Below are 42,969 nucleotides of genomic sequence, written 5' to 3'. Positions count from 1 at the left end.
AAATATTCTCTTCAAATTCCTGCTTGAGTTCTTTTATTTGGTTGGAAAAATAGTTTCTGTATATTTTCCCGCTACCAAGAGGGCAGGCACATTCAATACGATAAACCTTGTTATAATAAATCAGTTTACCGAGAACACCAGGTTTGACGTTCCTGAAAAAATTGATTTCTTCCCATTCACTATCAAAACCTTCTTTGACGACAGATGCTTTTAATGCGATAAGGACTTCTTGCAAATAGCTAATCATTTTGAGTGCCTCGTCCAAAGATCCAGATGCCTCATTCACAATTTTGCTTTCATATTGACTTACATCGTCTATGATTTTATGTAAAGAGTATTTCATGGCAATATAGTTTTTGTTAGAATACTAATTGCAATTGAAGAATTGCTCTATACAAAGATTGGGATTATCAATCGCTCTTTTTCCCAAGTTACACCCAAGTTGGGTAAGATTTTTTTTCTTATACGGGTTTACTTTTCTCTATATAATACTGAATGTTATTTGTTTTATATCAAATTTAAAAAGCAAAAAATCTGCTTAGCACAAAAGATGTTATTCATATTTTGTAAATTTGCGTTGAGTTACAAGGAGAAAACCACTGAAAGTGAGTGCAATGAGCACCATTACTAAATCGTTACCTATAACAAACCTCCTTAAAGTAATCTACTCTGTATTAACTCGCTTAGAGTTTTCTAATGTTTTTTAAGAAAAATAAGGAGGTAAAGGAAAAGAATAAGATATAAGAACGCAAAGAAAGCAGAGATGCTAGTGTATACAATCTTCGCTCTTTTTTATGTCTTATCAAACTCCTCATTCTTAATAACTCTTATGTCTCTTAAAAAAAATCTTATGCCTCTTTGCCCCTTTTGCGTCTCTGCGTGAAACATTCGCGTGAAATCAGAAACCGGTACGGACGTACGTTTCCACGATTTCGTGGTTCACGCCCAGGCTTTCGATTTTTTCGATTCCTTTCTGGATAAGTGTATCCCCTTTGATAGTGAGTGTGAAAGAGAAATCCTGGTTTTCCCATTCCCTGGCACTGCAATACGCCAGGTGTTCTTTATATACATTTCCGTTCAGCGTATAAGTGCCGCTGCCGGCATCAAAGACGCTGTTTTCTCCTTTCCCTTTGCTGAGATCATGTTTGAAGAAAGAGAACTGGGTATTGGTAAATACTTTGATCATTTCCTGGTTAGCAACAGGAAAAGTGTATTTGGTTGTTCCTTTGCTGATCGTTTTACTGGAAACAAGTTTCCAGGTACCGGCAAGGGGAGACGATTTTGGGGGTTTAGGCACGGCAGCCAGTATGGCAGTAGTTAATGCCAGGGCGCCAATAGCAAATGGAATGAGTGTTTTTTTCATGAGGGCATAGTTGTTTACAGTAAGTTATCAAATTTCTGGTATTTACTTATTATATTCACTATTATCTCGAACTCTTGTTCCATGCTACGAAAAATTCCACAGCTCTGCATCCTGCTACTTAATTGTATTTTATTTTCCTGTCGGCCTTCCGGTAATACGGATGTTGACTGGGCCGTTTATGGCGGCAATAAAGCCGGTACCCGTTACTCTCCTTTGAAGGAGATAGATACCAGCAATGTTGCCGGTTTAACGGTGGCCTGGGCTTATCATACCAATGATGCCGATACTGTTGGTAAATCGCAGATCCAGTGCAACCCGCTGGTCATAAACGGGGTGTTGTATGGTATCTCTCCGCGGCAGAAGGTGTTTGCGCTGAATGCCGCAACCGGAGAGTTGCTATGGTCGTTCGATCCTTTGCATCAAACAGGCATGGACGCAGGAATGATGGGGATGAACAATATGAGGGGACTGGCATATTGGACAGATAACAAAAGCGCCAGGCTGTTGTTTACTTCAGGTTCCTACCTGCATTGCCTGGATGCCTCAACAGGCAAGATCATCCCATCGTTTGGCGACCAGGGAAAAGTAGACCTGCATAACGGCTTTGCCAGGGAGGTAAGCGACCTGTATATCACAAGCACTTCGCCGGGCGTGGTGTTCAAAGACCTGCTGATCCTCGGCAGCAGGGTAGATGAAGGGCCTAACGCGGCGCCGGGCGATATCCGTGCATTCAACATACTGACAGGCAAATTGCAATGGAGTTTCCATACCATTCCACATCCCGGCGAGCCAGGTTATGAAACCTGGGCCGATCCCGAAGCCTATAAACATATCGGCGGCGCCAACTGCTGGAGCGGTTTTACGTTGGACGAAGAAAGGGAGACCGTATTTGCTGCAACCGGCTCCGCATCCTACGACTTTTACGGCGGGATGAGAAAAGGAGCAAACCTGTTTGCTGATTGCATACTGGCACTGGATGCAAATACAGGCAAACGTAAATGGCATTTTCAGCAGATCCATCATGATATCTGGGATAAAGATCTGCCCAGCCCTCCGGCGTTAATAACGGTGACGCATAATGGAAAAAAGATCCCTGCCGTAGCCCAGGCTACAAAAACCGGTTATGTATATGTGCTGAACAGGGAAACCGGAGAGCCATTGTTTGAAGTAAAGGAAGATACTGTTCCGCATATCAGCACCCTGGCGGGCGAGCAGGTATCGCCCACGCAGCCCCGCCCCGTATTGCCCAAACCATTTGTACGGCAGGTGTTCAACGATTCGGATATCAACCGCTTCCTTCCGCAGCGGGAGCAGGATTCTATCAGGCAGGTATTGCAGGAGGTAGGCCACGGCCATATGTTCCTTCCGCCGAGTGAACGGGGCACGATTATCATGCCCGGCTTCGACGGAGGCGCGGAGTGGGGCGGACAGGCATTCGATGAAGCTACGGGCTTGTTTTATGTAAATGCCAACGAACTTCCCTGGATACTTAAAATGCTGCCGGCAAAACCGGCGGAAACCAGGAGTGAAACCAACCTGCAGGCAGGCAAAAGATTGTATGCAACGCATTGCATGGTTTGCCATGGCAGCGATTTAAAAGGCGGCGGCAATTACCCGTCGTTAACCGACGTGGCTTCCAGGTATTCTGTAAAAGCGTTCAATGAACTGTTGCTGGGAGGAAGAAGAATGATGCCTGCGTTTACCCTGTTAAAACAGGAAGAAAGAGATGCGCTGGCATCTTTCATTTTAAAACAGGAACAGCAGCAGAAAATGCAATATAAGGGGCCGCGGCCTGCGCCAAATCCTTATCTCCAAATGCCATATATGGGAAATGGTTATATCAAATTCCTGTCGCCAGGCGGCGCGCCGGCTATTAACCCGCCCTGGGGTACTTTGAGCGCTATTAATCTCAACACCGGGCAAACTGCCTGGCAGATCCCATTGGGAGAAGACAGTACGCTTAAAAAGGCAGGCATCATCAGCGGAACCGAGAATTACGGGGGGCCGGTAGTAACGGCAGGCGGCCTGCTGTTTATCGCCGCAACAGCCGACAGTAAATTCAGGGCATTTAATAAGCTTACAGGAAAGCTGCTATGGGAAACAGACCTGCCGGCCTGTGGCTTCGCTACCCCGGCCATTTACCGTGTCAGGAACCGGCAATACATCGTGATCGCCTGCGGCGGCGGTAAACTGGGTAAGAAGAGCGGTGATACTTACCTTGCTTTTGCCTTGCCGTAAATGTTCGTTTTTGAACAGCAGACCGTCCGCTTGGGAACGGCTGATAACTGTTGTTTTTTCTTAATCCCTTGCCCCTGGGGCATCCCGGCATTTGGCATATAGCTTGGAACTCTCCTGCAGCTATTCTAAATTGCCATTATGATTAAGAACTACCTGTTAATAGCTTTCCGTTCGTTAAGAAAGAACCGCTTTTTTACCCTGGTGAATGTATTGGGACTTGCATTCGGGTTAACTGTCTGCATGCTGATCGTTTGCTGGGTAATGGATGAATATAGTGTAGACAAGTTCAATAAAAACGGTCATAAACTTTACCGGTTACATGCCAATGAGCACTGGGGAGGTATGCAAACCCTGGCTACTACGCCCATTGCCATGGCAGATCGTTTATATCCTAAGTACCCGGAGATCGAAACAGTAGTACGGGTGATGGACGGAGGAAGCCTGGCTTTGTTTAAGACCCCTGCCTATACGGAGAAAACTGCTTCCTATGCTTATGCATCGCCTAATTTCCTGGAATATTTTGATTATCCCTTGTTGTATGGCGACAGGCAAACAGCCCTGAAAAACCCGGAAGCTGTGCTGATTTCCAAAGAAATGGCAATCAAGTTTTATGGAAAGGTCAATGCAGTAGGTGAAGCTTTACAGTTGGAAGATGGCGCCTCTTTGCTGGTAACAGGGATACTGGACGATATGCCTAATGCCAGCCGGAAATTTGACGTGTTGCAAACCCTTGCTTTTAATGTCAAACAAAACCCCTGGTTGATGCGGCCGGGAAGTTTCAGCGTTAGCCAATACCTGGTATTACGGGAAGGTACAGACCTTAAAGCCTTTACAGCTAAGATCCAGCAGGAAGCTGTGGTGTCGGGAGGGCAGAAAGAAGAACTCTGGTTGCAACCATTCGAAGATATTTACCTGCATGGCAGGTATGATAATGGGAAAGTGGTTGGCGGAAGAATTGAATATGTCCGCCTGTTCCTCATAACCGCGTTGATTGTGCTGGTAATTGCCTGCATCAACTTTATGAACCTCTCTACTGCCCAGGCGTCCAAAAGAGGTAAAGAAGTGGGAGTACGCAAATCATTAGGTGCTCCCAGAACTTCCCTGGTATTACAGTTTGCCGGTGAAGCGATGATCATGACGCTTATCGCCGCCCTGTTAGCCTGTGCTGCCATTGCATGCCTCATACCGTTTTTCAGTGATCTTACCGGAAAATCGCTTTCTTTCTCCGGAACTAATATCAGCAAATACCTGTTAGTGCTTTTACTGGTTACAATAGTAACGGGCTTGATTGCCGGAAGTTACCCTGCCTTCGCTCTTTCCCGTTTTGCGCCGGTACGCGTGCTGAAAGGAGATACCAAGGCAACGGGCGGTAATTTGTTCCGTAAAAACCTGGTTGTATTGCAGTTTGTCCTGTCTTTTGGTTTCATTGTAGGAAGTATCGGAGTCTACTGCCAAACGCAGTATATCTATAGCCGTAACCTCGGTATGGACAGGGAAAATATAGTGTATATTCAGCAGGATAAGGGAAGCCGTGAAAACATGGATGCAATTGACCAGGCGCTCAGGCAACTTCCGCAGGTCAAGTCGTTGACTTATAGTTCCTGGCTGCCAATTGCACTTGAATCCACCAGCGCCGACCTGGATTGGGAAGGCAGGCCCGATAAACTGGTGTTATCTACTTCGCCATTGCGGGTTTCTTACGATTTCTTGTCGACCATGGGAATAGAATTAGCCCAGGGACGTGATTTTTCAAGGAAATTCAGTTCAGATAGCGCCGCATACATCATTAACGAATCTGCAGCCCGGATGATGAATATGAAAGACCCCTTGGGCAAGTATATATCCTTCTGGCAGGGCAAAGGAGAGATTATAGGCGTGGTGAAAGATTTCCATTTTAATTCCATGCACAAAGAGATAGGCCCTATGGTAATGATGTTGTCGCCTTTCGCCAGCGACTATATCATGATAAAACTTCATAAAGGCGCTACCGCAGCAGGAGTCGCAGGTATACAAAATGTTTTTAAAACCCTGAATCCAGGCTACCCTATGAATTATCATTTCCTGGATGAAGAATTTGACAGGTTGTATAGTTCAGAAACAATGCTGAAACGCCTGGCTGCTGTCTTTGCTGCCATAGCAATTTTTATTTCCTGCCTTGGCTTGCTGGGTCTTTCTGTTTATACTGCCGAACAGCGGAAGAAAGAGATATGTATCCGTAAGGTGCTTGGCGCTTCCGTTACAGAGGTGACCACTACTTTATCCAAAGAATACCTGAAACCTGTATTGATTGCTATTGTGATCGCTACGCCTATCAGCTGGTATGTCCTGCATTCCTGGTTAAACAGTTATGCCTATCATATCAGTTTAACTGCCTGGATGTTTATAGGCGCAGCTGTTATAGCTATTGTAATTGCTGTTGCAACGGTAAGCGTGCAATCCATCAGGGCGGCAAGAACCAACCCTGTTAAGTATTTGAAATCAGAGTAGCAGGCTAGTTCTTCTTGCGTTTATCTCTCAGGATTGAGAAAGGCAGGTTGATATCCAGTTTCGGAACAGCGATCCGTTGTGCGCCGTAAATGCCTGAATGCCCGCTGAAATAATAGGCCGTAAAACAAGCTACTGCATAATACAACAGGTTGTCGGCGCCAAAAAGCTCAACCCCCATGATGGTACAGGCAATGGGCGTATTGGTGGCCCCGGCAAATACGGCTATAAAGCCAAGGCCGGCCAGCAGGTCAACCGGTGCTCCTGTAAGCGTAGCCACAGTATTGCCTAACGCGGCGCCCATGAAAAAGAGTGGAGTTACTTCACCGCCCTTAAACCCTGTTCCCAGGGTGATAGCGGTGAATAACAGCTTCCAGAACCAGCTGAAATATGCTGCGCCTCCGGGGCGGAAACAAGACACGATGGTTACGGCGCTGGCATCCGGGTTGGAGACGCCTAAGCCCAGGTAGTCGCTGGTTTGCAACACGAAGGTGAGCAGGATGACAGTCAGGGCGCCCGCTACAGGGATCAGCCACCTGGCGCTGATAAAGCGGTTGCTGAAATGCTGAATGCTGTGAGTAGTGGTGGCAAAGAGGAAGCTGGTAAGCCCGAACGCCACGCCTGCAACGATCACTTTTACCAGCAGCCATCCATCCTGCAGGTGTGAGATGCTGGCAAAACTGATATGGTATTTGGTATGGTGAATGCCCCAGGCAGTACAAACAAAATCGGCCAGCACTGCAGCCATCAGGCAGGGGAGTAATCCTTTGTGCCGGATACTTCCCAACGCCAGTACTTCCAGCGCGAAAACAGCGCCGGTTACCGGCGTACCGAAAACGGCCCCGAAACCCGCGGCAATTCCCGTTGTCAGCAAAATACGTACGTCTTCCTTATCCAATTTCAACAGCCTGGCGAAATATTGCGCTACGCTGCCGCCTATTTGTACCGCGGTCCCTTCCCGGCCTGCCGAACCGCCAAAAAGATGGGTTATTACTGTAGTGACCAGGATCAACGGTGTCATTTTTGCCGGCACTCCGCCTCCCGGCTGATGTATCTCGTCTATGACCAGGTTATTTCCTCCCGCCGCCTCTTTTCCCCATTTATTATACAGCCAGTAAATGAAAACGCCTGCAAGCGGCAGCAGGTATAAGAGCCAGGTATGAGCATACCGGTAGTTGGTGGCTTCTTCCAGCAGCCATAAGAAGAGGGCTACAACGGAGCCGGCGACCAGTGACACAGGCAGCACCAACAGGGTCCATTTCAGTAAATAAGTGGTTATTGCGAATTGTTCCAGGGAAGTTTTAAGCTGTTTCATGCACTACAAATTAATAATGTATTGCTCTTTAAAGCAATAGTGATCAGATAATTTGTAGGCGCCATCAGCTCTATAAGGAGCGGTTAAGTAGGAAGACACCATTTCCTTCGGGCACAAAGATATACAAATTTAACATAGCTGCAACCCCATGACCACTGATCCGCCCTAATTTCGGGTATGCAGCAAAGAATTAACAGGAGGGCTGACGCCGGAGGGGCTTAACGGGAAATATGGATGCAAATCTGTTTTGCAGTTCCTCCTGTTCTTTAAAACTTATCAGCCAGCGAGCCGCGGATCACCGCGGTGAGTTCTGCCATGATCGCTTGTCCCTGGTCTTTGTTATACCATTTCTGTAAAGCGGTTTTCAGCGTTTCAAAATCTGCCTTTTCCGCAGTTAATGAGTTATATAACGCCTGGCATTCCGCAGGTCTTGGTCCCCAGGTTCCCAGGTCTTTTCCTTCGCTGTTCCGGATGATCAGTTTGGGGATAGACTTTCCGCCATTGGTCAGGTAATTGTCGATAAGGAAAGGAGGGCTGTCCCGTAACTGGTAATCGACGCTGATCAAAGGATTCATTGCGGCTATCAGTTCCATCAGCGGTACCGAATGTGCCGCATCTCCGCACCAGGGTTCTGTAATAATGATCCATTGCTGCGGAGCCTTTACCTGCATTACCGCTTCTTGCGCTTCAGGCGCCAGTTTGGCTTGTTTCAGCCATCGGTGCATCCTCGACCAGTTTAATTTGGCGTAATTAAAGTAATCGGGATTATCGTATGGTTTTTTAGGTGCAGGATCATGTAATATCTTCTCAAAAACATCCAGGTAAGCTCCAAAATCCATTCACGAAGTTTTAATAGTCAATGATTCAGTTAACTGGTCGATAGTCTGTTTAAGCGCCTGCGCCGCCAGGTGAACAGATACGGACCATTCTTCCGCCGCCTGGCCATCGGCGCCATCAGATATGTATTTCAGGCAAAGAAAAGGGATGTTTTCTTCCTTTGCGATCCAGGCCAGTGGATACGCTTCCATGTCTATCACGTTGTAATCATCTGTTTTGTGTTCGGTCTCAAAACTATCGCCTGTCCCACAAATGCCGTGCTGCAAGCCATTTACCGGTAATCCATATTCCAGCACGGGGGCCTGGCCTGAAAGCGGCGTTTCATATTTCGCAAATCCCAACGCTCTCACGTCCATATCCCGCTGTATGAACTTAGTACAGCAAACCACTGCGCCTCTGTCAAAACTGTTGCTGCCGGCGGAACCCAGGTTGATGATAATTCCTGGTCTCTGTTCTGCGATCCGTTTAGTTAGTTTATAGGCCGCATTTACTTTTCCTATCCCTACAAATAACGGATCAACATGGGCAAATGCTTCCGTGGCTTCATACTCCAGCGCAAAAACAAACAAAGGGTTCTGCTTCAGCAGCGCCGGTATGCTTGAAGTATCGGATAATGCCTGTATAGGTGCCATACTCATATAAACAGTTATATAAATTGAAGCTGCAAAGGTATTCATTGCTGCTTTAATAACCATGGGGGTGTTTTTGTCTGTTCCCCCGGGCGGAGGTATGGTAATTTTCCCAAATTCATAAATCAATTTCCCATTTGCGTAACCTGTGGTTGGTAACTGCCGCTACTTTTGTGGTCAAAAAAATAAATGAACCAGAACTACGGGAGATTCCTACTAATCCCAGTACTTTTCTTCGCTATCCTATCCGGCGCCCGGGCTGCCGATATCTTATCCGCTATCCGGGGTAAGGTGGTCACCGCCGACGGATTGCCAGCCGCCTATGTCACTGTTCGGATTCAAAACACCAATCACGGCGCCCTCAGCGATGCAAATGGCGATTTCGTGATCAAGAAGATAAAACCAGGCAGGTATATCCTCGAAGCCTCTTACCTGGGCTATAGAACCGCGCGCCAGGAAGTGGTTGTAGAGGCGGATAAAATTACGCATGTCAGGATACCCCTGACGGCTACCGGCCAGGAGATGAAAGAATTTATCGTGATCGGCGAAAGCAAACGGTATAATGTAAGCACTGTTTCTTCTTCTCTTCGTTTATCCTCCCCGTTAGTGGAGATACCTCAGAATATCCAGGAAGTGACAAAAGATGTATTGGCAGACCAGCAGGTATTGGATATGCAGGAGGGAGTTACCCGTAACGTAAGCGGCGCCCAAAGAATAGGCCACTGGGACATGTACTCCCGCATTAATGTTCGCGGCTCCCAGATCACCGCCTTCAGGAACGGTATGAACGTGGTAAGCAGTCCATGGAGCCCGTTGGCTGAAGATATGAGCATGGTAGAGCGCATCGAGTTCGTAAAAGGGCCCGCAGGCTTTATGTTGTCGAACGGCGAACCCGGCGGACTTTACAACGTGGTCACCAAAAAGCCGACAGGGGTAAAACAGGGAGAAGTGAACCTGACCCTGGGCAGTTTCGAAACCTACAGGGCGGCTGTGGACCTGGATGGCAAACTGTCGAAAGACGGCAAACTCCTGTACCGCCTGAACATCATGGGCCAGTTAAAAAACGGGTACAGGGATTTCGACTATACGAACCGTTATTCCATCGCCCCGGTTATCAAGTACCTGGTAGATGATAAAAGCTCCTTAACTGTAGAATACGACCTCCAATATATGCAGTTGCCCGTGATCGGCGGCAACTACGGCTTCTCTAAAAAGGGATATGCAGATCTGCCGATCAACTTTACCACCATTGAGCCAAACATGGACCCTACCAATATTTATGATCATAGCTTAATGGTGAATTTTGACCACCAGTTCAATGTCGACTGGAAACTGACAGCACAGGCAGGATATTTCCGTTATAACCAGGTAGGACAGAGCATGTGGCCTACCGGGTTCACGACTCCCGGCAACGATAGCCTGATCCAGCGGAGTATCAATAACTGGGACGCTTTAGGTTTAAACAGGAGCGGGCAGGTGTTTGTGACAGGGAAGTTCAATACCGGTTCCCTTTCACACAAGATACTCGGCGGCGTAGACCTGAAATACAGCGACTACTTTGCCGACTGGTCGCAGGCTGCCAAATTCGGCGATTCTACTTTCAATATCTATAATCCAAAACACGGAGGAGTGGTGCAACCGAAATGGGACCGCTCTGTAAACATCCGCCAACGCGGCGTACAGTATACTTTAGGCTACAACGCCTTGTACCTGCAGGATGAAATCGGCCTGTTGAATGATAAACTTCGTGTAACCCTGGCCGGTAGATATACTACCAACAAATACGTTAACCCTTATGAAGGTTCGTATACCGACAGCAAATTCACTCCCCGCTTTGGCGTAAGCTATTCGCTCGACAAACACACTGCGGCTTACTTCGTATATGATGTTTACTTCATGGCGAACCCCGGGTTGGATTGGCAGAAAAAGAACTTTAAACCGCTCACCGGCGACAATATTGAAGTGGGAGTGAAGCGCGACTGGTTCAGCGGCCGCCTGACATCGACAGTATCTCTTTACCAGATGACAAAAAACAATGTACTGACACAAGACCTGGATCATCCTGACCCGGTGACCAACAGGCCTATCTATAGCCGTACCAATGGCCAGCAGAAGATCAAAGGCCTGGAAGTAGATGTGCAGGGCCAGGTAGTGAAGAACCTGAATGTAGTGGTGAACTACGCGTATACCGACGCGGTGATTTCTAAAGATGATGTAAAATCCTTTGAAGGAAACGCTGTTTCCGGTACCGCCAAACATATTCAAAATACCTGGCTGACCTATACGCTGGATGCCACAGCGCTGAAAGGCCTTCGTGCTTCCTTAGGTTACCAGTACCAGGTAGGCAGGGTAGCAGGAATGGTATATGATAAGTCGGAGAATTTCCTGCCCGATTATTTCCGGCTGGATGCCGGGTTGGGATACCAGTTCAATAAGATCAACATCAACCTGCTTGTAAACAACCTGCTGGATAAATATCTATATACGGGCGCTCCAACCAGCGGTCTTTACTGCTGGCAGGTAGAGCCGGGCCGTAACTTAAGACTCAATGTCGGATATCGTTTTTAAAAAATAAAATTATGCGCAAATTACTATTTACCGCTGTATTCTGTTTCTGTATGCAAACCCTGTTCGCCCACGCTCTTTGGATTGAAACCGTTACCTCAGGGAAGGTCGGTCAGGCGCAGGAAGTAAAAGTTTTCCTTGGCGAGTATGCTGATGGAGAAAGAGATTCTACTCAAAACTGGTTCAGCAACATGAGGGATTTTACACTATATGTGATCGCTCCTGATGGCAAAAAAGAAGCCTTGCAATGTACGCCGAACGGCAACCACTTTAAAGCGACTTTTACTCCTAAAACGGCAGGCACTTATGTTTTATCTGTAGATCATACCGTGCAGGAAGTTTATAGCGGCAGCAAGATCCGCTACTACGCACTTGGTCTCGTGAAAGTAAATGGTTCTGCTGCCGGTGCCGGAGAACTGGCACAGAAGGCTGATTACGCTTTGGTGACCAAAGGCGACAGGAAGCCTAAAGTGAACCAGGTAGAGAGTGTGCAGCTGTTCTATAAACAAAACAGATCTTCGGTGTCGGAACTGACGGTGCAATCGCCCGTTGGCTGGACAAAAAAGTTCAAAGCTGATGAAAACGGGGCTGTAACATTCCAGCCTTATTGGGCAGGCAAATACATGCTGGAAGGTACTTTTACGGAAAATGCTTCCGGAACCCACGAAGGCAAACCGTTTGAAAGGATCTGGCATTGCGTTACCTACTGCCTGGATGTAGATAAATAAGGATAGTTGCAGTCGTTTTTCTAAAGATCATATATGCATGCCCGTGCCAGCGCAACGATGGCGAACAAAAAAAGGTTGACTGTTGAGGTCAACCTTTTTTGTTATAATACTAATTCAATTTAAGGCCGGAACTCAATCCAGTCCAATGTAAACAGGTGCTGGTTAGGTTGTTGTTCTTTCTTAAACACGAAATATAGGTCATTCACTCCTCCCGGATCCGTGATTGGCGCGCTGACTTCAGCGAACTTATTCCACGCGCCTGTAGCGGTGTATTTCAGGGTGCTGATCACCGGGCCGTCAGGGCTCTTCACATGCACTTCTATGGTAGCATCCCTGTTCAGCGAAGAGTAACGGTAGGTCAGTTGTTTGATCCCTTTCAGATCTATTTGTCTGAACAGGAACCAGGACTGATGGTGAATAGCGCCAAGAGAACTGGATTGGCGGTCGATGTTGTGCAGGTCGTCTGCCTCTTCTGCCTGCAGGCGTAAAGGACGAAGGAGCAGCAAGCCGCTTCCGCTGAGTGGTGCAGCTTTTCCTCCTCCATCTGTATAGGAGGCGGAAAGAATATAGTTGCCGAATTTTTCTTTCGTGAGATGATCTTTCAGTGCAACAGTGCCTTGGGCAGGCAGGCTGCCAGGCGCTTTCGGATCGGCTAAGGAAAGAATGTATTTCACGATCTGTCCTGCATCCTCGGTTGACAGTTGCGGGTGAGCAGCCATAGAATGCTCGCCCCATACGCCGCCTCCGCCTTTAATGATCTTATTGACCAGGTAAGCAGGCGCTTTTTTATCTGTACGGTAACGTTGCGCAACTTTTATAAAGGCAGGTCCAACAGATGCTTTATCGATTTGGTGACAGGCCTTGCAATCGCTGCTTTCCATGAGCACTTTGCCCGGGTGTACAGGCATGGTAGTTGGCGCCTGGTGCCCGATAGTTGCCTGGCTTTTACCTTTTGGCAGGTAGTGCAGGCTAACCTTTAACCTCGCAGGATTGATAGCCGGATCTTCTTTATCCGTAACCGTTACTTTATAGTGTAAAGGAGTTTTGTCGAAGTAGAAGGTGTTGTTGCCGGTGGTTGCCACTTTCACTACCGGAGGCGTATTGCCTACATAGATCTTCACGGTATCCCTACCAACTGCGCCGGATGGATCTGTGATCTTAAGGATCGCTTTATGCACGCCTGTTTTCGTATATGTATGGGTAGGATTAGCAGTATTGTCTTTTGTGCCGTCTCCGAATGTCCATTCATAGGTCAATGCATCGTTGTCGTAATCGTAGCTTTTGTCGCTGTTGAATGATACGTTGTAAGGCGCTTTGCCGGCAGTATCAACCGTCTGGACGTTGGCTACGGGTGCACGGTTACCGCTGTTGAATGTTACCTTCACGAGGCGGGCGTCATCATTATCGATACCATATACAGAACCATATTCGAGTACATATAATACGCCGTCTTTGCCGAAGGCCATATCTACCGGCCGCCTGAAGTCCCCGTTGCTGGCCATGAACGGCTCCATCGACTGGTAATTCTGTTGTTCGTCGAGTCGCACTGCAAATACCCAGTTCCTCATCCAGTCGTAGATAAACAATGCTTTATCATAGTAAGCAGGAAATCCTTTCTTGCCAGTCGAGGCGGCATCATAGTGGAATACTGGTCCTGCCATGGCGCAACGGCCGCCGCTTCCAAGTTCAGGAAATTCAGCAGACGCGCTGTACGGATACCAGATCATTGCTTTCTGCGCTGGCGGCAGGGTTTTAAGACCTGTATTATGCGGAGAAGCGTTCACAGGTGCTTCAGGGTTATAGAAAGGCCCTATTTTCTTAGTGGCGAAATCATATTCCGGGTATGCTTTGTTATCGCCAACCATATAAGGCCAGCCGTAGTTGCCGGCTTTTTTTGCCTGGTTGATCTCATCGTACCCCCTCGGTCCCTGGTTGCTGTCGTTGCCGGCATCGGGCCCCACTTCTCCCCAGTACAAAATTCCTGTAGCCTGGTCAACAGAGATGCGGTAAGGATTCCGGCAACCCATAGTATAAATTTCGGGGCGGGTGTTAGGAGTGCCTTTAGGGAACAGGTTTCCTTCCGGTATTGTATAAGTTCCATTCGGTTCGGGGTGGATGCGGAGCACCTTTCCCCGCAGATCGTTGGTATTGCCTGCCGATCTTTCAGCGTCGAAGGTGATGCGGCCCGGGGTTCTGTCGAGCGGCGCATAACCATTAGAGGCGAAAGGAACAGTGTTATCGCCGGTCGAAATAAAAAGATTGCCTTCTTTATCCCAATCCAGCGATCCGCCGGTATGCGCGCTTACTTCCAGTTCCAGCGGAATAGTGAGCAAAACCTTTTCGCTGGCAGGGTCCAGCGCATCATTACCTTTTATGGTAAAGCGGGAAACCCGCTGTGCGGCTGGCAACTTATTCGGTGTATAATAGCAGTATATATAATGGTTCTTATCGAAATTCGGATCGAGGGTCAACCCCAGCAAACCATTCCCGAATCCTTCCTTGGTATCCGGCAGCACAGGAAAAGTATAAACTACCTTGCTGCGGTTGGTGAGGGGATTATAATAATACAGCTTGCCGCTGCGCTCAATGAAATAAACACCGCCGCCGTTGGTGACTGCCAGCTCCATTGGTTCGTTCAGGTCGTTCACCAATATGGTTTTTGTAAACCGGTTGTCTTCCGGTTTATTGAGAGTGTCGGCGCCTGTACGCCGGTTGCCGGCAACAGTTTTTTCAACTCGTTTTTCGGTGGCGGAACGGAATCCGCTGTTGGATTCGATGTGTGACGGGGCTCCCTGGGTGCGTAAATTAAAGAGTGTCAAACTGACAATAAAACAGGTTGAATAAACATGTTTTACCCTTGTTAGTTGTTCAAGCATGAAATGTAGTAGATTTTGATTTGGCGCGGCTAAAATAATAGAATTAAGTTTACCTGCTAAGAAAAATGGATGAAAGGAGACATTAACAAAGGATTAATTAGGAGAATAAGGCACTAATTTTTGGCTAATTATGTATCAGTAAGGAGGTTAAAGTTGTCATTTTGACTGATGCTTCCGTATATTTGAGGTCACGTTATTATGACTGGTAAACTTTTGAAATGAATTTAGTTGAATTTAAGCAGTCTTTACAGGAGGCATTCCCACCCGAAAATCTGAATGTTTACTTAAAGGCGTTATGGCATGATGGAAAAGGTAATTGGAAAAAGGCGCACGACCTGGTAGATGGATTGCCGGGAACGGATGCGGCGCGTGTCCATGCTTACTTGCACAGGGTAGAAGGCGACGAATGGAACGCCAACTACTGGTATCGTCGTGCAGGGGAAGAAATGCCAGCTTATTCCCAGGAGCAGGAATGGGAAGTATTGGTAGATCGGTTTCTTTAAAACGTATATTTCGTTAACAACCTACAGGAGTGATCAAGAGCCAACATTACGGGTGAATTTTACGTTTGTCATTGATCCTGAATACGTAAAAAGCGCTTTTTTGTTTATTATTTGTATATTCCACGTAAGGTTAAACCGATTGATTCTTAATAGTTACTTAGTTTTTTAGCGGAGTATGCGGAAATTTATCCTTTTACTAATTATACATGCTTTTCTGGTTACCACGACTGGCCTCGCGCAAACATACGGTTTACGCTTTTCCAGTCATGAGGTCGTGCAGGAAAAAAGAACTACGCTTAATCTCACTTCATCCGGTCCGCTTTGTTTCAAGAAAAATACTGAAATCTCTTTCGATCTTAACTTCATTCCATATAAAGAAACTTATTTCGGCTACATCCTCAGGGTCATTGATGCCAATAACCAGAATATAGATGTAGTATACAACCAACGGGAAAGGAACTTCAATTTCGTAATGGGCGAAAGTTTCTCAAAAGTATTCCTGGTAGATTCGGTTGCATTGCATACCAAGTATGTACACTTTTCCATACAATTCGATATTGAAAAGCAGACAGCCGCCATCTTTGTAGACAATAAACTTATCACCCAGGGGCCGGCCAAACTGGGCAACCCCTTTTGCGCCCGCTATTTTTTCGGTACCAATAGCTTCGAAGGATTCCAGACAGTGGACATCCCGCCTATGAATATCCGCAACATCGAGATCAGGGAAGGAGAGAAGCTCCGGTACAATTGGCCGCTTTCTGAAAATTCGGGAAACACGGCTACAGACCTGGTAGAGGGAAAGGTGGCAACTGTGAAGAATGCTAACTGGGTAGGCCCCAGGCACCAGAACTGGAAACTGGTTCAGACCTGGGAAATACCGGGTAACCCCAGCGTGGCTTTCGATAAAAATAATGAGGTGCTCTATATCGTGTCTGCCGACACCTTATATAATATATCATTCAAAACAGAACAACAGAAAGCCATCAGGCTGGCTCAGCGGCTCGACAGCCTCATGCCGGGAAGCCAGTCGGTCTTCAACCCGTTCAACGATCGCCTGTATAATTTTTATATAGACCAGCGAAAGATCGGAAGCTACGATACCGCTACAAGACGTTGGGACGTAAGCTACCCGCAGGATCTGCTCACAGTTTACTGGCAGGCAAATAAGTTTGTATCAAAAGCTGATTCCTCTTTATATATATTATGCGGCTATGGGCAGATGCAGTACAAGAATACTGTGCAGCGCTACAGCTTTGCCACCAGGCAATGGGATTCGGTGCCTGCCGCGGGCGAACGGCTCACGCCCCGTTATATGGCGGCAGTCGGGTCTGATGAAAATGGCGATACAGCGTATATACTGGGAGGATATGGTTCCAACAGCGGCAACCAGGTGGTGAATCCCCGGCATTACTACGACCTGGTAGCATTTTCCGTGAAAGACCATTCTTTCAGCAGGATATACCAGTTCCCCGAACCGCAGGAACAATTCTGCTTTGCCAACAGCATGGTCATCGACCCTGCAACCCGGCATTATTATGCGCTGATCTTCCCGAACGATAAATTCAATACTACCTTACAACTTATCGAAGGCGATTTCAGGGAACCTAAATACCGTTTGCTGGCTAACAGTATTCCTTATTCCTTCCATGATATCAAGTCGTTCGCTGATCTTTATTATTGTAAAGAAAGCGGTAAACTGGTGGCCGTAACGCTCTATACCTCTAAAGACAATATCACCCAGGTAAAGGCATACAGCCTGGAATTCCCACCCAATGCCATTAACCAGGAAAAGGCCGTAAAGAGCAAAAGCTTCTTCTCCTGGGTGAACGGGTTGCTGATACTATTAGCTGTTGCAATAGTGTTATTCCTCCTCCGCAAACGTTTTTCCGGGAACAGGAAAAAACAGGCAGCGGCAACCGCTGTTGCACCGGCAGTTATTGCACCTATAGCAACAGCGCCCCAACCGGAACAAGTGGTAACAAAACCTCCCGTGGCGCCCGAACCGGTGTCGCCTACGCCTCCGCAGGAAGCGGAAGAGGAGAAACGGGGACAGATCTTCTTCTTCGGTCCTTTCGAAGTGGTAGATAAAGAAGGACAGGACATCACCAGGTTCTTTACTCCGTTGCTGAAAGAATTATTTCTCCTGATCTCTATTCATACTATCAGGTCAGGAAAAGGGATCTCCTCCGACCGGCTGTACTCTACCCTGTGGCGTGACAAGTCGAACAAGGAGGCGCAGAATAACAGGTCCGTGAATATGGTTAAACTAAAAGCCATACTGGATAAACTGGGCGTCTGCGCATTCGTGAAGGAGGCCGACAGGTGGAGTTTACAATATGATCCGGCTGAGATCAGGATGGATTTGGCAGAATTCCAGCAGATCAGCCAGGGGCCAAGGCCCCTGACCCAGCAGGGGATCAGGCAGTTACTAAAGATCCTGCACCGGGGCTCATTCCTGCCAGACGCAAATTATACCTGGCTGGAAGACATCCAATCGGAGATCTCCAACAACGCGCTCGACATCCTGACCGCAGCGGCAGCACAATTCAAAGCCGATCCCGAATTGCTGATCGAGATCGCCGACAGTATATTCCTCTTTGATCCTGTTAACGAAGAAGCCCTGCGTATGAAATGCAGCAGTTTAGTAGCCCTTGGCAGGCATTCGCTGGCCAAAGCTGCCTTCAATAAATTTGCAAAAGAATACCAGCATATGTATGGAGAAGACTTCCCCCATACCTTTAATGAGTATTCTATGGAATAATTTTTAGAAAATAATCAAAAAACAAAGCCTGGTTAGTGTATAATTAGTGCCATTATTAAGGTGGCGGGTCTAAATTGCATTGAAATGAATAAGACTCGATTCCACGACTATGGCACTCAGGCCGTTTTATTACGAAAAAAAAGAATACTGGTGATCAAGATCATCAGTATTCTTTTTCCTTTTTTAATTCTTGGCGCTGCAGAAGGTTTGTTGAGGGTCTTTCATTATGGTCATAACCTTAGTTTGTTTATTCCCGCCCCGGGGAAAGAAGACACTTACTACGTGCTGAATCCTTCCGCCTCCCTGAAATATTTCTCCAACGAACAAATTGCAACAACCGGTAACAGGGAACTTTTCAAGAAAGTAAAAGATTCCGGCGCCATCCGGATCTTTGTATTGGGAGAATCGACCACGATCGGTTACCCATATTTTCATAACGGATCATTTCACCGCTGGTTGCAGTACCGGTTATGGCATAATTATCCCAACAGGCGATTTGAGATCATTAATATTTCATTAACGGGCGTTAATTCCTATACCATAGCGGGTTTCGCTAAAGATATTTTACCCTATCAGCCAGATGCGGTGCTGATCTATACAGGTCATAATGAATATTATGGCTGCCTGGGCGCCGGGAGTACCGACAAGATCGCCGGCAGCCCATGGGTAATAGACCTGGTCCTGAAATTAAGAGAACTGAGATTAACCCAACTAATGGGCAACCTTATCCGGAAAATCGGCGTACCGGGTACGCCTGCCGCCGGCGATGGTAAAACCAGGATGGAGCTGATGGTGGCCAACCAGCAGATCCCCATCAACTCAGAAATCTATAAACGCGGTATCCGGCAGTTCAACGATAATATGAGCAAGGCCTTGTCTTTACTTGATAAAGCGGGCGTCCCGGTATTCATAGGCAACCTGGTATCGAGCGAATATGACCTGTTCCCTTTTATCAGCGTGCCGGTAGATCCGGTAAAATATCCCGGCTTTGAAAAGCAGTACCAGGAGGGACAGGCAGCGTTGTGGAAAGGCGACAGTACAGCGGCCCAACAGCATTTCCTGGCAGCTAACGGAATTTTCGGGGAGCATGCAGGTTGCAACTATTACCTGGGTTTACTGAGTTTGCAGGCAAGAGATAGCGTTGCAGGGAAATCGTATTTCGACAATGCAAGAGATTTTGATGTGCTGAGGTTTAGAGCGCCTTCCAGGATTAACGATGTGATTGCACAATTGTGTACCCGTTATAAGAATTCGCACCTGGTAGATATCAAGTCGGTGTTTGAAGTACACAGCCTGGCACATATCATAGGAAATTCGCTGGTGCTGGAACATGTGCATCCTAACCTGAAAGGATACTCGCTGATGTCGGACGCATTTTACCAGGCGCTGAAACAGGAGGGAATCCTGCCGCCGGCAACAGAGGAAGCGATGAGCTACAACAGCATGACGGCAGGGATGCCGCTTACCGGGGTAGATTCGCTGGCTGGCGCGTATAAGATCGCCAACCTCAAAAGGGCCTGGCCTTTTAACCAGGGAAATAAAAGCGATACAACTATCATCAGTTCCAGGGAAGAACAGCTGGCTTATGCCGTTGCCTTTCGCCATACTTCCTGGGCCGAAGCAATGAAAGAGTTATATACCGCCTACACCAGGGCGCAGGATTGGGAAGCGGCAGGGAAGATCATGGAAGCCCTGGCCCTCGAAAACCAGACGGAACCTTCCTATCTCGACGAAGCAGGGAATTTATTCGGGCAGGCCAATAACATCCCGGAAGCGTTGGTGTGTTTTAAACGCTCCTTCCTGCTGGCGCCGGATTTCGAAAAGGCAAGAATGATCTTCGTGCTGGCCTTGCAGCTGGACCGGCCGGAAGATGCTTTGCCGTACCTCGATTATGCCATCGCCAACAACCAGCGGCAGATGAACCTGCAGCCTGTCAGGAATTACCTCCTGGAGGTAATGGCCCTGAAACAGGCCATGCAAAAAGAACCTGGCAATTTGCATTTGCTGAATAAAATTGCGGATGCATACTATAAAATGGGCAATACTGTCGGAGCACAACATTATGTAGAAAAGATATTGCAGGTCGAACCTCGGAATATCGAGGCATTAACATTGAGCAATCAACTTAAAAAGACATAAGGGATGCCCATGCCCGTAAAAAAGATACAAGCAATGGAATTCGGCCAGGTTGCTGCTTTGGCGGCGACCCTGGCCGGTATTTACTATCACAACTGGCATCTGGTCTGCCTGGCAGCAGGCTGTTTGCTGGTTACCATCCTGGCGCCGCGACTTCTTTCTCCGCTGGCAAAACTATGGTCCCGAATTTCAGAGATCCTGGGAGTCGTTAATGTGCATATTCTGCTCTCTATTGTATTTTTCCTGATTGTTCTGCCCATAGGACTATGGAGAAGATGGCGCGGCCGTGATAGTTTATTATTGCGCCAATTTAAAAAAGGCCGGGAATCAGTAATGGTGGATGTTTACAAACGATACCAACCCGAAGATTTAAAGCATACTTTTTAGACCCGATATTTTATTGCGTTATGGAATTCTTACAGGAGTTGTTTTACTTTTTGCGTACAAGAAAAAAATTCTGGTTGCTGCCACTGATCATTATCCTGTTATTGATGGCCGCTTTGGTAGCGCTGACCAGCGTTTCAGCCTTAGCGCCGTTTATCTATTCAATATTCTGAAAATATTTTGCAGGAGATAATTTTAGGCATATCAGCATTTTACCACGACAGTGCCGCAGCGATCATAGCAGATGGGAAGATCATAGCAGCAGCACAGGAAGAACGTTTTACCCGGAAAAAGCACGACGAATCATTTCCCGTAAATGCGATTCAATACGTCTTGCAGGAAGCGGGTATTACTGCTGAAGAGCTGACGGCCGTTGCGTTTTACGACAAACCTTTGCTGAAGTTCGAGCGGTTGCTGGAAACCTATCATGCTTTTGCGCCAAGAGGCTGGCGCAGTTTTATGAAGGCTATTCCTGTCTGGCTGCGGGAGAAGATATTCATGAAACGTTTGCTGAATAAAGAGTTGAAGAAGCTGGGCGCATATGGCAAACCGCTTTTCTTTCCTGAACATCACCTGTCGCATGCTGCCAGCGCATTTTATCCTTCTCCCTACACCGAAGCCGCTATACTGACGGTAGATGGAGTAGGAGAGTGGGCTACCACTACTATTGCTCACGGCAAAGGGAAAGACATCACTTTGCTGAAAGAACTGCGCTTCCCTCATTCTCCCGGCCTGCTATACGCTGCATTCACTTATTTTCTCGGGTTTAAGGTGAACAGTGGCGAATATAAAATGATGGGACTGGCGCCGTACGGAGATGCGGCTCACCCGCAAACCTGCCGGTTCAGGGAGATCATTACCGGTCACCTGGTCGATATCCGCGAGGATGGATCTATCCTGTTGAACATGGAGTATTTTGATTTTGCTACAGGAATGACCATGATCGTGGCAACGAAGTGGGAAAAGTTATTCGGCATCCCCCGGCGTTTGCCCGAATCGGAGATAACTGAAGTGCATATGAACCTGGCTTTGGCTATCCAGCAGGTTACGGAAGCAATAGTGGTGAAGTTGGCGAAAACCGCTACCAGACTGGTTGGTAGTAAAAAATTAGTGCTCGCCGGAGGGGTTGCATTGAACTGTGTTGCCAACAGCAGGATCGCCGAAGCAGGTATTGTTGAAAGCATCTGGGTGCAACCCGCAGCAGGAGATGCAGGCGGTGCGTTAGGCGCTGCGTTGGCCGTTCATCATATCGCATTACAACAGGAAAGAAGCGTGGAAACAGCTCCCGATGGCATGCAGGGCGCATTTCTTGGACCGTCCTATTCCAATAAGGAGGTAGACAGGGTGATAAGGAAATACAACGCGGTAGCAGGTTATCATACTGATTTTAATGAGCTGACCGCATTGGTAAGCGCTCGCCTGGCGGAAGGAAAAGTGGTTGGCTGGTTCCAGGACCGCATGGAATTTGGTCCACGGGCTTTAGGCAACCGAAGCATACTGGCAGATCCCAGGAACAGGGAAATGCAGCAGCAGCTCAACCTCCGCGTGAAGTTCAGGGAAGGGTTCCGGCCTTTTGCCCCGGCTATTCCCGAAGAAGACCTGCCGGCTTACTTCGATATGAAGATCGCTTCTCCCTATATGTTATTCGTAGGATCATTAAAAGACGAATGGAAACTTTCGCCGGTAAAGAAAGAAGGCACATTATATGAACGTTTGTACCAGCAGCGTTCAATGTTTCCGGCTATTACGCATGTTGATCATTCGGCCAGGGTACAGGTAGTATCCGCAAGTCAGCATCCTAAATTTCACCAGCTTATTAGTTGCTTTAAACAACTGACCGGTTGTCCTATGCTGGTGAACACTTCCTTTAATGTAAGAGGAGAACCAATTGTAAACACGCCCGAAGAAGCCTTCCTGGCTTTTATGAAAACAGGCATCGATCACCTGGTGATCGGCAATTATCTTTTTGATAAGACGCAGCAACCTGTCTTGCCTGCAAGTGTATTCAGTACGTTTTCTGCTGATTGATAATATGCAGCAATGCATAACCGGCAACGCAGTGCGGCGGCCGTTCTGAAAAAAAAGCGATGTGGCGTTTTTTCTATAGCGCTTTGCATCCAAACCCTCAAAATTTTTAAAAAAAGTTAACATTAATGCTATTGTTAGTTCATTATTAGGCCATCCGTTAGGTGCCTCCGGCTTACTTGCAGCATTATTTGTTCTTATCAATCGAAATATCGCTCGCGTTATGAAAAGATTACTATTGCTGATGCTTCTAGCATCAGGCCTCTTCCAGGCCTATGCCCAAAAGCAGTTGACGAAGGGTAAAGTGTCCGACGAAACAGGACAACCCCTTCCGGGTGCAACTGTAAGAGTAAAGGGTACCACAATTTCAACCTCCACAGACGGAAAAGGTGAATTCCAGATCTCAACAGGAGATCAGACAGCTCCCGTGCTTATTATTTCCTATATCGGATATAATGCGCAGGAGATCCCGGTTTCAGGTAACGGACCTATAGCCGTTCAGATGCAACTGGACGCCAAATCCCTGCAAGACGTAGTAGTTGTAGGTTATGGCGTGCAGAAAAAAAGAGACGTAACCGGGGCAACCAGCTCACTGAAAGCAGTGGATATAGCCAAAAGGCCACTGACCAGGATCGAGCAGGCTTTGCAGGGTACCACTGCCGGTGTCACCGCACAAAGCAACAGCGGTCAGCCAGGAAAAGGACTGAGTATCCGTGTTCGCGGTACCAGTTCTATCAGCGGCGGAAATGATCCGTTGTATGTAATTGATGGCTATATCGGCGGCAACATCGAATCTGTCAGCATGGCAGATATCGAATCAATGGAAATCCTGAAAGATGCCTCTGCAACTGCCATCTACGGTTCGAGAGGTTCTAACGGCGTGGTACTGATCACCACTAAATCCGGTAAATCAGGTAAAATGAAAGTTGATGCAAGCGCCTGGTTCAGCAAAGCATCTTTACCGAAAAAACTGGACCTGTTAAATGCATTCGAATTTGCCACACAAGCTAACAAACAGGCGGAACAAAACAACACAACCAAACCTTATTCACAGGCAGACCTGGATGCGCTGGCAAAGAATCCTAAAGGAACTGACTGGCAGGATGAGGTTACCCAGCAACCATTGATACAAAACTACCAGGTGAGCGTTTCCGGCGGCAGTGAGAATATCAAATACTACCTGTCTTACAATAATATCGACCAGCCGGGTCTTGTCATCAATCAATGGTATAAAAGAAATACATTAAGAGCGAATGTTGACGCGCAGCTGAATAAAAAACTGAACCTGAAAGTCAATATTACAGCGGTATTACCGCAAAGCCGCAACGTTAACTATGCGGGCGATATCACAGATCCGTTTGCGCAGGCTTACCAATGGGCGCCTACTGCAACAGTAAGAGATGAGAATGGCAATTTCGTTAAGCGATACCCAAGAGGTTCCAACCAGTTTAACCCGGTGGCCAACGCATTGAACCGCCAGGAAGACGGAACTACTACCAACGTAACGGCAACGGGTATCCTGACTTACCAGATCCTGAAAAATCTGACCTTCACATCTAACAACAGCTACGAACTGCAGAACCAGCTGACCCAGACCCTGTTGCCTAAATTAACCAACGAAGGCGATGTAGGGCAGGACCGCGCTTCCCAGGAAAACAGCAGGTACCGCAGTTGGCAGAACAGTAACTTCCTGACCTATAACAACCGCTTTGGCGATCATAGTTTAACAGTTACTGCTTTGTTTGAACAGGCTTCCCGTGTAAACAACAACTTTAAAGCACAGGCCAACAACCTTTCATCTTATGGTAACGGTTACTATAACCTCGGTTTGGGAAGAACGCAGTTAACTACCAGCGGTTACTGGGCGGATGCGCTGATCTCTTACATGGGCAGGGTGAATTATTCCTATAAAGATAAATACCTGTTAACAGCTTCCGTACGTACAGACGGTTCTTCTCACCTGACCGAGAAATACTCTACTTTCCCTGCCGTAGCATTGGGTTGGGCGATAGATAAAGAAGGTTTCATGCCAACATCCAATGTGCTGACCGGTCTGAAACTCCGCCTGAGCTACGGTCAGACAGGCAACCAGGCAGTTCCTGCTTACTCAACCATTGCAAGAGTAACATCAGGCGGCCCGGCTTATTACTTCGACGGATCTACGCCAAGCGTATCCACTCCATTGGGAACTCCCGTTGCCAGGGGCCTGAAATGGGAGAGGAACACCACTTACGACGCAGGTTTGGATGCAGAGTTCTTCAAAGGCCGTTTAACTTTTGTATTTGATGCATATGACAGGAAGATCACGGACCTCCTGTACGACTACCCGGTAGATGAATACAAAGGAGGCGGAAACTACAAAGCTAACATCGGTACCCTGCGCAACAGGGGGCTTGAATTCAATGTTGGCGGTACTCCTGTTATTGCGGGCAAATTCAAATGGAACGCGAACTTCAACATCTCCTTCAACGATAATAAAGTGGTTGACCTGGGTGGTTTAGATAAACAGGCGGTAAATAACATCGGTTCTGCACAACATAACGCTTCAATCCTGCAGGTAGGCGAATCGCTGGGCAGCTTCTACGGCTGGGAATTCCTGGGTACATGGAAAACCGCAGAAAAAGCAGAAGCAGCAAAATATGGCAAAGTGCCCGGAGATGCCAAATACCTGGATGTAAACAACGACGGACAGATCAACGACGACGACCGCAAGATCATCGGTTGCGGCATACCTAAGTATACGTTCGGTTTCGGTTCTGATTTTACTTATGGCAACTGGAGCCTGAACGTATTGTTCCAGGGCTCTCACGGCAACCAGATCATGTCGGCTACCTTCCCTTATACTATAGGTAACCTGGGAGATGCCCGCGATGCTACTTCTCACCTGGTAGACAACATGTGGAGCCCTGAAAAGGAAACAGATGTACCTACCTATACATCGAAAAATGATCTGAACACCAGCCGTTGGGTATACGACGCCAGCTTCATCAAATTGAAAAACATCGGACTGACTTACACTTTCCCTGAAAGCCTGTTAAGCAGAGTGAAATTCCGCAGCCTCGACATCTTCGTAAGTGCGCAGAACATCTGGACAATCACCAACTATCCTGGTTATGATCCGGAAGTTACCAACAGCACCAACGCTATTACTCAGGGCCTGGAAACTGGTGTGATTCCTAACCCTAAAACCTATACAATAGGTTTAAGACTGGGATTATAATAGAAAATGAATAGAAGGTTTTTCAAAAAAAATATTACAATGAAAGCAAAATATTATTTAATACCGTTGGCTATAGCAGCAGTGATGGGAACTGCATCCTGCGTTAAGTTGACGGAAGATCCGAAAGGAGATCTGACAGCCGGCAGCTATTTTTCTTCGCAGAACGACCTGGATGCCGCCGTATCTTCCATCTACCAGAAACTGAGCGTGGATGGGGCCTGGGCATTCACTAATAAAAGTACTTCCTATTTCGGGGCGGATGACCTGACTACAGATCCTGGTCTGAACAAAGGAGATTTCCGCGAGTTTGATAAGCTGGAAGGCACACCGATCAACGAAAGCCTGAAAGCCCAGTGGTCTGGCCCGTGGTATGCGATATACCAGGCAAACAACGTACTGGCCAACTTCCAGAAAGTTCCGGTGGTAACGGACGCTGATAAATTAGCGGTTACCCAGGCGGCAGGGCAGGCCTACTATATGCGCGCTTTGTGCTACTTCATGCTGGTAAGGACCTTTGGCAACATTCCGCTGATCACTGCCCCTGTAGCCAGCGACGATAAACCTGCCCAGGTGGCGCCTGAAAAAGTATATGAGCAGATTGTAAGCGACCTGAAAACAGCAGCGGGCATGCTGCCTGATAAATGGGATGGCGTAAACATTGGCCGCGCAGGCGCTTTGGCTGCAAGGGCTTTGCTGGCCAACGTATACCTGACAATGGCTGGCTGGCCTTTAAACCAGACAGCTAACTATGCGCTGGCTGCTGCGGAAGCGGATGCTGTTATCAAATCCAATAAATATTCCCTCGTTCCGGAGTATGGCGATGTGTTTAAAACCAACTTCAATTCCGAGGCAATATTTGGTATCGTTTTCAACAAAGGAGGCAACGCGCCTAACCGTTCTTTCGGTTCTACTTCCGTTCCGTTGGAAGAATCGGGTTTAGACAACTCCGGCGGATGGGATGATTTCTATCCTGAAGTGAATTTCTACCTGGACGCGCCGAAATGTAAACGTACAGATGAAACGTTCTATACCACCTTCAAACTTTATAACAGCGCTACCAAAAAATTTGACCTGGTTCCATGGAACAGTTCCGCTACCCGCGTACAACACCCTTATTATAAGAAGTTCCGTGCAGGGTTGAATGATGGCGTTACGGAAACAGCTACGGAGATCCTGACCATCCAGCCTAGTACCAATAAAACTACAGACATCATCCGGTATGCTGAAACGCTGCTGACTTACGCTGAGGCCTCAGCTATGGCTACCGGCAACCCGTCTGGCGATGCTTACAAAGCGGTGAATTTGGTAAGGCAGCGCGCAGGCCTGAAAGACTTAACGCCCGGCTTGTCTGCAACCGCCTTCCGCGATTCTGTAGTAGCTGAACGTAAATACGAATTCGCCGGGGAGTTTGGTCAACGCTGGTTTGATATTGTTCGTTTGCAATTGTTGCCTAAAGTGATCGCAGAACGCAGCACCACCGCAGAGCAGAATAAGCTGAATGCAAACTATGCCAGCAATCCGGCTACCCGCTATTACGCGCCTATTCCGTTTAAAGATATGATCCAAAACCCGCAGTGGAAGCAAAACCCAGGTTACTAGCAACCTCCTGATTTGACCATAAAACAAAATAGTTTAGTCATGCCTTGTGCATGATTAAACTATTTTGTTAATTAGAGCCCGCGCAGGTATTGTAAATTTCCCTTCGCACAAATTTTAGTGAATGAAAAAAACAACATGGAAGCTCTGCAACCTTTTGTTGCTGGCGCCTTTTGCTTGTTTTGCGGGAGGTAAAGCTACCGTAAAAGATACGCTCCCAGCTAACAGGCAGAACATCGATTTTATTGATCCTACCATCGGGAACGTGGGACAATTGTTAGAACCCACCCGGCCTACTGTACAACTGCCAAACCAGATGATCAGGTTTACCCCTCAGCGGAAAGACTATATGGACGATCAGATATCTGATTTCCCGTTAAACGTCGTTTCTCACCGCCTGGGGCAGGTTTTCTCTATCAAACCGGCAATCGGTTCCGTTAATGAAGAAGCCTGGAACAACAGGATGGCTTACGATCACGACCTGGAGATCAACCGGCCCTGGTATTATTCTACCTGGTTGCTGGATGAGGAAGTGAATATCGAATTCACAGCCGGGCAAAGAACCGGTTACTACCGCTTTAAATTTCCGGCTGAAAAAGCTAAATCGTTATTGCTAGGCGTATACAACGATGGCGATGCTAACTACCAGTTCCTTCCCGGCAACGCGATCAGCGCCCTGGAAACCTACAACGGCGACGTAAAGGTTTACATGTACGGTGTTTTCAGTGAAGCAGGTACGCCGGGCACCCTGGAAAATGGCGCATTGACCAACAATAAAAGCATTTCCGGGAAAGGCATCAGGGCTTATATCTCTTTCCCTGCTGCAACGAAAGAAGTAACGTTCAAATACGCTATCAGTTATATCAGTCCTGAACAGGCAAAGAAGAACTATGAACAGGAGATCAGCCGGCAATCCTTTGATGCGGTTGCTGAAAATGGAAAAAAAGCCTGGTCTGACGTGATGTCGCAGATCCGGGTGAAAGGCGGTACTCCTGCACAATTGCGTTCTTTCTACACCGCTTTGTACCGTTGCTACGAAAGGCCTGTTAACATTACAGAAGACGGGCAGTACTACAGCGGGTACGATAAAAAGATCCACCAGGATAAACGTACTTTCTATGTAGATGACTGGACCTGGGATACTTACCTGGCTTTGCATCCGCTGCGCACGATCCTCGATCCTGCAAAGGAAGAAGACATACTGCAATCATTCGTAAGAATGTATGAGCAAAGCGGCTGGATGCCAACCTTCCCGGTACTCTTCGGCGATCATGCCTGCATGAATGGTTTCCACTCCAGCGTTGTCATGCTCGATGGTTACAGGAAAGGCCTGCGCAACTTCGACGTTGAAAAAGCCTACGAAGGTATGCGCAAAAACGCTACAGAAGCTACGATGCTGCCTTGGCGCAATGGTCCTAAAACTTCCCTGGAAGACATCTATTATTCCAAAGGCTACTTCCCGGCGCTCAGGCCAGGCGAAAAAGAAACTGAACCTGCTGTACACTCTTTTGAGAAAAGACAGGCAGTAGCAGTTACTTTAGGCGCGGCATACGACGACTGGGCCCTGGCCGAACTGGCAGGCGACCTGAATAAAAAGAACGATCAGAACCTGTTCGCACCAAGAGCTAAAAACTATAAGAACCTCTGGAACCCGGATAAACAATTCTTCCTGCCTAAAGATGCAAAGGGCGATTGGATCAACATCAACGTAAAATACGACGGAGGATTGGGCGGCCGCGAGTTCTATGATGAAAACAACGGCTGGACCTACCTCTGGCAGGTACAGCAGGACATTCCCGGCCTGATAAACTTAATGGGCGGCAAACAGGCGTTTGAAAAAAGGCTGGATCAGCTGTTCCGCGAACCGCTGGATATGTCGCGCTACGCTTTCTGGAGCAAATTCCCTGACGCTACCGGCCTCGTTGGACAGTATTCTATGGGTAATGAACCAAGCTTCCATATTCCATATCTCTACAACTATGCCGGCGCTCCATGGAAAACCCAGCAGCGCATCCGTTTCCTGCTGGATACCTGGTTTAAAGACAACATCTTTGGCATCCCCGGCGATGAAGATGGCGGCGGTATGTCTGCCTTCGTAGTGTTCTCTTCTATGGGCTTCTATCCTGTAACTCCGGGCCTCCCTGAGTATACAATCGGCAGCCCCGTATTTGAGAAAGTGAGCATTGCTTTGCCTAACAAAAAGCAATTCACGGTGATCGCCCATAACAGTTCCAAAGTGAATAAATATATCCAGCAGGCCAAATTCAATGGCAAACCGCTGAATAAACCCACTTTCACACACCAGCAACTCGTAGAAGGCGGTACACTCGAACTCTTCATGGGGCCTAAGCCTAACAAGTCCTGGGGGGTGTTTTAGCACGCGAGTGTTTCTCGCAAAGGAGCATAAGGAGCAAAGAAGCATAAGAAATTGTTTTAAGAAAAATAAGAAAGCAAAGGAAGCGATAATTGTGTCGTATCACAATCATCGCTTCCTTTGCTTTCCTATTTTTCGCTTCGGTCAAAAACTCTTATGCTTCTTTGCTCCTTATGCTCCTTTGCGAGAAACACTCGCGTGCTAAAACGCAAAGGTGACGTTGGCCGATAATCTTCTCGGCATCTGTTTTTCTACGGTGCTCCAGCCGCCGAAGTATTCCTTGTTGGTGAGGTTATCCAGTTTTAATGCTAGCCTGTAGGATTTAACCTGGTAGTAAACGGACGCGTTTAAGATAGTGTAAGATGGCAGCGTGAATTTCCCTGTTGTAGTAGTGTTCGTGATAATATTCTCGCTGGCGTAGTTGCCGCCGAAACCGATACCCAAACCATGTACTGCGCCTTTAGGCAGGGTATAGCTTAACCACCAGTTAGCCAGGTGCTGAGGACCTGCGCTCACCGGGCGAAGACCTTCTACATCCGGATCTGCATCTACCATTTTACTATCGTTATAACCGTAGCCTGCCACAACGCTTAAGCCGGCAATGGGATTGGCGATCAGGTCAAATTCCACGCCCTTGCTTCTTTGAGAGCCATCCTGGATGGTGTAGTTATAAGTGGTGCCATCTTTTACGATGCTGGCTCCCCTGGTCATGTTCTTAACCAGGATGTTATAGTAGCTGGCAGTCAGGGTAAGGCGATTGTTCAGCAGGTCGGCTTTGACACCACCTTCTACCTGGTTGGCCTGTTGTGGTTTGAAATTACCGCTCAGTTCCGGTAATGGTTGTACTACCGGCGCCACGTTACTGAAACCATTCATATAGTTGGCGAAGAGACTCAACTTGTTCTTCACGATCTCATAGGTCAGACCAAATTTAGGAGATACCGCTGTCTGGCTGTAATCATCTGTTCCTTTGGTGCTGGTTGTGTAATCCTGGGTTGGCCTGTTTACAAAGTGGTCGACCCTTAAGCTGGCCATAGCAGCCAATTTATCGGTGATGTTCAGTACATCGGAGATATAGGCGCTGTAAGTATAGTTGATGGCGCGGTTATGTGTACCGGGGTCTGTGGATGCCGCCAGTTTGGCGTCTACGGCTTGCCTGTTCAGCATTCCATATCTCGGATCCAGTTTGTTTACGGCGCTTACATTATCGAATAGCAGGTAAGGAGAGTTATCGTTACGGGTGTCGAGGCTCAGGAAGTCAAGACCCATTACAACGCGGTTGCGTAAGGAACCGATCCTGAAATCGCCGATGAAATTTTGCTGAACATCTGTAGCGGTAGTAGTGGAGTTCTGATGATAAACGAAACGGCTTAATAAAGTGTCGTTTGGCGCTACCCCGGCATCCAGGAACATCACGTAAGAGAAATAGCCGTTGCTTTTACGGATGCTTCTTGAAATGTTTGTCTGGCTGGTCCATTTGTCAGAAAGTTTATATACTGCCTGGCCAAATAGGTTTACGGTCGGGTTTTTATAAGTAATATCATTGCTGGTGAAAGACCTGTTGTAATCCATGCCCAGTTCTGAAGGATTTTTTGCGATCAGCTGGCGGCCACGGTTCAGGAATATCATCAGGGTATTGGTGCTTTCGCCTGTAAAGAATTCAGTGTTCACATTGAAAGTTAACCTGTCATTCACTTTATAGGTAAGGCTTGGCGCCAGGAAGAAAGATCTTTTAAAACCTGCGTCCTGGAAGCTGTTCTCTGAATGATAAGCTGCGTTGGTACGCAGTAACACGGTTTTATCTTTGTTCAGCGGCGTGTTGAAATCGGCTGTGATCCTGTTTAAACCAAAACCTCCGCCTGTATAGCTGATCTCTCCGCCAAATGCATCGTAAGGTTTTTTAGTTACCAGGTTGATAAGTCCGCCGAACGAAACCAGGCTGCTGCCAAATAAAGTGCCTGACGGGCCTTTGATCACTTCGATCCTTTCCAGGTCGGCAGGATCAATACTGGCATTGGAAACACCGGCAACGCCATTTACCATGGTTGGCTGAACGGAGAAACCTCTCATGGAGAAATACCCTGCTCCATCGCCGGGGCGGCCGGTAGATGACCATAATTTATTTACGCCGGGAGCGTTTTTCAAGGCGTCATCGAAGTTGCTTACCACTTGCTGCTTCAGCACATCTTTGTTGATCACATTGTAAACCTGCGGATTTTCCAGGTATTTCAGCGGCAGTTTTGCTACCTGCTCACTTTCCTTGTTCGCCAGTTTATTCCGGCCTCCGATCACCTGTACTTCAGATAACTGGGTATTGGAAACCTGTAAATGAAGGGTTACTTCCGTAGTTTCATTTGGCCTAACCGTTACAACCTGCGATAAAGGCTCGTAACCAACAAATGATACTTCTATAGTATGTTCTCCTGGTGTTACACGTCTGAAAATGAAATTTCCTTTTTCGTCACTTACCGTACCGCGGCTGTTCTGTTTGATCTGGACAGTCACGAAACCTGCGGCTGCGCCGTCGCTGGTCGTTACCTTTCCCCTGATCGTTCCGTTATTGCTCTGAGCCCAGGCTGCAGTTGTAAAGGTGAAGAATAAAAGGACTGATGTAAAAAACTTTCCCATTGATACTTATGCTTTTTTACTTTAATAAAACCGGGGCAAAGTTCGCCAGGACCGGGAGGCATTTTATCTCCGATCAGGAAAAGTATTTACGCAATAGGGAAAATTTTTTCCGTTTTTGATCAAAACAGATATGTGTAATTTAATTAATAAGAACTGATTTTCAGATCATTGAGCGAGATGTCGCTGTTTGTATGACGGTTATAGCATTCCAGGAGCAATTCATCTATCAACCTGGTAGGGGCATGTTTATCTTCGCTGTACCTGTCGGTTTTCTTTAGCTGTTTGCCGAGTTGAGATAAACGCTCCAGTTCCCCCGGCGATAAATGTGAAAGGTTTACCACCCGTGTTTCCTTGAATTCGTATAGTTGAATTTTTCTTAACCCGTTTCCCTGGCTGCGCGACCTGCTTAAAATACTTAGCCTGGTAAAACTGGAATTCAGCACAGCCAGGTAGGCGTCTACCTGCGTTGTGATATTGAAGGCATAGAAATTATCAGAGGCAAGGAATAATTGCTCATTAAGAATAAAATCGATGTTATTTCTCAGGTAATAGTTGAAGATAAAATTACCTGGTTTCTTGATGTACACTTTATGCCAATGCCCGTTCGTTTGTATCTTTTCTTTTACCGCACTGTAGGCGCCATCAGTTGCCAGGATCTGTTCACGGATCTGTAAAAGGTATTTCTTGGCGGCGGCAGATGTTTTTTTACCTGCGTTGAGCAGGTAAGCTGTTGGCCGGTTCACGCTGAAGGTCCTGATCCGGGTTGTGTCTTTGATTATAGGTAGCGATTCTTTGAACATTTTTTTGGGCTGCAGGAAATAATCGTTGATCACCGCTGCAGTTCCTCTTTTGATCGTACCGGAAATGTTCTTCAACGGAATAAAAAAATCATTGTCAAAATCCAGTTGCGGTGCGCTGTTGAAGTTATATTCATAGAAATCCGCCGTTTTGATAACAACCGGCTCCGTAGCCTGCCACTGGTTTATTTCCTCTGCCGTTTCAAACCGGTAATAAGCAATATCATCAGCCTGCACATTTTTTTGAAAATGGATGACAGTAGCGCCTACATCCACTTTATCAAATACGGCATTTTTGAAATGATAGATGCTGCCAACGTTTCCCAGCTTCATAAATATCTCTTTCAACCCTTTCCCAAATGCATTGTATAACCAGCTATCATAAATTACCGCTACCAAATGGCCTTTATCTTTTAAATGCAACAATGCCTTGATAAGGAAATACACATAGAGATTGGCTTTGGGAGGGATCAGCGCAGCCAGTTCTTCTCCGATCATCCCGATTGCTTTTTCTTTTGCATTAATTCCCTGCACAATCAGCTCCTGTCTTACATACGGAGGATTAACAATGATATGATCAAAGGTTTCAGAAAGCGGGTAATCCAAAAAATTTTCTATCAGCAACTGCCTGTTGCCATGCCTGAAAAATGCAATGGTTTCACTGTCTATCATTCCGGGATCTATCTCTATACCTGTCAGCTTTAGAGCAACAGGGTAGCGCGACAGCGCTTTAAAAAATGTATTAGGTCCAATGCAGGGATCCAGCACCGATTGATGGGGTTGTACGAGCCGGGCAACAAGGTCGGTCATCCACCGGGCCAGGTTGTCGGAAGTCCTGAACTGCCCCAGCTGTTTTTTCTTCTCCAAAGAAAAAGCAGGTTCCGGAACGATATGGCAGTGCTGTAAAGACATATGTGATTAGGCAGCGAAGGACATGAATTTATCTGAATTTAGAAAAAAAATCATTCCCGGGGAAAATTCTATCTTTAAGCCCGTCATGAATGGATACCAGGTCACTCTTATTTTAACGCCTGCGTCTATGGCTTTTTTCGAGGCGCAAAGGAAGCGATATTATCCCGGTCATGCCAACCGTATGCCGGCTCATCTTACACTCATTTACCATACTGCTATTACTGCAGAGCAGCTCAATGCCTGCACACATATTCCTTCTTTCAAAATACAGATCACAGGTCTTGTTTTGTTTAAAAACGGGGTCGCATATGAAGCAGCGGGAGAGGAGTTGTTCCGGTTGCATGACTGCCTGGCGGCCCAATGCGGGGCGGCGCTCAGTTTTAGGGACCAGCAAACTTTTCATCCGCATATTACTATCTGCAACCAGGTTACACCGTATAAGGCTAAACGGGTTTATGAAGAACTGTGCAACGGTTTTGCTCCTTTTGAAGCAACGGCAACAGGCATTTCACTGAATAATAACAAAGGAGAAGCGCTGCCGTTGCTGTTTGACGTATAGTGTAAATTTCATATATTTGGGCATCCGAAAATGTACCTATGAAAAAGCTATACCTATTCGCCAGCGCCTTCCTGTGCCTGGCCGGCGCCCAGGTCGCCGGCGCACAGCAATCTTCCAACCCGGGACTCAGGGCTAAAGCAGCCATCCAGTTCACCCGCGTACTGACGGAAGCCGCTACCGCCTATCCTCCGCAATTATCTCACGAAACAGATGCCAACGGAACAATAGAATCACCGTTCCGCATAGATGAAAAAGGAATACTTTCAGTTACCTTCCGTTACCCGGTCGGGGAAAGTTATTCGCTTACCCGTGTCAGCGTGCCGGTAGATGCAATTAAAACCGTGTTCAACGATTATTATGTAGGTTTTGAATGTGGCGCAGAAGTGGTGACTATTGCAGAAGGTGAAGTTGGAAGCAGGGAACTGAAAAATACCTATACTACTATGATGTTTCACATAGCCCGGCCGGGCGACGGTCCACAGAGCGAGAAGGTAAAAACAAAACTGGAACAAGGGCTACAGACTTTCCGTGAGAATTATAAATAGTTCTTATATTGAGGCTACAGGCCAATAATATGAGAGTTTTCCTGATCTACTATAAGGCGATCAACAGTCTTAACATCCCGATATCGGCAGCATATACCCTGCTCATGGGAGCCGCTATGGGAAAGGCTTGGCCGGCAATTGTTACGAGCTTTGCCCTCTGCTTTGCGACGGGAGGACTTTGGTTGTCTGTCTTCCTTTATAATCTCAGGTCTGGCAAACACTATTTTTTCTACTATAACAACCACCTGTCGAAACTGCGGCTATTCGTATATACGACACTGCTAAACCTGCTGCTGGCTGTATTATTGTTCATTATTCAAATGTTTTGGCAATGGGGCATGAATTAGTGGCCGAAGGTATCATGAAGCAATATGGCGTCAGGCAGGTATTGACAGACTGTTACGTTACCTGCAGAACAGGAGAAGTGGTGGGCCTCCTGGGCCGGAATGGCTGCGGGAAATCGACCATGCTGGAAATTATTTACGGCGTCAGGGATGCAGAGCAGGCGCAGGTAAGGGTCGACGGAAGGCTTTATAATTCGCCTTTCAGGGAAAAACACCTGCTAGCGTTTTTACCGCAGGGAAATTTCATTCCTAACGGGTTAACCATAAGCGACCTGGTAAAGCTCTTTAAGCTGGAAAAAGACCAGGTAGATAAGTTGCTCTCTTATCCGCGGATCAAAGAATTGTTAAATCTCAGGATCGGGAGTATGTCTGTTGGCCAGTCGAAATACGCAGGACTGATGCTGTTGTTGCATACCAATGCTAAGTTTATATTGATGGATGAACCGTTCAGCGGTTTAGATCCGCTTATCGCAGAAGAAGTGATCGGCATACTAAGGCGCTATAAAAACAAGGGTATTATCCTGACGGATCACAATTACAGGCATGTGCTGAACTGTTGTACGCGCTTCATGGTCTTGCATGAGGGAGCCATTCACCAGGTGAAGGACCCGCAGGAAGACCTGATCCGCTTCAATTACCTGCCACCCGGCGCATTTGATCAATAACACGAGTTGTTCAATATGTGCTTATTTTATTCCGTGTGAATCCGGTCACTACTGCAAGGATACGCTGGCAGCCGGCATTTCCTTGCTCAGGTACCCGATGAAGGTCCATATCTCCAACACTTCGTTGACCGGTATTTGCACAGCAGGGTAGGCAGGGTTCAGTGACACTAAAGATAGGGTACCATTCTTTTTAATCTCGTTCACTACTAATTTAAAAACGATATCCTCTTCGCTTCCTTTCAGGATAAGGACGCAGGGAGTATTATTCTTTATAGCGGCCCAATCCTGCTGGTATTGAGCTATCACATGGCTGCCGCTGGGTATGGGCTCCATAGAATCGCCGCTGATAGGGAACATGCGGATTGTTTTCCCTTTCGGAAGATCCGGTAACGTGAACTTAGGCAGCGCCGCAATGAAGGATGGATCGCTGAATCCGCTCCTGTAGCCTGCCCTGGCCCTGGCCGGAACATATTCCATGTTCTCTTCGTTCTGCTGGTCAACGGTGATTGGCAAAACGCGTATATGTTTCCCCGTGAGATCCGGTTGTTTCTTCATCAATGTTTCCAATTCAGCATCCGGGAAGGTAGAAAGGTCTGTTTTAATGAAGTGGTCGATCGGCACCTGGAAATAATCAGCTATCAGTACCAGGTCTTCCATCCGTGGATTTTTGGTTTTACCGCTTTCCTGGGCAGTGATCTTGTTCCTGTTGAATCCGAGTATGTCTGCTAACCGGTATTGAGAAAGTTGCTGTTTCGTCCTAAGCCATTTCAGGTTTGATGCCCAATAAAGGGTTTGTTTACCCATTCCTTATATATTTATAATAAATTATATTTATAATTGATAAGGGCAAATGTAGGGTAAATTTTCTTTAATTGGCACTTTGCAGTGCACTGTCTTCGGTTTCTCGTTTCGGATGTCTCATTTTAATAATTTCAGTCCTTAGGTTTTCTATCGGGAAGTTTTTATTGAAGATATGACCATTGTTATCGATCAGGTAAATCTGGGGTAATGTAAAGATGTTGAAGAGTTTTGCTGCATCGTTCCGTTGCCTGAGAGAGTCGCCCAGGTTTGTCCATTCCATCTTATCTTTTTCAATGGCTTCCATGATAGCGTCGCGGTTGGAAGGGGCATCTACGGTAACGCTGATAATGGTGAAATTGCTGTCTGCAAATTCTTTGTATACGTCCGTCATTACCTGGTGGGCGTTCCGGCTATACTCGTTATAAGTGGCCCAGAAGTCGACAAGTACATACTTTCCTTTAAAATCGGAGAGTTTCACTTCCTTGCCTGTACGGAGATCGGTTACTTTAAAATCGGGCGCTTCTGAGCCGATCAGCAGGTTCATACCCCTGTCCAGTTCTGCTTTGAAGAGTTTGCCTTCGGGAGTATTGATGACAGAGGAATCCAGTCTTTCGAACATAGAATAAATGTAAACAGGGTCGTAGGTGTAGCCGGCCACCTCTTCCAGTGCCAGCAGGCTGAAAAAGGATTTCGGGTGTTCGTTGATATATTTTTGCTGGAGCATTTTACGGGCGCCGTAGGAAAGTTGATGACGCATGGCCAGCTCTTGTTCCTTTTCCGGGTTTGGCTTGCCGTTATTCGCACGCAGGGCGGCCAGTTGGTACTCCACTTTATCCATGGTTTTCGTGATATCTCTCAACAACTCCTTGTATTCTTTTTCCAGGTTGTTAATGGGGGAAGAAACAGTAGCGGTCTTCAACAGTTCCTTACCATTAACTTTTATTTCACCCGGCTCCAGCACGAAAATTCGCATGTTGTTCTTATATTGAACAGTGATTGGCGCTTTGTCGGCGGGTCTGATGTCGTTAATGAACAGCGAAGCTTTAATAGGACCTTCCACCTTGCCCTCGAAGTGAAACTGGTTGTTTTGAATGGTGGCGGAATCCATTGTCATGATATCATCCACTACAGTAGTGAGGTATATTTTTGTTGGAATGTCGATTTTTTCCATTCTTCCGTTAATGACGAACCTGCCTTCCTGTGCACTGGAAAGCATAGGCCAGCTCAATAACGTGACAAGCATCAGTTTATTCATATGGGTTATGTTATCGGAATAAAACTATCAACAAAAACATTCTCATATGTTTACGAAATCTTTGTTAATTGTAATTAACAAATAGGACAACATGACAAATCATAATAAGTCGCCGCATATCTTAAATACATCAACCAATTTATTGGGATTTTGTTTGATCATCCTGACGTCTATCAAGGTGACGGGTTTTTCGGCAGCCACCCTGATCGACGATTTTACCGGCATAGCAGCCATCCTGCTCATGGCCAGCTGCCTGTTATCTTTTTTATCGATGAGGAGCCGGCGCGAAAATTTCAGCGCCCGCCTGGAATTGATCGCCGATTATACGTTCCTGGTAGCGTTGGTTTGCATCAGCATAACCATAATTTTTGTATCTTTTAACTTAATGAAATAAGCTGTTGCCTGAGCATGAATGTACAATTATATGAAGATGCCAAGAAGATATGGCGCATCATGTCTGAAACTGGAGAACCACCTGAGCTGACACTGGGCATGGAAGTACATAAAAAGGTACTTAAATTCTTCCAGGTAGGCGATTTCTATTACTTTATATTCAATGTTGCACAGGGAAGCCTCGATTATATGCACGAAAGTGTTACCCGGATCATGGGGTACAGGCCCGAAGAGATGTCGGTAGCCCGCCTGATAGATATGATCCATCCCGACGACAGACCCTGGTTCTTCGATTTCGAAAACTCGGTGGTCGATTTCTTCTACAGCCTTCCCCTGGAAGAACGCTTCTCCTATAAAGTACGTTACGACATCCGCTTCAGGAAGGCTAATGGCGACTATATCCGGCTCCTCCAGCAAAGCATTCCCCTGCAATACGACGAAAAAGGCACGCTCTTAAGATCGCTGGTAGTGCATACTGATATTTCTTTTCTCAAAACCACAGGTACGCCCGTGCTCACCCTGGTCGACCTGGATAATGACCAGCAGGAATTCCAGATCCCTATTAAAAAAGTGCTGACAGGCGGCCCCTCATTTACCCGCCGCGAAGTAGAAGTGCTCCGGTTGTTGCTGGAAGGCCTGAACAGGTACCAGGTAGCCGAACAATTAAGCATCAGCAAACAAACCGTTGACCAACACTGTAAAAACATGCTGAAAAAATCTGGTCAGCCCACCATCGCCGCCATACTCGTGAAAGCCGTCCAGGAAGGATGGTGCTAAGAAGGTTTGTTTATTTTAAACCTTTTATTTATTATTGCTCATAAATCCGCCGGCTGTTACAGGAATTTAGTCAACCAGGTCTGGAAACCAGCAGTTTCCTTTTTTTTCTCTGTTTTAGCAAAAACGTTTTAGCCACATGATTAGAGACGAGGTTCGTGAATGGCAACTACATATTTCACGTGATGATGATGAACAGGCATTTGCTAAATTGTTCCGTCATTTTTATGAACGCTTACTGAATTTTTGCCTGCGTTATGTGCCAGCCAGGGAAGCGGCAGAAGAAATTGTTTCCGACGTTTTTGTAAAACTCTGGAATAAACGCAGTGAACTGGAAAATATCGCCAACCTGCAGGTATACCTGTTCGTAGCCGTTAAAAACCATTCGCTGAACTACCTCGAACAATACAGTCACCTGCGCATAGTCCCCCTGGCAGGCTCCGATACCGCCGATCTGCAGAACAGCGTAGACCTGGAAAGAGACCTCGAATGGAAAGAGATCAGGTTCAAACTGGATAAGATCGTTGCAACACTCCCGGCCCAATGCCGCCGCATCTTCCAGTTAATAAAAGAAGATGGTTTCAAATACAAGGAAGTGGCCGAAATCCTCAATATTTCCCCCCGCACCGTGGAAACGCAGCTTTTCCGCGCCATGCGCAAGCTCAATGCTGAATTAGGCGCTATCTCCGCCCGCAAAAAAATGCTTCCTCCCTTTATTATATTAATGGGGCTAACCGCTTTGTTCCAGGGCTAAAAAAAATTTTTTCTTTTTTGTAAGTAGTTTTCCTCCCGTTACCTGTCCTTATACCAGAACACGATTCCATTTTATGATTGACGAAGAACAATTTGTGCTGCTGGTAACACGAAAACTCACCGGGGTGGCCACGTTGGAAGAAATTACCACGCTGGAGGAAATGATCAGCCGGCACCCGGAGCTGAAAGAACGATACCTACACTTAGAACATTATTTCAGGGAAACACAACAACCGGCAGCTGCCGATACCGAACAGGCGCTCGAAAGAACCTGGGCCAAGATACAGGCTGCCAATACCGCCGCTCCTGCGGTAGTAAGACCTATCAGGTGGCGGAAATACGCGGCAGTTGCTGCTGCCTGCGCATTGCTCGGCGCAGCGATATTCTTTTTTAACAGGGAAAAAGAACAGGCCGAATCAAAACCACTGCACTGGGTAAAACAGAAAAACGGCAATGCCAGGAAGGCTTACATAGAACTGGCCGATGGAAGCGTCATATGGTTGAACGCCGCCAGCCAGGTAACCTACCCGCAAAAGTTCGACAGCAAAAGCCGCACTGTTTACCTGGAAGGAGAGGCCTTCTTCGAAATTGCACCGAGTGCAAGGCCTTTTATCGTTCACCTGAAAAAAGGAACAGTAAAAGTACTGGGCACCTCGTTTAACATAAAAGCATACGATAATGAACCTGTCCAGACTTCAGTAATAACCGGTAAGGTAGCATTCATCCCACGTTACGAAGAAGCCAAAAAGGTAAGCGATACCATCGTTATTACACCGGATATCAAAGTGACCTATACTGCCAGCACCGGCACTATCGTAAAATCAACCATGATAGATAAGGAAGATAAAGCCTGGACGGAAGACCGGCTCATCTTCCGGAACGCTACACTGGAGGAGATCGGGGCCGGCCTGGAACGGAAATTCGATAAGAAAGTGCTGTTTGAAGCCGATGCACCAAAACAGTTCCGACTTACAGGTTCCTTTCATAACAACAGCCTGGAAGACATTATGTATTACCTGAGTAAATCCAAGGCTTTCCACTACCGGATCACCGATTCAACATTAGTTATAGGAGAATAGTAACAGCCAACACGTTTAATATTTATTCATTTTCATTATTAATCACCACTACGTTATGAGAAAGGAACTTTACAGGCCTTCTTTCAGACCGTCCTTCCTGCCGCTGGTTCTTGGGCTATCGATGATAAGTGTACTGGATATCCAGGCCCAGGTAGCGTATGCGTCCAGCGCCCGGAGGCAAAATCAACAGGAAAAAGAACATGAACGGCCGCCTGCAAGTGTTGCACCTAACCAACTGGTTAGCCTGAAAGTAGACAATGCAAATCTCGTACAGGTCTTGGATCAGATAGAAGCTCAGACTTCGCTGGTTTTCGTTTACTCAAACGACGATCTTAAATCAGCGCAGAAAGTTTCATTGAATGTAAAGGATAACCGCCTGGAAGATGTCTTGCAAATGATCCTGCTGCCGCTGAACATCAACTATGAATTCATCGCCAACAAGATCATCCTCAAACGCGCAGAGCTGGCCACCACTATAGGAAATCAGCAACAAGACATCACCATCACCGGCCGCGTGGTGGACCAGAAAGGAGAACCTATCCCCGGTGCCAATATCCGCCTAAAAGGACAGAACATAGGAACAGTGACCAACGGGGAAGGCAACTATTCCCTCAAAATTCCTGCTGCCCAGGCAAACGGTACATTGCTCATCTCATCTGTGGGGTATACGCCTTCAGAAATTGCCATCAACGGCCGCAAAAGCATCGTGGCAATGCTGAACACCGACTCCAAAGACCTGGGCGAAATAGTTGTTACCGCCTATGGTCAGCAGAAAAAAGGACAGGTGACCGCCGCTATCAGCACCGTATCGTCTAAAGACATTACAGGCCGCCCGGTAGTGAATATGTACCAGGCCCTCCAGGGACAGGCGCCTAACCTCATCATCCAGCAGAACACTGCTGAACCGGGCGCCAAACTCACCATGAACATCCGTGGCGTAGGTAGCTTAACCGGTAACGAACCGCTGATCATCATCGACGGTATCGTTGCAGGTGGCGATGGTTTGCGTAACCTGAACCCTTATGATGTTGAGAATATCTCCGTGCTGAAAGATGCCGCATCCGCCGCTATTTACGGCTCCCAGGCTGCTAACGGCGTGATCTACATCACCACGAAAAAAGGAAATAAAGACGAACGCCCTTCTGTGCAGTACAATGGCATGTATGGCTGGCAAACGCCTACCACTTTGCCCCGCCAGATGGAAGCATGGCAATACATGACATTGAAAAACGAAGCACTGGTGAACTCAGGAAAAACGCCGCAGTTTACGCCTGAAAATATCCAATACTGGCACGACCGGGGTTCGGAACCAGCTATGCTCACGGAAATGATCCGCAAATACACGCCGCAGCAAAACCATAGCCTGAGCGTTACCGGCGGCGGCAAATCCAGCAGCTACCTGTTCTCGCTCGGCTACCTCGACCAGGGCA

The 42,969-nt window shown here is 47.1% G+C and carries 32 protein-coding genes and 1 riboswitch (1 of these 33 cut by a window edge); of the genes, 22 read left to right on the top strand and 10 right to left on the bottom strand.

What is annotated here, in order from left to right; translation table 11 throughout:
- Together BLV62_RS22455 and BLV62_RS22445 are read right to left on the bottom strand one after the other, a co-directional pair.
- Positions 1 to 343 (bottom strand): RteC domain-containing protein (locus tag BLV62_RS22455; RefSeq protein WP_211118335.1); only part of this gene is annotated, 343 nt, incomplete at its 3' end.
- 555 nt (positions 344 to 898) lie between these two features.
- Positions 899 to 1,363 (bottom strand): lipocalin-like domain-containing protein, encoded by a 465-nt coding sequence (locus BLV62_RS22445; RefSeq protein WP_089764497.1) that lies wholly within the window; start codon positions 1,361 to 1,363, stop codon positions 899 to 901.
- Between the two features lie 81 nt (positions 1,364 to 1,444).
- Between BLV62_RS22445 and BLV62_RS22440 the strand changes: the two genes are divergently transcribed.
- Positions 1,445 to 3,601, top strand: a complete 2,157-nt coding sequence (locus tag BLV62_RS22440) for an outer membrane protein assembly factor BamB family protein (RefSeq protein ID WP_089764496.1) — start codon at positions 1,445 to 1,447, stop codon at positions 3,599 to 3,601.
- Positions 3,602 to 3,739: 138 nt separating this feature from the next.
- Positions 3,740 to 6,088: an ABC transporter permease gene (locus tag BLV62_RS22435; RefSeq protein WP_089764495.1), complete on the top strand. Its 2,349-nt coding sequence runs from the start codon at positions 3,740 to 3,742 to the stop codon at positions 6,086 to 6,088.
- A 4-nt stretch (positions 6,089 to 6,092) separates the two neighbouring features.
- On the opposite strand, the gene BLV62_RS22430 is transcribed toward BLV62_RS22435, so the two are convergent.
- The 3 genes from BLV62_RS22430 to BLV62_RS22420 form a co-directional block, all read right to left on the bottom strand.
- The gene (locus BLV62_RS22430) at positions 6,093 to 7,400 is read right to left on the bottom strand and encodes a voltage-gated chloride channel family protein (protein ID WP_089764493.1); all 1,308 of its coding nucleotides are present in this window, start codon (positions 7,398 to 7,400) and stop codon (positions 6,093 to 6,095) included.
- Positions 7,401 to 7,448: 48 nt separating this feature from the next.
- A riboswitch (Fluoride riboswitch) is annotated at positions 7,449 to 7,515 on the bottom strand.
- Positions 7,516 to 7,666: 151 nt separating this feature from the next.
- A complete protein-coding gene (locus tag BLV62_RS22425) occupies positions 7,667 to 8,239 on the bottom strand; it encodes a thioredoxin family protein (protein ID WP_089764491.1) in 573 nt (190 codons plus the stop codon).
- A complete protein-coding gene (locus BLV62_RS22420) occupies positions 8,240 to 8,869 on the bottom strand; it encodes a 5'-methylthioadenosine/S-adenosylhomocysteine nucleosidase family protein (protein WP_089764502.1) in 630 nt (209 codons plus the stop codon).
- A 186-nt stretch (positions 8,870 to 9,055) separates the two neighbouring features.
- Between BLV62_RS22420 and BLV62_RS22415 the strand changes: the two genes are divergently transcribed.
- Both BLV62_RS22415 and BLV62_RS22410 read left to right on the top strand, forming a co-directional pair.
- Positions 9,056 to 11,434 (top strand): TonB-dependent receptor, encoded by a 2,379-nt coding sequence (locus BLV62_RS22415; RefSeq protein ID WP_089764490.1) that lies wholly within the window; start codon positions 9,056 to 9,058, stop codon positions 11,432 to 11,434.
- 11 nt (positions 11,435 to 11,445) lie between these two features.
- Positions 11,446 to 12,159 (top strand): hypothetical protein, encoded by a 714-nt coding sequence (locus BLV62_RS22410; protein WP_139170352.1) that lies wholly within the window; start codon positions 11,446 to 11,448, stop codon positions 12,157 to 12,159.
- A 119-nt stretch (positions 12,160 to 12,278) separates the two neighbouring features.
- Here the strand turns inward: BLV62_RS22410 and BLV62_RS22405 are convergent, their stop codons facing one another.
- Positions 12,279 to 15,035 carry a PQQ-dependent sugar dehydrogenase gene (locus BLV62_RS22405; RefSeq protein ID WP_089764486.1) on the bottom strand — a complete coding sequence of 919 codons (2,757 nt, stop codon included), beginning with the start codon at positions 15,033 to 15,035 and terminating at the stop codon, positions 12,279 to 12,281.
- A gap of 218 nt (positions 15,036 to 15,253) precedes the next feature.
- Between BLV62_RS22405 and BLV62_RS22400 the strand changes: the two genes are divergently transcribed.
- The 9 genes from BLV62_RS22400 to BLV62_RS22365 all read left to right on the top strand — a co-directional run bounded on the left by BLV62_RS22400 (position 15,254) and on the right by BLV62_RS22365 (position 30,037).
- Entirely contained in the window at positions 15,254 to 15,538 is a 285-nt protein-coding gene (locus BLV62_RS22400) for a hypothetical protein (RefSeq protein ID WP_089764485.1), read from the top strand.
- 274 nt (positions 15,539 to 15,812) lie between these two features.
- Entirely contained in the window at positions 15,813 to 18,299 is a 2,487-nt protein-coding gene (locus BLV62_RS22395; protein WP_089764483.1) for a hypothetical protein, read from the top strand.
- An 84-nt stretch (positions 18,300 to 18,383) separates the two neighbouring features.
- Positions 18,384 to 20,438, top strand: a complete 2,055-nt coding sequence (locus tag BLV62_RS22390; RefSeq protein WP_139170350.1) for a tetratricopeptide repeat protein — start codon at positions 18,384 to 18,386, stop codon at positions 20,436 to 20,438.
- Between the two features lie 9 nt (positions 20,439 to 20,447).
- Positions 20,448 to 20,822 carry an SxtJ family membrane protein gene (locus tag BLV62_RS22385; protein WP_139170349.1) on the top strand — a complete coding sequence of 125 codons (375 nt, stop codon included), beginning with the start codon at positions 20,448 to 20,450 and terminating at the stop codon, positions 20,820 to 20,822.
- A 20-nt stretch (positions 20,823 to 20,842) separates the two neighbouring features.
- Positions 20,843 to 20,992 (top strand): DUF5989 family protein, encoded by a 150-nt coding sequence (locus tag BLV62_RS28395; protein WP_168927759.1) that lies wholly within the window; start codon positions 20,843 to 20,845, stop codon positions 20,990 to 20,992.
- Positions 20,993 to 20,999: 7 nt separating this feature from the next.
- Positions 21,000 to 22,847: a carbamoyltransferase family protein gene (locus BLV62_RS22380; RefSeq protein WP_089764478.1), complete on the top strand. Its 1,848-nt coding sequence runs from the start codon at positions 21,000 to 21,002 to the stop codon at positions 22,845 to 22,847.
- 220 nt (positions 22,848 to 23,067) lie between these two features.
- Positions 23,068 to 26,064 (top strand): SusC/RagA family TonB-linked outer membrane protein, encoded by a 2,997-nt coding sequence (locus BLV62_RS22375; RefSeq protein ID WP_089764476.1) that lies wholly within the window; start codon positions 23,068 to 23,070, stop codon positions 26,062 to 26,064.
- 39 nt (positions 26,065 to 26,103) lie between these two features.
- Positions 26,104 to 27,663, top strand: coding sequence for a RagB/SusD family nutrient uptake outer membrane protein (locus BLV62_RS22370; protein ID WP_168927758.1), 1,560 nt, complete (start codon positions 26,104 to 26,106; stop codon positions 27,661 to 27,663).
- Between the two features lie 121 nt (positions 27,664 to 27,784).
- Positions 27,785 to 30,037 (top strand): GH92 family glycosyl hydrolase, encoded by a 2,253-nt coding sequence (locus BLV62_RS22365; protein ID WP_089764473.1) that lies wholly within the window; start codon positions 27,785 to 27,787, stop codon positions 30,035 to 30,037.
- A gap of 198 nt (positions 30,038 to 30,235) precedes the next feature.
- Here the strand turns inward: BLV62_RS22365 and BLV62_RS22360 are convergent, their stop codons facing one another.
- Both BLV62_RS22360 and BLV62_RS22355 read right to left on the bottom strand, forming a co-directional pair.
- Positions 30,236 to 32,662, bottom strand: coding sequence for a TonB-dependent receptor (locus BLV62_RS22360; RefSeq protein WP_089764472.1), 2,427 nt, complete (start codon positions 32,660 to 32,662; stop codon positions 30,236 to 30,238).
- A 143-nt stretch (positions 32,663 to 32,805) separates the two neighbouring features.
- Positions 32,806 to 34,371 carry an Eco57I restriction-modification methylase domain-containing protein gene (locus tag BLV62_RS22355; protein WP_089764470.1) on the bottom strand — a complete coding sequence of 522 codons (1,566 nt, stop codon included), beginning with the start codon at positions 34,369 to 34,371 and terminating at the stop codon, positions 32,806 to 32,808.
- Positions 34,372 to 34,498: 127 nt separating this feature from the next.
- Between BLV62_RS22355 and BLV62_RS22350 the strand changes: the two genes are divergently transcribed.
- Genes BLV62_RS22350 through BLV62_RS22335 form a run of 4 tightly spaced genes read left to right on the top strand, consistent with a single transcriptional unit; the run spans position 34,499 to position 36,484 of the window.
- Positions 34,499 to 34,930 (top strand): 2'-5' RNA ligase family protein, encoded by a 432-nt coding sequence (locus BLV62_RS22350; protein ID WP_168927757.1) that lies wholly within the window; start codon positions 34,499 to 34,501, stop codon positions 34,928 to 34,930.
- A gap of 38 nt (positions 34,931 to 34,968) precedes the next feature.
- Positions 34,969 to 35,475, top strand: coding sequence for a hypothetical protein (locus BLV62_RS22345; protein ID WP_089764466.1), 507 nt, complete (start codon positions 34,969 to 34,971; stop codon positions 35,473 to 35,475).
- Between the two features lie 29 nt (positions 35,476 to 35,504).
- Positions 35,505 to 35,822, top strand: coding sequence for a hypothetical protein (locus BLV62_RS22340; RefSeq protein WP_089764464.1), 318 nt, complete (start codon positions 35,505 to 35,507; stop codon positions 35,820 to 35,822).
- On the top strand, positions 35,807 to 36,484 hold the full coding sequence (locus tag BLV62_RS22335; RefSeq protein WP_089764462.1) for an ATP-binding cassette domain-containing protein: 678 nt from the start codon (positions 35,807 to 35,809) through the stop codon (positions 36,482 to 36,484). Before BLV62_RS22340 ends, BLV62_RS22335 begins: the two co-directional genes overlap by 16 nt.
- A 48-nt stretch (positions 36,485 to 36,532) precedes the next feature.
- On the opposite strand, the gene BLV62_RS22330 is transcribed toward BLV62_RS22335, so the two are convergent.
- The gene (locus BLV62_RS22330; RefSeq protein ID WP_089764461.1) at positions 36,533 to 37,288 is read right to left on the bottom strand and encodes an XRE family transcriptional regulator; all 756 of its coding nucleotides are present in this window, start codon (positions 37,286 to 37,288) and stop codon (positions 36,533 to 36,535) included.
- A 64-nt stretch (positions 37,289 to 37,352) separates the two neighbouring features.
- Complete coding sequence (locus tag BLV62_RS22325; protein ID WP_089764459.1) at positions 37,353 to 38,540, bottom strand: TlpA disulfide reductase family protein; 1,188 nt, start codon at positions 38,538 to 38,540, stop codon at positions 37,353 to 37,355.
- A 91-nt stretch (positions 38,541 to 38,631) separates the two neighbouring features.
- On the opposite strand from BLV62_RS22325, the gene BLV62_RS22320 reads away from it, so the two are divergent.
- The 5 genes from BLV62_RS22320 to BLV62_RS22300 form a co-directional block, all read left to right on the top strand.
- The gene (locus BLV62_RS22320) at positions 38,632 to 38,934 is read left to right on the top strand and encodes a hypothetical protein (protein WP_089764458.1); all 303 of its coding nucleotides are present in this window, start codon (positions 38,632 to 38,634) and stop codon (positions 38,932 to 38,934) included.
- Positions 38,935 to 38,948: 14 nt separating this feature from the next.
- Positions 38,949 to 39,710, top strand: a complete 762-nt coding sequence (locus BLV62_RS22315) for a helix-turn-helix transcriptional regulator (protein WP_089764456.1) — start codon at positions 38,949 to 38,951, stop codon at positions 39,708 to 39,710.
- 136 nt (positions 39,711 to 39,846) lie between these two features.
- Positions 39,847 to 40,461: an RNA polymerase sigma-70 factor gene (locus tag BLV62_RS22310; protein ID WP_089764454.1), complete on the top strand. Its 615-nt coding sequence runs from the start codon at positions 39,847 to 39,849 to the stop codon at positions 40,459 to 40,461.
- 73 nt (positions 40,462 to 40,534) lie between these two features.
- Positions 40,535 to 41,539 carry a FecR family protein gene (locus tag BLV62_RS22305; RefSeq protein WP_089764452.1) on the top strand — a complete coding sequence of 335 codons (1,005 nt, stop codon included), beginning with the start codon at positions 40,535 to 40,537 and terminating at the stop codon, positions 41,537 to 41,539.
- Between the two features lie 55 nt (positions 41,540 to 41,594).
- On the top strand, positions 41,595 to 42,969 hold the start of the coding sequence (locus tag BLV62_RS22300; RefSeq protein ID WP_089764450.1) for a TonB-dependent receptor. Its footprint extends 2,114 nt past the window's final position; the window shows 1,375 of its 3,489 coding nt (coding positions 1-1,375); it begins with the start codon at positions 41,595 to 41,597; its stop codon lies off the right edge, out of view.

This window comes from Chitinophaga terrae (ex Kim and Jung 2007) (assembly GCF_900107795.1).
Lineage (GTDB): Bacteria > Bacteroidota > Bacteroidia > Chitinophagales > Chitinophagaceae > Chitinophaga > Chitinophaga terrae.
Note: the sequence above shows the minus strand (reverse complement) of the source record. Positions and strands in the feature narration are given on the sequence as shown.

Excerpts from the sequence above, each read along its gene's own strand:
- BLV62_RS22445 (WP_089764497.1), bottom strand. The coding sequence starts at position 1,363 with ATGAAAAAAACACTCATTCCATTTGCTATTGGCGCCCTGGCATTAACT.
- BLV62_RS22440 (WP_089764496.1), top strand. The coding sequence starts at position 1,445 with ATGCTACGAAAAATTCCACAGCTCTGCATCCTGCTACTTAATTGTATT.
- BLV62_RS22435 (WP_089764495.1), top strand. The coding sequence starts at position 3,740 with ATGATTAAGAACTACCTGTTAATAGCTTTCCGTTCGTTAAGAAAGAAC.
- BLV62_RS22430 (WP_089764493.1), bottom strand. The coding sequence starts at position 7,400 with ATGAAACAGCTTAAAACTTCCCTGGAACAATTCGCAATAACCACTTAT.
- BLV62_RS22425 (WP_089764491.1), bottom strand. The coding sequence starts at position 8,239 with ATGGATTTTGGAGCTTACCTGGATGTTTTTGAGAAGATATTACATGAT.
- BLV62_RS22420 (WP_089764502.1), bottom strand. The coding sequence starts at position 8,869 with ATGGCACCTATACAGGCATTATCCGATACTTCAAGCATACCGGCGCTG.
- BLV62_RS22415 (WP_089764490.1), top strand. The coding sequence starts at position 9,056 with ATGAACCAGAACTACGGGAGATTCCTACTAATCCCAGTACTTTTCTTC.
- BLV62_RS22410 (WP_139170352.1), top strand. The coding sequence starts at position 11,446 with ATGCGCAAATTACTATTTACCGCTGTATTCTGTTTCTGTATGCAAACC.
- BLV62_RS22405 (WP_089764486.1), bottom strand. The coding sequence starts at position 15,035 with ATGCTTGAACAACTAACAAGGGTAAAACATGTTTATTCAACCTGTTTT.
- BLV62_RS22400 (WP_089764485.1), top strand. The coding sequence starts at position 15,254 with ATGAATTTAGTTGAATTTAAGCAGTCTTTACAGGAGGCATTCCCACCC.
- BLV62_RS22390 (WP_139170350.1), top strand. The coding sequence starts at position 18,384 with ATGAATAAGACTCGATTCCACGACTATGGCACTCAGGCCGTTTTATTA.
- BLV62_RS22385 (WP_139170349.1), top strand. The coding sequence starts at position 20,448 with ATGCCCGTAAAAAAGATACAAGCAATGGAATTCGGCCAGGTTGCTGCT.
- BLV62_RS28395 (WP_168927759.1), top strand. The coding sequence starts at position 20,843 with ATGGAATTCTTACAGGAGTTGTTTTACTTTTTGCGTACAAGAAAAAAA.
- BLV62_RS22375 (WP_089764476.1), top strand. The coding sequence starts at position 23,068 with ATGAAAAGATTACTATTGCTGATGCTTCTAGCATCAGGCCTCTTCCAG.
- BLV62_RS22370 (WP_168927758.1), top strand. The coding sequence starts at position 26,104 with ATGAAAGCAAAATATTATTTAATACCGTTGGCTATAGCAGCAGTGATG.
- BLV62_RS22365 (WP_089764473.1), top strand. The coding sequence starts at position 27,785 with ATGAAAAAAACAACATGGAAGCTCTGCAACCTTTTGTTGCTGGCGCCT.
- BLV62_RS22360 (WP_089764472.1), bottom strand. The coding sequence starts at position 32,662 with ATGGGAAAGTTTTTTACATCAGTCCTTTTATTCTTCACCTTTACAACT.
- BLV62_RS22355 (WP_089764470.1), bottom strand. The coding sequence starts at position 34,371 with ATGTCTTTACAGCACTGCCATATCGTTCCGGAACCTGCTTTTTCTTTG.
- BLV62_RS22350 (WP_168927757.1), top strand. The coding sequence starts at position 34,499 with ATGGCTTTTTTCGAGGCGCAAAGGAAGCGATATTATCCCGGTCATGCC.
- BLV62_RS22345 (WP_089764466.1), top strand. The coding sequence starts at position 34,969 with ATGAAAAAGCTATACCTATTCGCCAGCGCCTTCCTGTGCCTGGCCGGC.
- BLV62_RS22340 (WP_089764464.1), top strand. The coding sequence starts at position 35,505 with ATGAGAGTTTTCCTGATCTACTATAAGGCGATCAACAGTCTTAACATC.
- BLV62_RS22335 (WP_089764462.1), top strand. The coding sequence starts at position 35,807 with ATGGGGCATGAATTAGTGGCCGAAGGTATCATGAAGCAATATGGCGTC.
- BLV62_RS22330 (WP_089764461.1), bottom strand. The coding sequence starts at position 37,288 with ATGGGTAAACAAACCCTTTATTGGGCATCAAACCTGAAATGGCTTAGG.
- BLV62_RS22325 (WP_089764459.1), bottom strand. The coding sequence starts at position 38,540 with ATGAATAAACTGATGCTTGTCACGTTATTGAGCTGGCCTATGCTTTCC.
- BLV62_RS22320 (WP_089764458.1), top strand. The coding sequence starts at position 38,632 with ATGACAAATCATAATAAGTCGCCGCATATCTTAAATACATCAACCAAT.
- BLV62_RS22315 (WP_089764456.1), top strand. The coding sequence starts at position 38,949 with ATGAATGTACAATTATATGAAGATGCCAAGAAGATATGGCGCATCATG.
- BLV62_RS22310 (WP_089764454.1), top strand. The coding sequence starts at position 39,847 with ATGATTAGAGACGAGGTTCGTGAATGGCAACTACATATTTCACGTGAT.
- BLV62_RS22305 (WP_089764452.1), top strand. The coding sequence starts at position 40,535 with ATGATTGACGAAGAACAATTTGTGCTGCTGGTAACACGAAAACTCACC.